The organism is Marivita sp. GX14005, from assembly GCF_023370775.1.
Classification (GTDB): domain Bacteria; phylum Pseudomonadota; class Alphaproteobacteria; order Rhodobacterales; family Rhodobacteraceae; genus Marivita.
This window is the reverse complement of sequence record NZ_JAMCCQ010000005.1, coordinates 224,156-279,386: the sequence shown is the minus strand read 5'-3', so window position 1 is coordinate 279,386 and position 55,231 is coordinate 224,156. Positions and strand designations below refer to the sequence as shown.

Sequence of the window (55,231 nt, the reverse complement as noted above, 5' to 3'; positions counted from 1 at the left end):
AATGTTCGGCCAGAAGTGGAATGTCCTCGCGTCGGTCTTCGAGACTGGGAACGGTGATCGGCACGACGTTGAGCCGGTGATAAAGCTCCTCGCGGAAGCTGCCATCCGCGATGGCCTCCTGCAGGTCGCGATTGGTCGAGGAGATCACCCGCAGATCGACGCGCACCTTGTCGGCGCCGCCCACGCGCTGGAATTGCTGATCGACCAGCACGCGCAGGATCTTGGATTGCGTGCCGAGCGGCATGTCCGCCACCTCGTCGAAATAGATCACGCCGCCATGCGCCTGCTCCAGCAGCCCCGGCTCGACACCGCGATCGGCGGTTTCGCGGCCGAAGAGCACCTCCTCCATCGTCTCCGGCGCGACGCCGGCGCAGTTGACGCAGATGAAGGGCGCGCTGGCGCGGTTCGAATTGGCGTGAATGTAACGCGCGGCCAGTTCCTTGCCGCAGCCTGCCGGGCCGGTCAGCAACACCCGGCCGTTCGATTTCGTCACCTTGTCGAGATTCGACAAAAGCCCGCGATAGGCGGCACATTCGCCGACCATCTGCGCCACGTCGGTCTCGCCGCGCTTGAGCCTCTGGTTCTCGCGGCGCAAGCGGCTGGTTTCCATCGCGCGGCGGATGACGACCAGCAACTGATCGATATTGAAGGGCTTTTCGATGAAATCATACGCGCCCTGCTTGATCGCGGCGACCGCGATCTCGATATTGCCATGCCCCGAGATGATGACGACCGGCACATCTGGATTGTCGCGTTTGACGGTCTTGAGAATGTCGATCCCGTCCATCTTGCTGTCCTTCAGCCAGATATCGAGGATCAAGAGCGCCGGTTCCTCGGCGTTGATCTCGGCCATCGCATCCGAGGAATTGCCGGCAAGCCGGGTGGTGTAGCCCTCGTCTTCGAGAATATCGCCGATCAGCTCGCGAATGTCCCGCTCATCGTCCACGATCAGAATGTCGCTCATTGCCTCAGTCCCCTTTTCAATCGTCATGTCTCGAAATCGTTCAACGCGGCCAGCCTGTCGGCCGCGATGGTCTCGGCTGTCTCGTGCGGCTCGGGCGCGGTCAGGATCGGCAGGCGCACCGTGGCCTGCGCGCCGCAGCGGCCGTCCTCGCCGAAGGGCTCCGCACGGTCCAGAACGAGCGTGCCGCCATGTTCCTCGATGATCTTCTTCACGATGGGAAGGCCCAGCCCGGTGCCTTTCTCGCGCGTCGTCACGTAAGGCTCGAAGAGGCGCGACGTGTCGTCCGGCAGGCCGATGCCATTGTCGGCGATGGTGATCTCGGCACTGTCCCCGTCGATCCGGCAGGTGATCCGAACTTCCGGGTCTATCGCGCTATCAGGGTATTTTTCGCGATAGCTTTCAATCGCTTCCCCGGCGTTCTTCACCAGATTGGTGAAGGCTTGGCCGATCATCGTCGCGTCAAGCTCGGCCGGGATTTCGCCTTCCGGCAGGTCGGTGACAAAGTGCACGCCCGGCTGGCCGGTTTCCTGAAGCAGCACCGCGCCGCGCAGGATATCTGCCAGATCCTCGGGCTTGCGGTCCGGCTCGGGCATCCGCGCGAACTTGGAGAACTCGTCGACGATGCGGCGCAAATCGTTCGTCTGCCGCACGATCACTTCCGTCATCTGTTCCAGCCGCTCCGCATCCTCCTCGGGAAGACCCTTGCGAAACTTGCGGCGGATGCGTTCGGCCGACAGCTGGATCGGGGTGAGCGGGTTCTTGATCTCATGCGCGATCCGCCGCGCCACGTCGCCCCATGCCGCCATGCGCTGCGCGCTGACCAGATCGGTCACGTCGTCGAAAGCGATCACATAGCCTTCGAGCCCGCCATCCTCGCGCCGGCGGGTGGACAGGCGCACCAGGAGGTTCTCGTGCCGCCCCTCGCGGGTCACGCGCACCTCTTCCTGCGCGGTTTCGATCCCCTGCTCGCGCAACCGGTCGAAAAGCGGGCCGAATTCCGGCACCGCAACGGTGATCTGAACGCGGCTCGGGTTGTCTTGCCAGCCGAGCAGCCGTTCGGCAGAGCGGTTGACGAAGGTGACGCGCCCGTCGGGGTCGAGCCCTACCACGCCCGAGGTCACGGAGGTCAGCACGGAATCGAAGAGCCGTTGGCGGCGTTCGATTTGCCGGGTGTTGTCGAGCAACGTGTCGCGCTGGCCCTTCAGCTGGCGCGTCATCTGGTTGAAATAGCGCCCCAGCATGGCGATCTCGTCGTCGCCATCCTCCTCGACGACCTTGACGTCGAGATCCCCCGCCCCGACCCGCTGCGCCGCGCCGGTGAGGCGACCGACCGGACGGCTGAGCCGTTCGGCGAACCACAGGCCGAGCCAGACCGCAGCGAGGATCAGAAGCACCGCGAAGCCCAGATAGAGCAACGCGAAATCGAAGAGCACGCGCCCGCGATCGTTTTCCTGTTGCTGGTAGAAGCGCGCGGTGGCCTGCGTGTCGTCGAGCAGATTGAGGATCTGCCCGTCCACCTCGCGCGTGACGTAAAGATACCTGTCGGCAAATGCCTCAAGCGGGACGAGCGCGCGCAGCTCGTTGCGATCCCAGTCCTGCATCAGCGCGATCCCGGCCTCATCCGCACCTGCGATCTGCGCTTCGCTCGGGCGTTCGTAATCGAAGAGATAGGACCGCTCGCCGCGCGCGCGGATTTCCCCGGCCCCGTCAATGACATAGGCTTCGCGCAGCCCGCGCTGGATCTGCGCCTGACCCTGGCTGAGCGCTTGCCGCAATTCGCCGTCATCCATGATGAAGGTCGCGCGGCGGTTGGCATCGAGAAAGGCCGCGAGCGCGCGGGCGTCCTGCGTTAGCCCCTCGCGATGCTCTTGCTCGTAAGCCTCCGCCGCAGAGAGCGACGCGCCCACCACGTTGCGCACACGTTCGGAAAACCACGTTTCCAGACCGATATTGATCGTCAGCACCGCGAACACCGCCACGGTGATCGTCGGCAAAAGCGCCATCAGGGCAAACGCCCCCGTCAGCCGCAGATGCAGCCGCGATCCGGCGGATTTGGCGCGCCGCGCGGCGATCATCTTGGCCACCCGGCTGAGCACGAGCGCGGCCAGCAGCAGCACATAGACAAGATCGGCCAGCAGCACGAGCCGCAGGTTGAGCTGTGCGCCGCGCCCGCTGTCGAGCGGTCCGAGAACGAGGATCGTGGCAATGGCGAGCAGCGGGCCAAGCACCACCAGCCCGAGCGTCATCGCGTTCTGGTAGCGTCTTTGCCTGCGGATCCGGCTGAGCCGGCTCCAGTTGAAGGATCGTGCCCAAGTGGCCACGGCCATCCCCCGCCCTTGATGTGTCGCGCAGCCCGACAACCGCTATATTATGTGTCCGCAGCCCGCTGCGTCGCAGCCGAAACACGTTTATGTGGCGTTTTTACATCAATTTGCGGCGCCGTGTCACCTGAATATCGAGGTCCGTGATCTTCTTTCTCAGCGTATTACGATTTATGCCAAGCAAATCAGCGCATTTGGCCTGATTTCCGCCGGTTGCATCGAGGCAGATCTCGATCAACGGCGTCTCGATCTCGCGCAGGATGCGCGCATAAACGCCGGCGGGAGGCAAATCGTCGCCGTGCAGATCGAAATAGCGGCGCAGGTGCCGCTCGACCGAGGCCGAGAGCCGGTCCCCCGCTGCGGGGCCGAGAACGGGGCCGGCCTGCGGCTGATCGGCCAGCGCGTTCTCCGCCTCCGCGCGGGTGATCTCGCCGCCGCTTCCGGTCAGGCCAAGCCGGCGCAGCACGTTTTCGAGCTGTCGGACATTGCCGGGCCAGGGATAGGCGCGGAAAAGATCGGCGCAGTCCGGCGAGAGCCGGCGCGGCGGATCGGTCTCGGGCGCGGCTTTTCGCAGGAAATGGACGGCAAGCTCGGCGATATCGTCCACCCGTTCGCGCAGCGGCGGAACGGTCAGGCTCGCGCCGCTGATACGGTAATAGAGATCGTCGCGCAGGGCCGCTTGTGCCTGCGCGCCCTCCGGCCCGGTTCGGCATGTGGCGGCAAAGCGGATGCCGTGTTCGGGCGCGCGGTCCATCAGATGCACAAGCCCGGCCTGCGCCCCATCGGGCAGATCGGCCACGCCGTCGATCACCACCGTGCCGCCGTTCGCCGCCGCCAGCAGGCGTGCGCCGCGATCCGGATCGTCCAGATCGGTCGTCGGGGCCAGCACGAAGGGCCGCGATCTGCGATCCGAATAATCGTGCAAGACGCGCGCGATAAGCGATTTTCCGGTGCCGGATTCGCCGCGGATGAGCACCGGCAAATCGCTGTGCATCAGCCGCGCGACAAGCCGGTAAAGCGCCTGCATCGCCGGGGTCTGCCCGATAAGCGGCAGGCTCTCGCGCTCGGCGCGCGGCTCTGGCGCGGCGCGCGGTGCCGTGCCGCGCGCCGCCAGTGCCTTGCCAGTGCGGGCCATCAGGTCGGGCAGATCGAAGGGTTTGGGCAGGTAGTCGAAGGCCTTGGCCTCGGCAGCCTTGATCGCCGTCATGATGGTGTTCTGCGCCGACACCACGATTACCGGCAGATCGGGCCTGTCCTGCGCGATCTTCGGCAGCATTTCCAGACCGTTGCCATCCGGCATGACCACATCCGAGATGACGACATCGCCGCGCCCTTCCGCGATCCAGCGCATGAGCGTCGTCAGCGACGAGGTCGCATGAACCTTGCAGCCAGCCCGCGTCAGCGCCTGCGTCAGCACCGTGCGGATGGTGCGGTCGTCATCGGCGACAAGAACGGTGCCGTCCATCAGCTGTCTCCCTTCGCGCGTCTGGCCTGTGGCAACGAGATGCGGAACGCCGTCCGTCCGGGGCGGCTGTCCACCGCGATCCAGCCATCGTGATCGGCGATGATCTTACTGACCAGCGCCAGCCCCAGCCCGGTGCCGTTCTCGCGCCCCGAAACAAAGGGGGCGAAGATATCGGCTGCGATCTCGGACGGCAGGCCGGGGCCATCGTCGATCACCTCGATTTGCAGCGGCAGCGATTGCCCCGACGCGCCTATCGGGCGCTTGTTGTAGCTTTGCTCGTAATAGGTGCGCAGCGTGATCGTCCCGCCCGCGCGTCCTGCGGCATCGGCGGCGTTGTGGATGAGGTTCTGCGCGACCTGAAGCATCTGATCGGGATCGGCCAGCGCGGGCGGCAGCGAGGGGTCATAGGCCTTTTCGATGCGCATATGCGCCCCCAGCCCCAGCGCGGCGGAGCGCGCCGCCCGGTCGAGCACGTCATGAAGGTTGGTCGGGACAAGCTGCGCCCCGGCCCGGTTGCCGAATTGCTCCACCCGGTCCAGCAGGGTGACGATGCGGCGCGTCTCGGCGACGATGAGATCGGTCAGTTCCCGGTCCTGCGCGCCCAGCGACATGCCCAGAAGCTGCGCCGCGCCGGTGATGCCGGCAAGCGGGTTCTTGATCTCATGGGCGAGCATTTCCGCCATGCCGATGGCCGATCTGGCCGAGGATGCGGACGGTTGCGCACGCAGCGCGAAATCCCGCGCGGCGATCAGAAGCAGCATCCGCCCCTGCCCGCCCTGCAGCGGCGCGATGTGGAGCGTGCATTGCACCGGCGCGCTCGATCCGGTGCCGATATCCACGTCATTGACGAAAAGCGGCGTGCCGAGCCGGCGCGCGCGCTCCAGCCCGCTTTCGAGCGGCGCATCGACGGCCAGCCTGTCCCAGACCGGCTCCCCGCGCAGCGCGCGCGCCGATTGGTTCATGAACCCCTCCGCCGCCGGGTTGAGATCGACGATCCGGTCGGCCGCGTCGATCACGATCACGGGCGCGGGCAGCGCGGACCAGATCGCCTCGTCGAACGCAGCCTCCGCGATCATGCGGAGCACCTCTGTGCGCCTTCCAGCGCCGGGCCGAGGCTGCGCAGGACGCGGGACGGCGCGTCGGCGGTCAGAATGGTTCGCCGCAGATCGGGCGCAGTGCCGGCCTCGTCCATATACCAGCCCAGATGCTTGCGCGCAACGCGCAGGCCCAGATCGGTGCCGTAGAAGGACAGCATGTCCTCGTAATGGCCGCAGACCATATCCACCAACGCAGAGCCTGCAGGGATGTCCGGTGCCGCTGCGCCATAGAGATCGGCCGCGACCTGCGCCAGCAGCCACGGACGCCCCTGCGCGCCGCGCCCGATCATCACGCCATCCGCCCCGCTTTGGCGCAGCGCCTGCCGCGCGGTTTCGGTGCTCGTAATGTCGCCATTGGCGATCACCGGGATGGAGACCGCCTGTTTGACCGCCCGGATTGCGGCCCAATCGGCGCGGCCCTTGTAGAACTGGCAGCGGGTGCGGCCATGAATGACGATCATCGCGACGCCAATGCCTTCCGCGCGCCTCGCCAGATCGGCGGCGTTCAGCGATGTTGCGTCCCAGCCGAGCCGCGTCTTGAGCGTGACCGGCACGGATACGGCCCCCGCGACCGCTTCGATGAGCCGGCAAGCGTGATCGAGATCCCGCAGCAGCGCGGAGCCGGAATAGCCGCCGACGACCTTTTTCGCCGGGCAGCCCATGTTGATGTCGATCACCCGCGCGCCCATCCCCTCGACCCGCCGTGCCGCCTCGGCCATCGCCTCCGGCGCGCGGCCGGCCAACTGCACCGAGGTGTTGGCCGCCGCCACGCCAAGCTCGGCCTTCTCGCGCGTGCCGGGGCGGGCGGTGAGGAATTCGCCGCTGGCGATCATCTCGGACACGACCCGTCCCGCGCCGAAACGCGAGACGAGGCTGCGGAACGGCAGATCGGTGATCCCGGCGAGCGGGGCAAGCAGAACGGGCGGCGAAATCAGATCATCGGCAACCGGCGGCACGGGGGCGCTCCTTGAAAACACCCGCGAGAGCTACGCCGGAGCGACCGTGCGATCAAGGGTTTTGCCTCTCTTGTCACCAATGGGCCGCGCATTGCCTGTTTTTTGTGCAACTCCCGGCGAGCGATTGCGCAAACGTGTCGGCGCGGGTAGACAGACCGCATCAGAGGAAAGAGGCGGTGCGGATGAAGATACGGCTAGGCAACGGGTATGATGTGCACCGCTTCGGCCCCGGCGATCACGTCATCCTTTGCGGTATAAAGATTCCCTATCATCAGGGGCTTGCGGGCCATTCCGACGCCGATGTCGGCATGCACGCGATAACCGACGCGCTGTATGGCGCGATGGCGGCGGGCGATATCGGGCGGCACTTCCCGCCCTCCGATCCGCAATGGAAAGGCGCCGCGAGCGAGGTGTTCCTGGCCCATGCCGCCGGTCTGGTGCGCGATGCGGGCTTCGCGATCTCGAATGTCGATTGCACGCTGATCTGCGAAGAGCCGAAGATCGGCCCGCATGCCGATGCGATGCGCGCGGCGCTGGCGGCAATCATGGGCATTCCGGTGGAGGATATTTCCGTAAAGGCAACAACCTCGGAAAAACTTGGATTTACGGGGCGCGGTGAAGGTATCGCCTCAATCGCGACCGCTGCGCTGGTGCAGGCATGATGCGGCTGGTGGCGAGCTTCTTCGGCGCGGGCTGGCTGAAGCCTGCGCCCGGCACTTGGGGCTCGCTCGCCGCGCTGCCGGTCGGCTATGCGCTGCTCAAGCTGGGCGGGCCGTGGCTGCTTGCCGTGGCGGCGGTGATCGTCTTTTTCGCCGGCTGGATGGCGACGCGTGCGGTCACCGACGGGATGGTTGATCACGATCCGTCCTGGATCGTCATCGACGAGGTTGTCGGCCAATGGATTGCCCTCTTTCCAGTGGGGTACGGCGCGATGATGATGGGCGTTCCGGTGGAACGGCTCTGGCCCGGATGGCTTGCCGCATTCGTGCTGTTCCGGTTGTTCGATATCTGGAAGCCGTGGCTCGTGGGCCGCGCCGATGCGCGGGGCGATGCGCTTGGCGTGATGATGGATGACGTCTTCGCCGGCTTTTTCGCCGCGATCGGCGTGATCGTTCTGGCTGCACTCTTTCACCGGGTTCTGATGTGAGCCTCGCGGACGAGATCCTGCGCCTTGCGCGCGCGGCCGGAGCGACGATCACCACCGCGGAAAGCTGCACTGGCGGGATGGTCGCCGCCGCGATCACCGACGTGGCCGGATCGTCCGATATCTTCGAACGCGGTTTCGTCACCTATTCCAACGCCGCCAAGTCGGACATGCTGGGCGTGCGCAGGGCCACGCTGGAGGCGCATGGCGCGGTGTCCGAAGAGGTGGCGCGGGAGATGGCGGAAGGCGCGCGCCGCGCGGCGGGCGCGACATTCGCGGTGTCGATCAGCGGCATTGCCGGGCCGGGCGGGTCGGAGCACAAGCCCGAGGGGCGCGTTTGCTTCGCGCTGGCCAGCGGCGCGGACATCCTTGCGCAAACGGTGGAGTTCGGCGCATTGGGCCGCGCCACCGTGCGTGAGAAATCCCGCGATCACGCGCTGACGCTGATCCGCGATGCGCTCGGGAAACGTCAGGTGCCGGATGCGGGTGCGGACTTGGGCGTGTAAAGCTCCGCCGCGCGGCGCTCGAACGCGCGCACGATGCGCTGCATCGCGTCGTAAAAGAACATTCCCGCCGCGCCTTGCAAAAGACGGTTCTTGAACTCGAAATCGACATAGAAGGTCACTTCGACCCCCTCCGGCACGTCGCGGAAGGCCCAGTTGGAATGCATGTGCTTGAACGGGCCATCGAGATATTCGGTATCGATTTTCATCTGCTCGGGCCATAGCACGACACGGCTGCCGAAGCGTTCGCGGAACACCTTGAAGCTGATCACCAGATCGGCCAGCATTTCCTCGTGATCGCCCCGATCCTCGCGCGAGCGGATGCGTGCGGCGGCCGTCCAGGGCAGGAACTCGGGGTAGTGCCGCACATCGGCCACGAGGTCATACATCTGCTGGGCCGTATAAGGCAGGGTGCGGGTCTCTGAATGTGTCGGCATCTGCTCTGCGTTGTTTTGAACTGGATTAGACCGTGACAGTGGCGTTGGATGTCGTATTGTGCGCGCGAAAAATCAAGGGAAACCTATGACAAAGCGTCCTTATGTCATCGACGAGATGATCTCGGCCAAGGCCATCGCCGCGCGGATCGAAGAGCTGTGCCACGAGATCCACGCCGAGTTTCGCGGCACCGACAAACTGGTCGTCGTCGGCCTGCTGCGCGGCAGTTTCGTCTTCATCGCCGATCTGGTGCGCGAGCTGGACCTGCCGGTCGAGGTCGATTTCCTCGAAGCGTCCTCTTATGGCGATGCGATGGAATCGAGCCGCGAGGTGCGCATCCTCAAGGATCTGCGCGGGCAGATCGAGGGGCGCGATGTGCTCGTGGTCGAGGATATCGTCGATACCGGGCATACGCTCAAGCATGTCGTCGGGTTGCTCAAGGCGCGCAAGCCGGGGCGGCTGCGCACGATCGCGCTGCTCGACAAGCCGTCGCGGCGCGAGACGGATGTGAAGGCCGACTGGATCGGGTTTTCGATCCCCGATGAGTTCGTCGTCGGCTATGGAATCGATTACGCACAGCGCAACCGTAACCTGCCGTTCATCGGCAAGGTTCGGTTCGAAGATGAAAGCTGAACCCGGATAACGGGAAATTTCCTTTCGTTTGCTTTCGAAAACGGTATCGTCAAAGGGCGAGCAACCGATCAAGGGAGTGAAGAGATGAAAACCGTTCTTACCGCGACGATCGCGGCAGCCACGCTGCTGACCGGCGCCGCCGTATTTGCCGAAACGGAACACGAGGCGCAGCTCAAGGCGCGTCAGGGTCAGTTCCGCATCATGGCGATCAATCTCGGGATTCTGGGCGGCATGGCCAAGGGCGAGATCGAATACAACGCCGATCTTGCGCAGGCCGCTGCCGACACGCTGGTCGCCGTCAGCACTATCAGCCAGGCGCCGATGTGGCCCGAAGGCTCTGACAACATGAGCATCGACGGAACCCGCGCGCAGCCGACGATCTGGGAAAAGAACGACGATTTCCTGGGCAAATGGGCCGATCTGCACCCCGCAGCGCTGGAATTGCAGCAGGCGGCGGGCAGCGGGCGCGAGGCGCTCGGGCCGATGATGGCGAAGGTGGGCGGCACCTGTAAGGCGTGCCACGACGAGCACCGGGCGCCGGAGGACCAGTAAACCGATGCGGCGCGGTCTGATCTATGGCACCGTGGCGGCGGCGTGTCTCGCTGTTGCCGCCGGGCTGTTCCTGACCCGCGCCGTTCCGGTCGAGGAGGCAGCGCTCGACGGGCTGACGGGCGATGCGGCACGAGGCGAGAGCGTTTTCACCGCCGCCGGTTGCGCTTCGTGCCATCACGCGCCCGATGCGGAGGGTGAAGCCAAGCTGGTCCTTGCCGGCGGGCAGCGGTTTCCGTCCGATTTCGGCACGTTCATCGCGCCCAATGTCTCGCCGCACAAGGAGGCGGGGATCGGCGGTTGGACGCTGTCGCAATTCGCCTCCGCCGTGCAGCGCGGCGTGTCGCCGGGCGGCGCGCATTATTACCCGGCTTTTCCCTATGCGTCCTACGTGCATATGGCCGATGAGGATGTCGCCGATCTTTGGGCCTATATGCAGACACTCCCGCCGGATGCGACGCCGAGCAAGGCGCATGAGGTCGGCTTTCCGTTCAATATCCGCCGGGCGGTCGGCCTGTGGAAGCGCCTCTACCTGACCGATGGATGGGTCATGACCGATGCCGAAACCCCGGAATTGCAACGCGGGCGCTACCTGGTGGAGGCTCTGGGCCATTGCGGCGAATGTCACACACCGCGCACCGCGCTTGGCGGGATGGACCGGGCCGCGTGGCTTTCGGGCGCGCCCAATCCGACTGGAAAGGGGCGCATCCCGTCGCTAAAGCCCGCCGATTTCAACTGGTCGGCTGCGGATATCGCCTATTACCTGGAAACCGGGTTCACCCCCGAGTTCGACAGCGTCGGCGGGCACATGGCTGCCGTGGTTGAAAATTTCGCGCAACTTCCCGCAAGCGACCGCTCGGCGGTCGCCGCTTATATCAAGGCGCTGGATTAGCCTGCCATCGTCACGCTTCGGCCAGCCTCGCCTCGCGATTGGCGCGCAGACGCGCGAAATCGTCGCCCGCGTGGTAGGACGAACGCGTGAGCGGCGTGGCCGACACCATGAGGAATCCCTTGCCATAGGCAGCTTTCTCATAGCCCGCGAATTCCTCGGGCGTGACGAAGCGGTCGACGGCGTGATGCTTCGGCGTGGGTTGCAGATATTGCCCGATGGTCAGGAAATCCACATCCGCCGCGCGCATGTCGTCCATGACCTGTTGCACCGACTGACGGTCTTCTCCGAGGCCGACCATGATGCCGGATTTGGTGAAGATCGACGGGTCGATCTCTTTCACGCGCTGGAGCAGGCGCAGCGAATGGAAATATCGCGCGCCCGGGCGGACCGAGGGATAAAGGCCCGGCACGGTTTCGAGGTTGTGGTTGAACACATCCGGCTTCGCCGCAACCACCGTTTCCAGCGCCGAGGGCGCGCATTTTAAGAAATCCGGCGTCAGGATCTCGATCGTGGTCTTGGGCGACCGGTGCCGCACGGCGCGAATGGTCTGGGCGAAATGCTCCGCCCCGCCATCTTCGAGATCGTCGCGATCCACCGAGGTGATGACAACGTGATTGAGGCCCAGTTTCTGCACGGCATCGGCCACGCGCCCCGGCTCGAACGCATCTAGCGTGTCGGGCCGGCCGGTGGCGATGTTGCAGAAAGTGCAGCCGCGCGTGCAGATCTCGCCCATGATCATCATGGTGGCGTGACCCTGCGACCAACATTCGCCGGCATTGGGGCAGCCTGCCTCTTCGCAGACGGTGACGAGCCTGTTTTCGCGCATGATCCGGCGGGTTTCGTTGTACCCTTCGCCGCCGGGCGCCTTCACGCGAATCCAGCTTGGCTTTTTCGGCTGTGCATTGTCCGGGCGATGCGCTTTTTCCGGATGGCGCTGCTCGGGTATCTTCAGATCACGCAAAGGCTTGCTCCCCCCAACTTTCACGGATGGTTCGCCTTAGCATATAGCGCCGCGCGGGATAGGGCCAGAATTGCATAGCTGCCTTGCGGTCGCACCCCGGCCCTGCCCCGTCCGGTGTCAACCGATCAGCGCGCTCTCCTTGCTGCGCGTGCCGGAATAGAAATGGCTGAGGCGTTGCAACGCGATGCGCAGCACGACCTTGCCCGACCGCGCCGACCAGCCCATGCGCTTCTCGGCTGCCTCAAGCCCTTCGCGCAGACAGCAGCAGCGCAGCACCACATCGCTGAGCCCCGGCCCGAGATCGCGCACCGCATCGAGCACGCGCAGGATCGCCGCGCGGCGCAGCCGGTCGTCGGTCAGCTTGGCGGTCGCATAGTGGCGATGCAGCGCGTCGGGCGTGATCCATCCCAGCAGATCGTCGGGGCGGAAACCGGCAATCGCGTAATCCTCGTAAAGCCGCTCTCCGGCCTTGACGTAATCAGCGGTCAGGAAGGGTTGCCCGTCCGGTCCGCGACGGCGCGCGAGGATGGCGAGCGGGCTTTCGAAGCCCGGCCCGCTGGACACTGTTCGGCCGCGGCGGCGCCGGTCCGGGGCGCCGGCCTCGAACCGCGCTTCGGGATCGAGCGCGTGATCCGCGCGGCGGTCGCGGGCGGCGATGAGGGTCGGCAGCGTGCTGCGCCCCTCCTGCGTGACGCGGTAGCGTTTGACGGTGGTGCCGCCCTCCTGCGCGATCCATTTGCGCATCACCAGCGATCCGGCCAGATCGAGCCCCACCGTGCGCAGCACCCGCGCGTTGCCCTCGCCCGCCGACTGGACGATGGCCGGCTGCGGCAGATCGCTGTTGTAAAGCATCATCGCCCCCGGCGCGCAGAGATCGCGCAGCGCATCCGTCGCTGCATCGATCAGGCTCTCATCGCCGCCATCGCGCGCCTTCATCCCCATGAGCGCGCCATCCACCAGCGGATCGTCGCGCAGCGATTCGAGCTTGCGCACCTGCCGCAGGACGGTGGACGCGTGGCATCCCGCCTCGCGCGCAATCTCGCGGATCGGCCGTCCATCGGCGGTATGCGCAAGATAGCGCCGCGCGGCATCCGGCATAAGCGTTTCGGTCGCGGCGTTCAGACATGCGGTATCGTTCATCGGTTCCCCCTCATTCGATTTGACAGAAGCCATCCACAGCCCTGTCCCCAGACCCAACACAACCTAACGTTGTATTTGTTTCTGATTTGTTAACTTTGGTTACTGCAGGGAATTTGTGTTTCTAAAACGTAAACGGGTCGCAAAGGCATCGTTCGCAGCCAACGGCTCTGCGCAACACCCGCTCAGGTTGTGTAATAGAGGAATCGTTCACATGGCGAAGCGCCAACGATCCACAAGGAAACACACATGCAAGACCTTCTGACCACGATCTCGAAACTGCGCCGTCCGCGCCTTCTCATCCGTGCCGCGCGGATCGCCGCGCAGGATTATCGCCGCGATGCACGGCTGCCGCGACTGCTGGGCTATGGCATGGTGCCGCGCTCGGGCCCGGCGCTGATCAAGCTGATGGAGATGGAAGCCGAGATGAACGCAAGGCGCACCGGGGGCGACGCGTCCTACAGCGTGGCCGAGCATGTCGAGATTCTAAGCGCGGTGATGGGCGAGACGCAGCTGCTGCGCGCGCAGGCCGATGCGATGATCGAACGGGCGCGGTTTACGTGAACGCGTCCGGCATGGACGCCTTGCGACGCGCGACATAGTCGCTCAGCGCCTCGTGAATGGCCGGATCGAGAGCGGGTTGGCGGTAGGTTTCGAGCTGCTTGCGCACCCGCTCCGCCGCAAGCGCGATTGTGTCCCGCGCGCCCTCTTCCCACCACGTCTCGTAGGGTTTGAAATCGAACACCTCCGATTTCCAGAAGGCGGATTTGAAATGCGCCTGCGTATGGGCGCAGCCAAGGTAGTGCCCGCCCGGCCCCACTTCGGCGATCGCGCCCATCGCCTGCGCCTCGTCGTCCATCGCGATGCCTTCGGCCATTTTGTGCAGCGCGCCGAGCTGGTCGGCATCCATCACGAATTTCTCGAACGACGCGACAAGCCCGCCTTCGAGCCAGCCGCAGGCATGCAGCATGAAGTTCACGCCCGACAGCAGCCCCATGTTGAGCGTGTTCGCCGTCTCATAGGCGGCCTGCGCGTCAGGCAGTTTCGATCCGGTGAAACTGCCCGCCGAACGGAACGGCAGTCCAAGCCGGCGCGCAAGCTGGCCCGCGCCATAGGTGATCTGGCTCGCCTCCGGCGTGCCGAAGGTGGGCGCGCCGGAATTCATGTCGATCGAGGTGACGAAAGCGCCGAAGATCACCGGCGCACCGGGACGGATCAGCTGGCTATAGGCGATGCCCGCCATCACCTCGGCCAGAACCTGCGTCAGCGTTCCGGCGACCGACACAGGCGCCATCGCACCGCCGACGATGAAGGGGCTGATGATGCAGGCCTGGTTGTTCTTCGCATAGACCTCCAGCGCGCCCATCATCACGTCGTCGAAGGTCATCGGGGAGTTGATGTTGACGAGCGAGGTCATCACCGTGTTGTTCGGCACGAACTCCTTTCCGAAGAGGATCTCGCACATCTCCACACTGTCCTGCGCGCGGCTGGGTTCAGTGACCGACCCCATGAACGGCTTGTCGCTCAGCGTCATATGCGCCATCAGCATGTCGAGATGGCGCTTGTTGACGGGAATATCCGTCGGCTCGCACACGGTGCCGCCGGAATGGTGCAGCCATTTGGACATATAGCCCAGCTTCACGAAATTCTCGAAATCGGCCATCGTCGCGTAGCGCCGCCCGGCGGTCGCATCATGCACGAAAGGCGGCCCGTAGACCGGCGCGAGAACGAGGCTCTTGCCACCGATTTCGACCGAACGGTCGGGGTTGCGGGCGTGCTGCGTGTAACTCGACGGCGCCGTCGCGCAAAGCTTGCGCGCAAGGCCGCGCGGGATGCGCACCCGCTCGCCGGTCACATCCGCGCCCGCCTCGCGCCACAAATCGAGCGCGCCGGGATTGTTCACCACGTTCACGCCGATCTCTTCCAGTACGGTTTCGGCATTGGCCTCGATGATTTCGAGCGCCTCTTCGGTCAGGATCTCGAAATTCGGGATCTTGCGCTCGATGAACCGGGCGGTCTCGAAGCTGACGGCCGAACGCGCGGCGCGCCGCGATGCGCCCCCGCCGCCCCGTCTGCGGATCGCTCCCTCTGCCATGGCCTGCTCCTTCATTCGCGCAATGCGTCCTTGACGATTGGCATAGCTTGCGCGCGCCTTGCCTCTCTTGCGGTTTGCGCCACTTGCGGGGCAAAAACGACATAGCATGCGTATCGCGCGGCCCGGACGCTTTGACCGCTCGGCTGCGGATGTGCAACATGGCCAAAGTAGAAAAAACCGGCCTTTTCATGACCTCACACCTTTCCGAACCGCCCCCCGCCGCCGAGACCGAGCGCAATGCGCTCACCACCGCCGAGATCGGCGCGGTCGCGCATCTTTATCGCGGCGAGGTCTATCGCAGCACCATCTGGCGCACGCGGCTCGATACGACGACGAATTGGTCGGTGGTCACGCTGGGCGTTGCGCTGTCGATCTCGTTTTCCTCGCCCACCGCCTCGCCGCTGCCGCTGGTGCTGGTGGGCATCCTGATCCTGCTGTTCCTGATGCTGGAGGCGCGGCGCTATCGCTATTTCAACGTCTGGCGCGCGCGCTGCCGCTGGATGGAAAAGCACTTCTACGCGCCGATGCTGATCGAGGGCGACCTGCATCTGGAGGAGAACTGGCAGGACACGCTGGCCGAAGATTACATGCGCCCGAAATACCATGTCGGCTTTCTGGTCGCCGTAGGCCGGCGCATCCGAAGCAATTACCTCTGGATCCTGCTCATTCAGGCGGTGGCCTTCATCGGCAAGCTCGCCGTGCATCCCACGCCCATCGAGCATTGGTCGCAGGTGATCGACCGCGCCGATGTGGGGCCGATTCCGGGCGAGATTCTTTTCCTCGTCGGCACGATCTATGTCGGCATCTGGGCCGGGATCGCGATCTGGTCGAAGCGGCATGACGCCTACCGAAGCGCGAAAAGCGGCAAGAGCCGATCCGATTCCATGGGCTGACGGAACCGGCGGCGCGGCGGCGCGGTTATGCCTGCAAGGTTCAGGCAACACCGGATGTTCCCCATGCGTTACGGCACGAAAAAAACCCTGATGATGTTCCTTGTCCTGCTTGCGGGCGTGGCGGTGCTGCTCTTCGGCTTCGCGGGCGATGTCATCCCCTTCGGATGGTCCATCGTCGTGTGCTTTCTGGTCTGGATCGGCGGCGCCTATCTGGTGCACCGCGCCTATGATCGCATCTGATCGCGGCACGGCTCATATTGCCATTTGCGCGGGCTGTGCCTATCAGACGGCATGATCACAGACCAGCATGACCGCCTTCTCATCATTGATTTCGGCAGCCAGGTGACGCAGCTTATCGCGCGGCGCTTGCGGGAATTGAATGTCTATTGCGAAATCCATCCGTATCAGAACGTCACCGCCGCCTTTCTCGAGGAATTTGCGCCCAAGGCGGTGATCTTTTCCGGCGGCCCGGACAGCGTCATGCGCGAAGGCTCGCCCCGCCCGCCGCGGCAGGTCTACGATCTGGGCGTTCCGATCCTCGGGATCTGCTATGGCCAACAGGTGATGATGCAGGATCTGGGCGGCCGCGTGGAAGCGGGCGAGCACGCGACCGCCGAGTTCGGGCGCGCCTGGGTCAAACCGTCGGACAGGCGCGACGATATCCTCAAGGGTTGGTTCATGGACGGCTCGGGGCGCGAGCAGGTCTGGATGAGCCACGGCGATCATGTCGCTGATCTTGCACCGGAATTCGAGGTTCTTGGCACGTCCCCCGGCGCGCCTTTCGCGATCACGGCCGACCGCGCGCGCCATTTCTACGCGGTGCAGTTCCACCCCGAAGTGCATCACACGCCGAACGGGCGCACGCTTTACCAGAATTTCGTGCAACTGGCCGGGTTCTCCGGCGATTGGACGATGGACGCCTACAAGGATGAAGCGATCCGCAAGATCCGCGATCAGGTCGGCGACAAGAAGGTCATCTGCGGCCTCTCGGGCGGCGTTGACAGCTCGGTCGCGGCGGCGCTTCTGCACGAGGCGATCGGCGATCAGCTCACCTGCGTGTTCGTCGATCACGGACTGCTGCGGCTGAACGAGGCCGAAGAGGTCGTCACGATGTTCCGCGATCACATGAACCTTCAGGTGATCCACGCGCAGGAACAGGAGCTCTTTCTGGGTGAGCTTGACGGCGTAAGCGACCCGGAAACAAAGCGAAAAATCATCGGGCGGCTGTTCATCGACGTGTTCCAGAAATACGCGAGCGAGATCGAGGGTGCAGAGTTTCTTGCGCAGGGCACGCTTTACCCCGACGTGATCGAAAGCGTCAGCTTCAGCGGCGGCCCCTCCGTCACGATCAAATCGCACCACAATGTCGGCGGCTTGCCGGAGAAGATGGGGCTCAAGCTGGTCGAGCCGCTGCGCGAGCTCTTCAAGGACGAGGTGCGCGAGCTGGGCCGCGAGTTGGGCCTGCCGGACAGCTTCATCGGTCGCCACCCCTTCCCCGGTCCCGGCCTTGCCATCCGCTGCCCCGGAGAGATCACGCGCGAAAAGCTCGACATCCTGCGCAAGGCCGACGCCGTCTATATCGACCAGATCCGCAAGCATGGTCTTTACGACGAGATCTGGCAGGCCTTCGTCGCCATCCTGCCCGTCCGCACCGTCGGCGTGATGGGCGACGGGCGCACCTATGATTTCGCCTGCGCGTTGCGGGCCGTGACTTCGGTAGACGGCATGACCGCCGATTACTACCCGTTCAGCCATGATTTCCTTGGCGAGACAGCAACGCGCATCATCAACGAGGTGCGCGGGATCAACCGCGTGACCTATGACATCACGTCGAAACCGCCGGGCACCATCGAATGGGAATGATCCGCGCGGCCTGCCTTTTCCTGGCGCTTCCTGCTCTTGCGGGCGCGGAGCCGGGCTATTTCCGGGTGACCGGCGTGGCGCAGGACGACGTTCTGAACTTGCGCGCCGCGCCATCGGCGCAGGCCGAGGATCTGGGCGATCTCGACCCCGATACGCGGCATGTCGAAGTGATCGGCTTTGACGACAGCGGCGACTGGGCGCGCATCGCGCGGGGCGAGCGTGATCTCTGGGCGGCGGCGCGGTTCCTTGTTCCCGATCAACCCGATACGCTTGAAACCTCATCCCTGCCGGACGGTCTGTCCTGCAGCGGAACCGAGCCGTTCTGGTCCCTCACCCTGTCGAGTTCTGCCGCCCGGTTCGACGCACCGGGCAGCCCGCCGCTGGCGCTCGATATCTCTGACGTGACCATTGCCGAGGGCCGGATCGGCAGCCCTGCACGCGTCACGCTGACCGGCACAGACGCGCGGGCCGAGGCGCATGTGTTCGGCGCGCTTTGCTCCGATGGGATGAGCGATCGCAGCTATGGTTGGACCGCGCTTGTGGGGCTGCAACATGGCGCAGAGCGACGCCTGCTGTCGGGCTGCTGCACCTTCCTGCCGGATTGATCTTGCGAGCCTGTCGCACCCGGCCTAGGGCTGGGCGCATGTTGCTGTCTCCCACCCTGCGCGCCTGCCTCTGGATGATCGGATCGATCCTGTCCTTCACCGCCATGGCGATTGCCGGGCGCGCGGTGAGCCTCGATCTCGATACGTTCGAGATCATGCTCTATCGCAGCGTGATCGGCGCCGGGATCGTGATCGTCGTGGCGGGCTACGCCGGCACGCTGACGCAAATCCGCACACGCAAGCCGGGCGCGCATCTTGCCCGCAACATCTGCCACTTCACCGGACAGAACCTTTGGTTCTATGCGATCGCGACCATCCCGCTCGCGCAGGTCTTCGCGCTGGAGTTCACCTCGCCGCTCTGGGTGATGGTGCTGGCGCCGCTGGTGCTGAACGAAAGGCTGACCCGCTCGCAGCTCATCGCCGGCGCGGCGGGGTTCATCGGTATCCTGATCGTCACCCGCCCCGGTGCGCAAAGCGTCGATGCCGGGCTCATCGCCGCCGCGCTTGCCGCTATCGGCTTTGCCGGATCGGCGGTGCTGACGCGCCGGCTGACGCGGACGGAGACGATCACCTGCATCCTGTTCTACCTGACCACCATGCAGGCCGCGCTCGGGCTGATCTGCGCCGGTGCGGATGGCGCCATCGCGTTGCCGACGCTGGCCAACCTGCCCTTTGTCGCGGTGATCGCGGTGGCGGGGCTGGTCGCGCATTTCTGCCTGACCACGGCGCTGTCGCTCGCCCCGGCCAGCATCGTGATGCCGATAGATTTCACCCGCCTGCCGGTGATCGTCATCGTTGGTGTACTGCTTTATGCCGAACCGCTCGACCCATACGTGCTGCTCGGCGCGGCGGTGATTTTCGCGGCGAATTACTACAACATCCGTGCCAGCGCGCGGGCGTAACAAGAATGTGACGCTGCGCAAGTTCCGCGCCATGTGACGTATGGTCAAAATTGACCCGGCGACAAGCGGCTCTCTACCGTCGCGGGTAGGATGAGACACCCATGACAAGGGATGAGGGACCATGACACGACTGATGACGAGCGCCTTCGCGCTGGCTGTGGCAGCGGGCGCTGCGCAGGCCGGCGGGATCGAGCGCATGAGCAATGATTACGGGCTGCTGTTCGAAAGCGGCAACAAGGTTCGGTTGAGCTTCTCGGCCGTGTCCCCCGACGTTTCGGGCGAATACACGCCCGAGCTGACCGCCGCCGGCGGCGGGCAGGACAAAACCGGAGATATGGCCGAAAGCTACCAGAATTTCGGCTTTGCGTATAAGAACGACATCAACGAGAAACTGGCCTTCGGTCTATACGTCAACACGCCCTATGGTGCGGATTCGGACTATTCGAAGGGCGTCTATACCGGCTTGGCCGCCGAATGGGACAGCCAGCAGATCGCCGCCCTCGCGCGCTACCGGATCAATGATCGCGTGTCGGTCTATGGCGGCGCGCGCTATCTGCGCAGCAAGGCAGAAATCACCATTCCCGACCTTCTGGTGCGGAGCCGCGTCGGCGGCAACGCGCAGGCCATCGGCGCGCGGGCGCAGGAGCTTGGCGCGCAGGCCGCCGCCGCACAGGCCGCCGGGAACCTTGCCGAAGCGCAAGCGCTCGGCGCGCAGGCGCAGCAGCTCGGTGCGAAGGCGCAGCGGCTCGGCGGGGCAGCGCAGGATTTCGGCACCAGCATGGAATTCAACGCCTCCGCCGATTACGAGGGCGATTGGGGCGCCGTTCTGGGCGTCGCCTACGAGATCCCCGATATCGCGCTGCGCGTCGCGCTGACCTACGAATCCGAGATCACGCATACCTTCGATGCGTCCGAGACGATCCCCGGCCTTGGCATCGATACCGAGGATGGCGAGAACGACGTGACCATCCCGCAGACCGTCGCGCTCGATTTCCAGACCGGCGTTGCCCCCGGCACGCTCGTCTTCGGCCAGATCAAGTGGTCCGAGTGGGAGAAATGGTCGGTCGCGACACCGCAATACGAGGACGTCACCGGCGGCGAGATCACCAGTTTCCCGAGCGATGTCTGGACCTACAAGCTGGGCGTTGGACGGCAGTTCACCGATGCGGTCTCCGGTTTTGCGCAGATCACCTATGAGCCCGATCTCGACGATATCCAGTCGCGCCTCGCGCCGCGTGACGGGATCGTCAGCCTTGGCATCGGCGGGCAATACAAGATGGACAACATGACCCTGCGCGGCGGGATCGAATATGCCTGGGTCGGCGACGCCGAAGACGCCTCTGGCGTGAAGTTCGAGGACAACAACGCCATCGGCATCGGCCTGACGCTGACGACCGAATTCTGATTTCTCCGGGTGCCCACCGCCCGGAGCCTCCAGAGCCCCGTCGCACACTGTCGGCGGGGCTTTTTCGTGCCTACTGCGTCTAGGCGCAGGTTCCGGGTCGCGCCGCGTCCCCGCATCGCGTTATGGCTGTGGCATGACACAGCAAACCTCCTTGTCCTCCCGCGCATGGACCGAGCTTCTCCTGCTTGGGCTGATCTGGGGCGGCTAATTCCTCGCCATCCGCACCGCGCTCGATGAAATCGGGCCGCTGACGTCGGTTCTGCATCGCACGTTCTGGGCGATGCTGGTTCTTTGGTCTGTGGTTGCGCTGCGCCGCATTCCCATCCCCCGCGATCCGAAGCTCTGGGGCGCGTTCCTGGTGATGGGGTTGCTCAACAACGTGATCCCGTTCAGCCTGATGGCCTGGGGGCAGCTTCATATCCCGTCCGGGCTGACGTCCATCTTCAACGCATCGACGGCGATTTTCGGCATTGTCGTCGCTGCCATCGTCTTTGCCGATGAACGGCTCACGCCGCGCAAGCTGCTGGGGGTCGGGATCGGGTTCGCCGGTGTGCTGACGGCGATCGGGCCGGAGGCGCTGGCGCAGTTCGACACGACATCGCTGGCGCAACTTGCGGTGGTGGCCGGAACGCTGTCCTACGCCTGCGCCGGCGCTTGGGGGCGCAAGATGCTGGGCGGCGTGCCGCCCGTGCTGGCCGCAGCCAGCATGCTGGCTGGATCGTCGCTCGTCATGGCACCGCTTGCGATCCTCGTGGAAGGGGTGCCGGATCTCACGCTGGCCCCGACGACATGGGCCGCCATCGCCTACTACGCCGTCATCGCCACCGCGCTGGCCTTTCTGCTTTATTACCGCGTTCTGGCAATGGCCGGCAGCGGCAACCTGCTTCTCGTCACGCTCATTATCCCGCCGGTGGCCATCACGCTCGGTGCATTGGTGCGCGGTGAAAGCCTTTACCCGGCAGAATATCTGGGCTTCGCGCTGCTGGCGCTGGGGTTGAGCATCATCGACGGGCGTTTGTGGAGCCGCCGGGCGACAACGGTTTGACGGCCCGCCGCCCAATCGCTACTTCCAAGCGAAGAAGGCGGGCATCGGGGCGGCAGGATGATCTACAGATCGGGTGAGGATTGGCGGCGCGCGCCGCATAAGCGTGTTGTTCTCTTTGCCATGTCGGGGCTCGGCAAGACACATCTGTCGAACCTGCTGCGCGAGACAGGCGCGTGGTTTCACTACTCCATCGATTACCGCATCGGCACCCGCTACATGGGCGAATACATCGCCGACAACGCCAAGCGCGAAGCGATGAAAGTGCCGTTCCTGCGCGATCTGCTGATGACGGATTCGATCTATATCGGCTCCAATATCAGCTTTCACAACCTCGCGCCCGTGTCGGCCTATCTCGGCAAGCCGGGCGATCCGGCGCGCGGCGGGCTGCCCATCGATATCTATCGCAAGCGGCAGGACCAGTTCCGCCGGGCGGAAATGGCCGCGCTGCTCGATACCGGGTATTTCATCGACCGGGCGATGGATCTCTATGGCTACCCGCATTTTGTCTGCGACACCGGCGGATCGATCTGCGAATGGGTCGATCCCGAAGATCCGGCCGACCCCATCCTGACGGATTTGTCGCGCCATGCGCTTCTGGTCTGGATCAAGGGCGATGATGCGCATACGCAGGAATTGGTCCGCCGGTTCGACAAGGCGCCGAAACCCATGGCCTACCAGCCGCAATTCCTCGACCGCGTCTGGGCTGAATACCTCAGTCATAACAACGTGAAGGGCAGCGACGTTGACCCTGACGGCTTCATCCGCTGGACCTACGCTCAGGCGCTCGATCACCGCCGCCCGCTCTACGAGGCGATGGCGCGCAACTGGGGCGTGACCATCGACGCCCACGATCTGACAGACGCGCCTACGCCCGAGCGGTTCGACGATCTGATCGCCGACGCCATCGACAGAAAGACCCGCTGACCTCATGCCGATCAAACTGCCTGACAATCTGCCCGCCTATGATGTGCTCGCGCGCGAGGGCGTCATGGTCATGTCCGACGAATTGGCCAGCAAGCAGGATATCCGCCCGCTCAGGATCGCGCTGCTGAACCTGATGCCGAAGAAGATCCAGACGGAGAACCAGTTCGCACGGCTGATCGGGGCAACGCCCTTGCAGATCGAACTGAACCTGATCCGCATGTCCGAACACCGCACGCGCAACACCGCGGCCGAGCATATGCGCAGCTTCTACCGCCCGTTCAGCGAGGTGATGGAGACCGGAGAGAAATTCGACGGGCTCATCATCACCGGCGCGCCGATCGAACATTTGCCCTATGAGGAAGTGACTTACTGGGATGAGCTCACGCAGGTGTTCGACTGGACGCAAACCCATGTTCATTCCACTTTCGGCGTGTGCTGGGGCGGCATGGCGATGATCAACCATTTTCACGGCATCCCCAAGATCGATCTGCCCGCCAAGGCGTTCGGCTGCGTGCGCCATCGCAACCTCGCGCCCGCCTCGCCCTATCTGCGCGGCTTTTCCGACGACATGGTGATCCCGGTCAGCCGCTGGACCGAGATTCGCCGCGAGGACGTGCAGGCCGCTGGCCTGCCCATCCTGATCGACAGTGCCGAGACCGGCCCCTGCCTCGTCGAGGATGCGGCCCACCGGGCGCTCTATATCTTCAACCATCTCGAATATGACAGCGGCACGCTGAAGGAAGAATACGACCGCGACGTGGCCAGCGGCACGCCTATCAACATTCCGGCGAATTACTATCCGGACAACGATCCGTCGAAGCCGCCGCAGAACCGCTGGCGCAGCCATGCGCATCTTCTTTATGGCAATTGGATTTCAGAGATCTATCTGACGACTCCCTTCGATATCGACCAGATCGGCGCGTCCCGCACCGATCTGCGCAACAGATAAGGAGCGCGCCGTGGCGTTGAGAGCTTTGGGCATCGCGATAGGCTGCGCGGCCGTTCTGGTCGCCGCGACCGCCTGCACCTCTGATTACCGCGAAGACCGGGCGGAGGCGCGGTTTCCGCCGGAGGGCCAGTTCATAGAGGTGAACGGAACGCGGGTGCATTACGTCACGCGTGGCAGCGGCCCCGATCTGGTGCTGATCCACGGCGCGAGCGGCAATCTGCGCGATTTCACCTTCTCGCTGGTGGGCAAGCTCGAAGATCGCTACCGCGTCACCGCTTTCGACCGGCCCGGCCTCGGCTATACCGAGCGGATGGACCCGGACGGCACGTCGATCACAGATCAAGCCAACCTGCTGGCCAGCGCATCCGAGCAGCTTGGCCTGCGCGAGCCCATCGTTCTGGGTCATTCCTTCGGCGGCGCGGTCGCGCTCGCTTGGGCGGTGGAGCGGCCCGGCAGCCTATCGGCGCTGGTGCTGCTCTCGGCGCCTTCGCAGCCCTGGGAGAGCGATCTCAGTCTCTTCTATCAGATCACATCGAGCGATCTCGGCGGCGCGACCGTGGTTCCGGCGATCACCGCCTTCGCGCCGAAATCGGCGGTGCAGAACGTGGTCGAGGGGATCTTTGCGCCGCAAGAGCCGCCCGAAGGCTATATGGAGCATATCGGGGCGCCGCTGTCGCTGCGCAGCACATCGCTGCGCGCCAATGCAAAGCAAAGGGCCAACCTTCTGCCCCAGATCGAGTCATTGCATACGCGCTACGACGCCATCGATGTGCCGATCGAACTTGTGCATGGCGATGCCGATACCACTGTCGGACTGTCGATCCATTCGGTTCCGCTGGCCCGGCAGCTTGAAAACGCCAATCTGACGGTTCTCGAAGGGGTCGGGCATATGCCCCACCACGCGGACGAGCCGGCGGTGATCGATGCCATAGACCGCGCCGCGCGCCGTGCGGGTTTGCGTTAGGCGCCCCCGCACCCCATAGTCGAACGACCGAACTCTTGTAACGAGCCAGCATATGGAGCTTCCCTTCGACGGCGCGATCAGCGCCTTTTTCGAGCATGACGCCCCGGACCGGGTGAAGGCCGCGATCGCGCGCGCGGACAAGGACGATATCATCACGCCCGACTATCCCTATTCGGAACGCATGGCGCGCAAAGCCTACAAGCGCGATCTGGAGGCGTTGCAGATCGAACTGGTCAAGATGAAGGCCTGGGCGCGCGATACCGGAACCCGCATCGCCATTGTCTTCGAAGGGCGCGATGCCGCCGGAAAAGGCGGCACGATCAAGCGCTTCCGCGAGAATCTCAATCCGCGCGGCACGCATGTCGTGGCGCTGTCCAAGCCCTCCGAAACCGAGGCGACGCAATGGTATTTTCAGCGTTACATCGATCATATGCCCGCCGCCGGCGATCTGACCTTCTTCGACCGAAGCTGGTATAACCGCGCGGTCGTCGAAAAGGTGTTCGGCTTTTGCACCGAAGAGGAACGGCAGCTTTTCTTCCGGCAGGTGCCCGAGGTCGAGAAGATGCTGGTCGAGGACGGGCTGCGGTTGTTCAAGATCTGGCTCAATGTCGGCCAGGCCGAACAGCTGCGCCGCTTTCTCAAGCGCGAACGCGACCCGCTCAAGCAATGGAAGCTGAGCCGGATCGATGTCGAAGGGCTGCAGCGCTGGGACGCTTACACGGCCGCGATCCGCGAGACTTTCGAAAAGACCCATACCGATCACGCCCCCTGGACGGTGATCCGCTCGGACGACAAGCGCCGCGCGCGGATCATGGCGATCCGCAGCGTGCTGAGCCGGCTCGACTATGCGCGCAAGGACGAAGAGGCGCTCGGCACCATCGATCCGGCGATCTGCGGCGGGCCGGAGGTCTGGGATGGCTAAACGCGGCTATCATCACGGCAACCTGCGCCAGGCACTGATCGAGGCCGCTCTCGATCTCATCACCGAAAAGGGGCCGACCGGCTTTACCCTGTCGGAAGCCGCCAAGCGCGCCGGTGTCACCCCGGCTGCCGTCTATCGCCATTTCGAAGGCCGCGAGGATTTGATCGCCGAAGCCGCGCGGCAGGGCTACGAGATCTTCGCCGATGTCATGCAATACGCCTATGACAGTGGCCAGCCCTCCGCCCTTTCCGCCTTCGAGGCGACGGGCCGTGCCTATCTCGCCTTCGCGCGCAAATATCCCGGCCATTACATCGCGATGTTCGAAAGCGGCATCTCCGTCAACCGCACGCCCGAGCTTGCCGCCGTCTCGGCCCGCGCGCGCCGCGTGCTGGAACAGGCGGCTGCCGACCTGTCGCAGCATATCCCGCCGGAAAAACGCCCGCCTGCCTCGATGTTCTCGGCCCATATCTGGGCGCTGAGCCACGGCGTGGTGGAGCTTTTCGCGCGCAATTCTCCCGGCACGGTGGCACCCTTCCCGCCCGAGGATCTGCTGGAATCGGGCATCGGCGTCTACCTGCGCGGGTTGGGGCTGATCGGCCCCGATCAATAGGTGACAAATCCACCCCGAATGCCTACATGCCTGCCCATGACAAAAGAACTTCACATCGTCGGCGGCGGCATGGCCGGCTCCGAAGCCGCCTGGCAGGCCGCAGAGGCGGGCGCGTCCGTGGTCATCCACGAAATGCGCCCCAAGGTCGAAACCTTCGCTCACAAGACCGGCGATCTGGGCGAGATGGTCTGCTCGAACTCCTTTCGCTCGGACGATCACGAACAGAACGCCGTGGGCCTTCTGCATTGGGAAATGCAGCAAGCCGGCGGTCTGGTGATCGACACCGCGTATAAGCACCGCCTGCCCGCCGGCGGCGCCCTGGCCGTGGACCGCGACGCCTTCAGCGCCGAGATCACCCGCCGCCTGCACGCCCATCCGAACGTGCGCGTCAGCCACGAGGAAATCACCGCCCTGCCCGAGGATGGCCAGTGGATCATCGCCACCGGCCCGCTCACCAGCGCCGCGCTGGGTAGCGCGATCCAGCAGGAAACCGGCACCGACCGGCTCGCCTTCTTCGACGCCATCGCGCCCATCGTCTATGCCGACAGCATCGACATGGAGCAGGCCTGGCTGCAATCGCGCTATGACAAGGGCGAGACCGAAGAAGAGCGCCGCGCCTATATCAACTGCCCGATGGACAAGGATCAATACGAGGCGTTCATCGACGCGCTGCTCGCCGCCGATAAGACCGAGTTTCACGAGGGCGAAACCGCCGGTTACTTCGACGGCTGCCTGCCCATCGAGGTGATGGCAGACCGCGGCCGCGAAACGCTGCGGCACGGGCCGATGAAGCCGGTGGGCCTGACCAATCCGCACGCGCCCGACGTCAAACCCCATGCGGTCGTGCAGCTGCGCCGCGACAATGCTCTGGGCACGCTCTATAATATCGTCGGCTTTCAGACCAAGATGAAATACGGCGCGCAAGCCTCTGTTTTCCGGATGATTCCCGGTCTGGAAAATGCCAGCTTCGCCCGGCTCGGCGGCATCCACCGCAACACGTTCCTCAACAGCCCGACGCTGCTCGACGCGCAAATGCGCCTGCGCTCGCGCCCGCATATCCGGTTCGCGGGGCAAGTCACGGGCGTCGAAGGCTATGTCGAATCCGCCGCCATGGGCCTCCTCGCAGGCCGCATGGCCGCCGCCGACATGCTTGGCCAGCCCCTGCCCGAGGTGCCGCAGGACAGTGCCCATGGCGCGCTCATTCACCACATCACCGGCGGCGCCGATGCCAGGACCTTCCAGCCGATGAACGTGAATTTCGGCCTTTTCCGCCCGGTGGACGGCCTCAAGGGCGGACGCCGGGGCCGCCGCGACCGATACAAGGCCTATACCGACCGCGCAAAAGCCGCATGGTCGGGCTGGCTGACCGCACAGATGGAGCCTGCATGAACTACGTTCTCGCCCTTTTCCTGCCGCCGCTCTCGATCCTTCTGACGGGGCGCATCTTCACCGCGATCATCGTGCTCATCATCTGGATCCCGGCGATCGTCTTCTCGGGCGGGCTGACCCATCCGATGTTCATCCTGCTGGCCTGGATCCTGATCTACCAAAGCCGCGAGGATCGAAGGATGCGCAAATACGGCCGCGATGAGTGAGGGCCGCGCCGCTTTCGTCACCCGTTTCGCGCCCAGCCCGACCGGACAGCTCCATCTCGGTCATGCCTATTCGGCCATGCTCGCGCATGATATGGCGCGCAGGGCCGGGGGTCGCTTCCTGCTCCGGATCGAGGATACCGACAGCGCGCGCTGCCGGCCCGTATACGAGGCGCAAATCTACGAAGACCTCGCCTGGCTCGGCTTGGCTTGGGAAACCCCCGTCCTTCGGCAATCACAGAACAGCGCGCAATATGACGCCGCGCTGGCCCGGCTGGGAGAGATGGGTGTGCTCTACCCCTGCCGCTGCACGCGCGGCGACATCCGCCGTGCCGCCACCGCGCCGCAGGAAGGCGCGCCGCTGCACGGGCCGGACGGGCTGATCTACCCCGGCACCTGTCGCCACCGCGCCTGGTCCGAGCGCCGCCCCGAAGACGCGATCCGCCTCGACATGCGCCGCGCCCTCGACCTGCGACCGCAACTGCCGCAATACGAGGAGACCGGCATCACCGCGCCCTGCACCCTGACACGCGACATGCTGCTGAACGGGATCGGCGATATCGTCCTGGCCCGGCGCGACACCGGCGCCGCGGCCTATCATCTCAGCGTCGTGGTGGACGATGCCGCGCAAGGCGTCACCCATGTCATCCGCGGCGCCGATCTGGCCAGCGCAACACCGATCCACGTCCTGCTGCAATCCCTGCTTGGTCTGCCGACGCCCATCTATCACCACCACGAACTGATCCGCGACGAGACGGGCAAACGCCTCGCCAAACGCGACGATGCACGTGCCATCGCCCTTTACCGCGCCGAGGGTGCAACCCCGAACGATATACGCGCAATGGTCGGCCTCCCGGCGTCCTGACCTTCTCTGTTTTCCAAATATCTCGGGGGAGTCGCGCTTTGCGCGACGGGGGCAGAGCCCCCTGCTACGCCTCCACCGGCGCCATGATCTCGACCTCCGCACCATCCCGCACTTCCGTGTAAAAACAGGACCGCCGGTTGGTATGACAGGCCGGGCCGGTCTGGCGCACCTGCAGCAGCAGGCAATCGCGGTCGCAATCCAGACGCAGCGAAACAAGCTCCTGCACATGGCCCGAACTCTCCCCCTTGACCCAGAACGCCTCCCGCGAGCGCGACCGATAGGTCACGCGGCCCGTCTCCAGCGTGCGGGCAACGGCGTCCGAATTCATCCAGGCCATCATCAGCACCTCGCCGGTTTCCGCGTCCTGCGCGATGGTCGGGATCAACCCGCGCGCGTCATAGCGCAATGTCGCCGGATCGAAACTCATTGCAAAACCCCCTTTTGCATCCCATGCCCGCGCTCTATCTATGAGGCAACACGCAGAAGGGAAAGCCATGTCCGGCGAAACCGATCTCATCAAGCTCTATTCCGGCCGCATCCTCGAACTGGCCGCCGATATCCCGTATTTGCAACGGCTGCCCGCGCCCGACGCAACGGTCAAGAAACGCGCACCGCTTTGCGGCTCCACGGTCACGGTCGATCTCGCGCTCACGGATGGCAAGGTCAGCGGTTTTGGACAGGATGTGAAGGCTTGCGCGCTCGGGCAGGCGGCGGCGTCGGTGGTGGGCGATGCGATCATCGGCTGCACACCGGAGCAGATCGAGACGGCGCGGCGCCAGCTGCGCGCCATGCTAGAAGAGGATGGCCCGGCACCGAGCGCGCCTTTCGGTGATCTGGACGTGCTGCGCCCCGCCGGCGCGTTCAAGAACCGCCATGCCTCCATCCTGCTCACGCTCGATGCCGCGAGCGAAGCGGCGGCGCAGCTTGCCGATCCGCAAACCGCATAAGCCCTAAAAGCGAAAAAAACCGCCGCGCTTCGAAATGAAGGCGGCGGCAAGGTGCGTTCGTTGAACACCGCTCAGGCCGTGGAAGGCGGGATACCTTCCGGGACAGGTGCATCTCTCGGGACAGGACGCATCGGGGTGAGGCTTGGCGGCGCAACACGCAGGCAGAAAAGGCAACGCGTCAGACAAGAACCGGAAGATGCAGCGCCCCGACCAGCATGACCACAAGCGACAGCGCGCCGAGCGCATCCTGCACGAGTCCCGCGCGGGTGCCGGTCATGTCGTGGAAAGTCTTGATCCGCTTCATCATCGTCTTGCCCTCCGTGTTGCCACTTTGTTCTCACATCGTTAACGCGATGTAAAGAACTTTATGAGAACAAACGCGAACAAATCTCGTCAGCCTACGGTTATGAGCTGTATCGCCTGTTCCTGTCGCATGAGATACAGCAGCACGCGCGCCGCTTCTCCGCGCGCGGTTTTCAGCGCGGAATCATCGCTCAGAAGCTTGCGCGCATCGTCCTGCGCGATCTTCATCAGCCCCGCCTGCCGTTCCAGATCGGCGATGCGGAACCGGGGCAAACCCGATTGCGCCGTGCCAAGAACATCGCCCGCGCCGCGCATTTCCAGATCGACTTCCGAGATGCGGAACCCGTCCTCCGTCTCGCGCAGCGTGGTCAGCCGTTTCAGCCCCGACTCGTTCAGCGGCGCCTGATAGATCAGCAGGCAGGTCGAGGCCTCGGCCCCGCGCCCCACGCGCCCGCGCAGCTGATGAAGCTGCGCGAGGCCGAAAATCTCCGCCCGTTCGATCACCATGATGGATGCGTTGGGCACATTCACCCCCACTTCGATCACCGTTGTCGCCACCAGAACACCCGTTCGGCCCGCAACGAACCGCGCCATCGCCGCGTCCTTTTCAGCCGGCGGCATCTGGCCATGCACCAGACCGACGACGCCTTCGCCCAATGCTGCGCGCAGGCGTTTGAAGCGCTCTTCGGCGGCGGTCAGGTCCGACAGCTCGCTTTCCTCGACCAGCGGGCAGACCCAATAGGCCTGCTTGCCCTCGGCCACCGCGCGGCGCAGATGGTCGATCACCTCATCCATGCGGTCGGCCGAAACGAGCGCCGTCTTGACCGGCGTACGGCCGGGCGGCTTTTCATCCAGCACCGAGACATCCATATCGCCATATTGTGCCAGAGCGAGGCTGCGCGGGATCGGCGTCGCGGTCATCACCAGTACATCCACCGCCTGCCCCTTGCGGCCAAGCTCCAGCCTCTGGCGCACGCCGAAGCGGTGCTGCTCATCGACAATCGCAAGCCGCAGATCGTGAAAGGCTACGTCCTTCTGAAACACCGCATGGGTGCCGACGAGGATGCGAATATCGCCCCGCGCCAGCGCCGCCAGCTTGGCGCGCCGCTCCGCCCCCTTGTCGCGCCCGGTCAGCAGCTCGAGCACCACGCCCGCCTCTTCGGCCAGAGGGCGCAACCCCTCCAGATGCTGCCGCGCGAGGATTTCCGTCGGAGCCATCATCACGCCCTGCCCGCCGGCCTCAACCGCCGTCAGCAGCGCCATGAACGCCACCAGCGTCTTGCCCGCGCCGACATCGCCCTGAAGCAACCGGTTCATGCGTTTCGGGCTGGCCATGTCGTCCGTAATCTCCCGGATCGCACGCTCCTGCGCACCGGTCGGACGGTAGGGCAACCCCGCCAGAACCTTGCGCCGCAAGCGCCCGTCGCCCACCGTTTCCACCCCCGGCTTTTCCCGCTTGCGCGCGCGGGCCAGCGCGAGGGTCAGCTGATGGGCGAAAAGCTCGTCGTAAGCCAGCCGCCGCCGCGCCGGCGCATCGGGGGACAGCGCGCCCATGCCTTGCGGCGCATGGGCCTCTGCCATCGCATCGCACCAGGTGGGCCAGCCCTCGCGGGCGACCAGGCCGGAGTCGGCCCATTCGGCCAGTTCGGGCGCGCGCGACAGCGCGTCGGCAGCCGCCTTGCACATGGTTTTCTGCGTCACGCCGGCGGTCAACGGATAGACCGGCTCGAACTCCGGCAACTCGCCCGCCTCTTCGGGCAGGAGGACGTGATCGGGATGAACCATCTGCGCCATACCGTCGAAGGATTCCACCCGTCCCGACACGATGCGCCGCGCGCCGAAGGGCAAAAGCCGCGAGACATAATCGCCGCGGGCGTGGAAAAAGACGATCTGAAAGCTCAGCGCCGCGTCGCGCACTGTCACGCGGTAGGCCCCGCCCTTGGTCCTGGCCGGGCGATGCTGGCCAATCTGCACTTCGACCGTGAGCACGGCGGGCAGATCCGCGCCCTGAACGGTGGGGCGCAGCCGCCGGTCGATCACCGAAGCCGGCAGCGTGTAAAGCAGATCGCGCGGTGCCTCGATGCCCAGATTGCCGAGGGCAGCGGCCGTTTTAGGCCCGACGCCTTGCAGGCTTTCCACCGCGGCGAACAGCGGAAAGAGGATTTCGGGCCGTCCGGCGCTCATGCGCCCTCGATCAGATCGAACCAGCCATCTTCATCGAGAATTTCGACCCCCAGATCGCGCGCCTTGGATTCCTTAGATCCCGCGCCGGGACCGGCGACCAGCAGATCCGTTCTGGCCGAAACGGAACCGGAGACTTTCGCACCCAGCCGCTCGGCCCACGCCTTCGCCTCTGCCCGCGTCATCCGTTCAAGCGTGCCGGTGAACACGATGGTCTTTCCGGCCACCGGGCTGCCTTCGGTGCGAGGGCGTTCAGCTTCCTGAATGTCGAGATGCCGCACGAGCCGGTCGATCGACGCGCGCTCGGCCTCCTGCGCGAAACTGGAGACGAGCGAGGTGGCGACGACCGTGCCGATCCCGTCGATTCCGATCAGCCCGTCCCACGCCTCTCCGCCTTGATCGCGCGCCGCGTCCACCGCCGCGACGAATGCGTCCCAGGAGCCATAGGCCCGCGCGAGAAGCCGGGCGACGCCTTCGCCGACATGGCGGATGCCGAGCGAGAAAATCACCCGTTCCAGCGCGATGACGCGCCGTTCGTCGATGGCATCGAAGAGCTTCTGCGCCGATTTCTCGCCCCAGCCTTCACGGTTCTTGAGCTGTTGCATCCCGGCGCCATACCGCTGCGCCAGCGTGAAGATATCGGCGGGCTCCTTGATCCAGCCATCGGAATAGAATTGCTCGACCTGCTTGGCACCCAGCCCCTCGATGTCGAACGCCGCGCGGGAGACGAAATGCTTGAGCTTTTCGACCGCCTGTGCGGGACAGACGAGCCCGCCACTGCAGCGACGCACCGCATCGCCCGCCTCGCGGATCGCGTCAGATCCGCATTCGGGGCAGGTTTTCGGGAAATCAAAGGGCTCTGCCCCCTCCAGCCGCTTGTCCAGATCGACATCGGCGACTTTCGGGATCACGTCGCCCGCGCGGTAGACCTGCACCCAATCGCCGACGCGGATATCCTTGCCGCCCCGGATCGGCGCGCCCGTCGCATCGCGCCCGGCGATGTAATCCTCGTTATGCAGCGTCGCGTTGGAGACGACGACGCCGCCCACCGTCACCGGCGAAAGCCGCGCGACGGGGCTCAGCGCGCCGGTGCGGCCGACCTGGATATCGATCGCTTCGAGCCGTGTCCACGCGAGTTCGGCGGGGAATTTGTGCGCCGTCGCCCAGCGGGGCGTTGTCGAGCGGAACCCGAGCCGGCGCTGATACTCCAGATCGTCGACCTTGTAGACGACCCCGTCGATATCATAGCCGAGCGTCGCCCGCTGTTCCTCGATCCGGCGATAGTGCGCCAACATCTCATCGGGCCCGTTGCAGAGCGCGGTGAGCGGATTGGTCTGGAACCCGAGCGCCTCGAGCCGCTTTATGGCGCCGCTTTGCGTTTCCGCCAGAGGCTCGCTCAGAGCGCCCCAGGAGTAGGCGAAAAAGCGCAGTGGACGCGCGCGCGTGATCTCGGGATCGAGCTGGCGGAGCGAGCCTGCGGCGGCGTTGCGCGGATTGGCGAAGCTCTTGCCGCCCCGCGCGGTCTGACGCGCGTTCAGATCGGCGAAATCGGCGTGGCTCATATAGACCTCGCCGCGAACCTCGATCACCTCGGGCGCGCCGTTCAGCCGCTGCGGAACGTCATCGATCATGCGCGCATTGGCGGTCACATTCTCGCCCACCGCGCCATCGCCGCGCGTCGCCGCCTGCACCAGTGCGCCCTTCTCATAGCGCAGCGAAAGCGACAGACCGTCGATCTTCGGCTCAGCGGTATAGGCGAGCGGATCATCCGCGCCAAGGCCGAGATAGCGCCGCACGCTCTGATCGAAACTGACGAGTTCCTCCTCCTCGAACACGTTGGAGAGCGATAGCATGCGGATCTCGTGCCGCACCTTGGCAAAACCCTCTGCCGGTGCGGCGCCGACCGTATCGCTGGGGCTGTCCGCGCGCTTGAGAGCGGGAAACCGCGCCTCGATCTCGGCATTGCGGCGCTTGAGCCGGTCGTATTCGGCATCGCTGATCTTTGGGGCGTCGTCCCGGTGATAGGCGATGTTGGCCGCATCCAGCAGATCGGCGAGCCGCGCCAGTTCCTCGCGCGCCTGCGCTTCGGTCAGATCCCCGACCGGATCGGTTTCATGCGCCATGGTGCCCCTTTCGCCAAACCGCTGCAAAGGAGTGATAGGCGCGGCGTTCGGCCGCGTCCAGATTTCAGCGGCGGAAATCGCGCGTCAGCGATCATGCAGGACCGGCGCGGCGCTGGTGCCGCCCGGCCCCGCACGCGCATTCAGGCGCTGGCGGCCATGCGCGCGGATCCGATTTCGGGATCGCGCAGGACATAGCCGCGCCCCCAGACGGTTTCGATCGGGCTCGCTTCCCCCGTCGCCTCCGTCAGTTTCTTGCGCAACTTGCAGATGAACACGTCGATGATCTTCAGCTCCGGCTCGTCCATGCCGCCGTAAAGATGGTTAAGGAACATCTCCTTGGTCAGCGTGGTGCCCTTGCGCAGGCTCAGAAGTTCGAGCATCTGGTATTCCTTGCCCGTAAGATGCACGGCGTTTCCGTTCACCTTCACCGTCTTGGCATCGACATTCACCTCGACCTTGCCGGTGCGAATCACCGATTGTGAATGGCCCTTGGACCGGCGGATGATCGCGTGGATTCGCGCGACCAGTTCGTCGCGGTGGAACGGCTTGGTGAGGTAATCGTCGGCGCCAAAGCCGAATCCCTTGATTTTGTCCTCGCTCGCATCATTGCCCGACAGGATCAGGATCGGCGTTTCGATCCGCGCGAGGCGCAACTGCCGCAGCACTTCAAAGCCGTTCATGTCCGGCAGGTTCAGATCGAGAAGGATGAGGTCGTAATCGTAAAGCTTGGCCAGATCGATGCCTTCCTCTCCCAGATCGGTCGAATAGACATTTACATTGGCATTGCTCAGCATCAATTCGATGCTCTTGGAAGTTGTGGGGTCGTCTTCGACCATAAGCACGCGCATCAGGTTTCTCCGCAAATCAGCGTCCGGCCCGGCCGAACGTGAAGAAAAAAGGTTAATGTCACGTTAGCAAGGCCGCAGTATTTTGCACAACCCTTGGTTGCATCGTCACCGATAGCGTTGCACAGATGTCGCTTTGAGCCCCTCGCGGCCATGACGCCGCGCGGCCGTAATCCAGCTTTCGAGCTCCTCCTCGCTCAGATCGTATCGCTCCATCGCCTCCGCTTTCGAGATCAGGTCGTTGACCACCGCATCGACGACAACCGCCTTGCGCGAGGCGACCCACCGATAAGTGTTGCGCGGCGGCAGATCGGCGCGGCTCAGGATACGGCCATCGCCGAGGGTGACGGTGCGCGGGCCATTCGCTTTTTTCAGATACATGGGGCTTGCTTTCACCAGGTCCGTTTCTTCGATAAACGGACCATTGCCGCCAAGCTTTAACCGCGCGTGAAGCTTGGGGTTGAGAGTATCTTGCATTTGCCTATATTTCGCACGATCCACCGACATCCGGAGTTGCCCGCATGGCCCTCGACGCGCCGAAACTGAATTCATTGGGCTTTGCCAACCCGCCCGCCGACACACGCGTGGTTGTCGCGATGTCGGGCGGCGTGGACAGCTCCGTCGTGGCCGCGCAGCTTGCAGAGGAAGGCTATGACGTGGTCGGCGTCACGCTGCAGCTCTACGATCACGGGGCGGCGCTGGCCAAGAAAGGCGCCTGCTGCGCGGGGCTCGATATCCATGATGCGCGCCGCGTGGCCGAGGATATGGGCTTTCCGCATTACGTCCTGGATTATGAGAACATTTTTAAGGATGCGGTGATCGACGAGTTCGCCGACAGCTACCTGGGCGGCGCGACGCCCGTGCCCTGCATCCGCTGCAACGAGCGGGTGAAGTTCAAGGATCTGCTCGAAACCGCCCGCGATCTGGAGGCCGATTGCATGGCGACCGGCCATTACATCCAGCGCAAGATGGGCGCGCATGGCCCCGAATTGCATAGCGCCGAGGATGCGAATCGCGATCAGAGCTATTTCCTGTTCTCGACTACGCCCGAACAACTGGACTATCTTCGTTTCCCGTTGGGGCACCTGCCTTCCAAGGCCGCGACCCGCGAACTGGCGGCGCGCTACGGGCTACAGGTGGCGGACAAGCCCGACAGCCAGGACATCTGTTTCGTGCCGAACGGCAATTATGCCGCCGTGATCGAAAAGCTGCGACCGGGCGCGGCGGAGCCCGGAGAGATCGTGCATGCCGATGGCCGCGTTCTGGGCCGGCACAACGGCGTGATCCATTACACGATCGGCCAGCGCCGGGGGCTGGGAATCGGCGGGCTCAGCGATCCGCTCTATGTCGTCAAGCTGGACGTCGATGCAAAGCGCGTGATCGTCGGACCGAAGGTGATGCTCTCGACACGGGTGATTCCGGTGCGCGAAATCAACTGGCTGGGCGATGCGCCCTTCACGTCGCGTTCGGAATGGCATGTTTCGGTCAAGGTCCGCTCAACACGGCCGCCGCGCGAGGCGATCATTCGCCCGGTTTCGGACACCGAGGCAGAGGTCGAATTGCTCACCCCCGAAGAGGGTGTCTCTCCCGGCCAGGCGTGCGTTTTCTACCAGACCGAAGGCAGCCGCATCCTCGGCGGCGGCTGGATCTGGCGCGGGGCGTAGATCGGCCCGAGACAACACGGCGATCCGAAGCCGGGACCGTTTGCGTCAACGCAAACGGAACGGAGCATCGATGCTCCGTCCAGCGCTAGAGATTGCACTTGTCGCGCATGAAGGCGAGCGCCACCGACAGCCCGTCGGGCGCGATCCCGTGGCCTGTGCCCTTCATGATATGCGCGAACACGTCCTGCCAGCCGGCCTCCTGCAAGGCCTCCGCAGCCTCGGGCAGCGATTGCGGCGGCACGACATCATCCTGATCGCCATGCACCAGCAGGACGGGCATCCGGCTCACCACCTCGTCGGCCAGAAGCTCCGGCGCGAGGAGCCGGCCCGAGAAGGCCACGACGCCCGCCACCGGATCCTCGCGGCGCGGCGCGACATGCAGCGCCATCATCGTGCCCTGCGAAAAGCCGAACAGCACCACCTGTTCGGGCAGCAGATCCTCATCCACCATCAGTGCATCGAGAAACGCGTTCAGATCGTCCACCGCGCGGGCCATGCCCGCCATCGCTTCCTCTTCGGAGGAATTGTCGATCCACGGGATCGGGAACCACTGAAAGCCGAAAGGCGCGCCGGCGCAGGCTTCGGGCGCATCGGGGGCGACGAAAAGCGTGTCGGGTAGATGTTCGGCCAGCGGATCGGCCAGCCCCAGCAGATCGGCGCCGTTGGCCCCGTAGCCATGCAGGAACACCACCGCCGACCGGGTTTCCCCCGACAAGGCGTCCTTGCGCTGCGCGTTCAATACCCGTGTCATGCGATCCCTTCCCGGCTCTTTGCGACGCGGTAGTATTCCCACAATGCGCGCGCCGCAACCGCTCTCCAAGGGCTCCAGGCCTCGGCCATGCCGCGCAGCGCCTTTTCCTTCGGACGGTCCGGCAGATCGAAGAGGAGCCGCGCGCTTTCCTGCAGCGCCAGATCGCCGGGCGCGAAGACATCGGCGCGCCCGAGCGAGAACATCGCGTAGATCTCCGCCGTCCAGACGCCGATCCCCGTTACCGCTGTCAGCGTCGCGACGACCTCGTCATCGGGTGCGGCGCGCAAGGCTCCAAAATCAATGCCGGCCTCCGAAAGCGCACACGCATAGCGCGCCTTCTGCCGGCTGAGCCCCAGTTCGCGCAAGCCCTCCGCCCCGCGGTGCAGGATCGCCTCCGGCGTGACGGCCTCCGCCGCTTCGAGACGGCCCCAGATCGCCCGCGCCGACGCCACGCTCACCTGCTGGCTGACGATGGCGCTCAAGAGCTGCGCGAACCCGTCCGGGCGGCGGCGCAGCGGCAATGGGCCGGTCTGCTCCAGCGCCGCCGTGAAGCGCGGTTCGACACGCGCGAGCCACGCGGCGCCTTCGGCGACATGCGCGTCCGTCTCGATCACCCGTCCAATTCTATCCTGCATCCCGTCACCTCGTTCACCATCGCCCCGTTCGGCCCCATTTGCGCGCGTTTCGGGGCGGCACCGGAACGCTTGCAAGCATTCGAATTCGGGCATAGGTCTTGCCGCATGAGCACCATTGACCATGCCCATCCCGAAGAGGCCAGTCAAAACCGCCGCGCGCGGCGCAACGTGGTCGTGCTCGTCTGCGCGCAGGCGATACTGGGCGCGCAGATGCCCATGCTCTTCACCGTGGGCGGGCTGGCCGGGCAATCGCTCGCATCGAATATCTGTTTCGCGACGCTTCCGATCTCGCTCATCGTGCTCGGCTCGATGGTCACCGCGACGCCGATTTCCGCCTTCATGCAGCGGTTCGGGCGGCGCGCGGGCTTTACCGTGGGTGCAATGGGCGGCGCGCTGGGCGGGGCCATCGGCGCTTACGGGCTATACGTCGCCTCGTTCCCGATTTTCCTGCTCGGCAGTTTCCTGACCGGGATCTATATGTCCGCGCAGGGGTTCTACCGGTTCGCCGCGGCCGATACCGCGTCGGAGGTGTTCCGCCCCAAGGCGATCTCCTACGTGATGGCCGGCGGTCTGGCAGCGGCGATCATCGGGCCGCAACTCGTCAAGGCCACCAACGATGCCTATGTCGTGCCCTTCCTCGGCACCTATCTGGCGGTGATCGTGCTCAATATCGTGGGCTCGGCGATGTTCCTGTTCCTCGATATTCCCAAACCGCCGGTTCCGAGCGAGGACGCGCCGAAGGGCCGCTCGCGGATCGAGCTTCTGAAAACCCCGCGCATCGCCGTTGCGATCATCTGCGGCATGGTCACCTACGCGCTGATGAACCTCGTGATGACGTCGACGCCACTGGCCGTGGTCGGCTGCGGCTACACCGCCGGGAATGCGGCCGATATCGTCTCGGCGCATGTGCTGGCGATGTTCGCGCCGTCTTTCTTTACCGGTCACCTGATCGTGCGCTTCGGAGTGGAGAAGATCCTCGCCACCGGCTTGCTGATCCTTGCCGGCGCGGGCGCGGTCGCGCTTCAGGGCGTCGCGATCGAGAATTTCTACATCGCGCTGATCCTGCTGGGGCTGGGGTGGAATTTCGGCTTCATCGGCGCGACCACCATGCTGACCGCCGCGCATGAGCCGCATGAGCGCGGGCGCGTGCAGGGCATGAACGATGTGCTGGTCTTTGGCGGTGTAACGGTCGCCTCGCTCGCCTCCGGCGGTTTGCTCAACTGCTCCGGCGGCACGGCGGTCGAGGGGTGGAGCGCGGTCAACATGGCAATGGCGCCGTTCCTGATGCTCGCCGGCGGCTCGCTTTTGTGGCTCACCTTGCGGCCGCGCGACGACGCGATCTGATCGATGCGATTTTCCGGGCTCCGGTAACGCAACCTTCACTTTTGCGCGGCATATGTTCCGGTATTGTTCCTCGTGACGGTGCTGCCATATGCCTCGATTTCTGTTCCTGATCCTCGCGCTTCCAGCGCTCGCCGCCTGCCAGCATTACGACAAGGCGGCGCATTTCGCCGCCGGCGCGGCAGTGTCGCATGCGGTGACGACCCAGACCGACAACAAGGCGCTGGGCTGCGCCGCCGCCGTGGGGGTCGGGATTCTCAAGGAATTGATCGACGATGTGGCTGATCCGATGGATGCGGTGGCGACCGGGCTCGGCTGCAGTGTCGCTCTCGCGTTCTGAACGCTTACCAGCGGCCTGTTGCCGCCTGCCAGATAAGGCGCGCCTTCTTGCGCGCGTCCGATTGGCCCAGCGTGCCGTTGGCAACCTTCTCCGGCGCTGCCGCGACCTGTTGCAGGATCGGTCCGGCCTGCCACGCGGCCAGCGCGACCGCGCGCGCGCCGCGCGGGATATCGCCGCGCGCCCTGCGGGCAGCGTCCAGCCGATCCAGCCCGCCTTGCGCCAGGGCGCGCAAGGCATCCAGGCGCCCGTCAATCAGCGGGATGCGCCCCTGCCGCTCAAGCTCGGGCACCGCGCGCAGGAATTGCGCAAGCCCCGACGCGTAGCCGAGATCGCGCAGCGCTTCTGGCATCGCGCCCTCAAGCGCTTGCGCCGCCGCCAAAAGCAGCGCGGCGGAAGTGTCCTCGATATACGCAGTGAACCCCGCCTCGTCCTCGAACGGCGCGCGATAGGCATCCCAGCGCCGCGCCTCGACGGCGCGCTGCAACTGGTGCGCGGCCTCTGCGTCCAGCACATGCGCGAGCGAGGTCACCACCTCGTGCCGCCGCACCACCCCGCCGGACGCGATTTCCTCCAGCGCATCTGTCCACCATTGCAGTCGCATCTCGGCGATCATCGGCTCTTTCGTCACCCAGGGCGCGCGCGAGATCTCGATATTGAACGCGTAGATCGGAAACAGCACTGCACGCGCCCCAACGGGCGCCGCCATGGTCGCCGCGAAACGATCGGGATCGCCGCGCTCGACCAGCTGCGCACAGGCGGTCAGATCGTCGTCGAAGATCATGCCGGCCCGTCGCGCAAAAGCTTCCAGCGTACCGCGTCGAGCAGCGCCTCGAAACTTGCGTCGATGATATTCGCACTGACCCCGACGGTGGACCAGCGCCGCCCCTGCCCGTCCTCACTGTCGATGATGACGCGGGTGACGGCTTCGGTGCCGCCCTGCGTGATCCGCACCTTGAAATCCACCAGCCGCATATCGTCGATGGCGCTCTGATAGCGCCCCAGATCCTTGGCCAGCGCCTTGGCGAGCGCGTTCACCGGGCCGCGGTCATTGCCGTCCGCGTCCATCGATTCGCTGACGGACAGTTTCTTGACCCCATCGACCTTCACCACCACGACCGCCTCGGAATGGGAAATCATGCGGTTATACTTGTTCTTGCGCCGCTCCACCGTCACCCGGTAGCGCTTGACCTCGAAAAACTCCGGCAATTGACCCAGCTCGTCGCGCGCCAGAAGCTCGAAACTGGCCTGCGCGGTGTCATAGGAATAGCCTTCCGCCTCGCGCGTCTTGATCCGGTCGAGGATGCGCGCAAGCGCCGGGTCGCGGTCCGGCACTTCGATCCCCGCCTCGGCCAGCCGCCGGCGCAGGTTTGACTGCCCCGCCTGGTTCGACATCGGGATGATCCGCCGGTTGCCGACGATGGCCGGATCGACATGCTCATAGGTCGCCGGGTTCTTCAGGATCGCGCTGGCGTGCAAACCGGCCTTGTGCGCAAAGGCCGAAGAGCCGACATAGGCCGACTGCTTGAACGGCACGCGGTTGAGCACCTCGTCCAGCATCCGGCTGATCTTCGTCATGCCTTCAAGCGCGTCCACCGCGATGCCGGTCTCGTAGCGGCTGGCATAGGGCTCTTTCAGTAGCAGCGTCGGGATGAGCGCCGTCAGGTTCGCGTTGCCGCAGCGCTCGCCCAGCCCGTTCAGCGTGCCTTGTATCTGCCGCGCCCCGGCATCGACGGCGGCCAGCGTGGCGGCGACGGCCATTTCGGTGTCGTTATGGGTGTGGATACCCAGGTTTTTGCCCGGAATTCCGGCATCGATCACCGCGCGCGTGATCTGCGCCACCTCGCCGGGCAGCGTGCCGCCATTGGTATCGCACAGCACGACCCAGCGCGCGCCAGCGTCATGCGCGGCCTTGATGCAGGCGAGCGCGTAATCGGGATTGGCCTTGTAGCCGTCAAAGAAATGCTCTGCATCGAAGAGCGCCTCGCGCCCCTCGGCCACGATATGCTCCACCGAGGCGCGGATATTCTCGACATTCTCGTCAAGCCCGATGCCAAGCGCTTCGGTGACGTGAAAGTCATGCGTCTTGCCGACAAGGCAGACCGAGCGCGTTCCCGCGTTCATCACCGCGGCCAGCACCTCGTCATTACCGGCCGAGCGCCCGGCGCGTTTGGTCATGCCGAAGGCGGTGATCGTCGCGCGGGTCTCGCCGATCTCGTCGAAAAACGCGCTGTCGGTCGGGTTCGCACCGGGCCAGCCGCCTTCGATATAGTCGATCCCCAGCGCGTCGAGCGCGGCAGCGATGCGCAGCTTCTCGGGGGTGGAGAACTGCACGCCCTGCGTCTGCTGCCCGTCGCGCAAGGTTGTGTCGTAAAGGGTCAGGCGCTCGCGGGTCATCGGTCATCCTTGAATGCGAAGGGTCGCCGTGCAACGTGGTTCGAGCGGAGCGCCATCATATTTTCTCCAGCTTGCTCGCGTCGAAATCCGATCCGGGAACCAGATCGACCCCTGCCTTGGACATCCGCACTTCGACGCCCGCCTTGGTCAATGCGGATTTCATCGCATCGAGAGAGGAAAAATCCTTGGTCCGCATCGCAGTGTCACGCAAATCTGCAAGCTGTTTGGCATAGGTCGAGAGATCCACCGAAACGCTGTCCCACCCCCCGATTTCTTCCGTCAGAAGCCCCAACATGCGCCCCCCGGCAACAAGGCCGGGCAGGTCGCCCCCGCCGGCCAGCTTGTGCAGAGCTGAGATAGCGCCTGCGGTGTTCAGATCATCCGATACCGCGTCAAGAACCTCGGCAGGCATTGGTCCGGGCGCAACCCCGTCGGTCAGCGCCCGCCACTTGCGCAACGTCGCCTCCGCTTCCTCGCGCTTCTTTTCCGTCCAATCCATCGGCTTGCGGTAATGCGTGGACAGGAACACAAACCGGATCACCTCGCCCGGCACGCCCTGATCGAGCAGGTCGCGGATGGTGAAGAAATTGCCCAGCGATTTGGACATCTTGCGCCCTTCGACCTGCAGCATCTCGTTATGCAGCCAGTAGCGGGCAAAGCCGTGGCCGGCGCACTTGCTCTGCGCGATCTCGTTCTCGTGGTGCGGGAACATCAGGTCGTTGCCGCCGCCGTGGATGTCGAATTCCTCGCCTAGCAGGTCAAAGGCCATGGCCGAACATTCGATATGCCAGCCGGGGCGGCCCCGGCCCCAGGGGCTGTCCCATCCCGGCAGATCGTCCGGGGAGGGCTTCCACATGACGAAATCCATCGGATCGCGCTTGTAGGGCGCGACCTCGACCCGCGCGCCGGCGATCATGTCATCGACAGAGCGGCCCGAGAGCTTGCCGTAGCCCTCCTTCCACGAGTCCACCGCGAAAAGCACATGGCCCTCGGCCTCATAGGCGTGGCCGCGCGCGATCAGATCCTCGATCATGGCGATCATCTGGTCGATATATTGCGTCGCGCGGGGCATGTGGGTCGGCTCCAGCGCGCCGATGGCGGCCATGTCCTCCAGATACCAGCGCGTCGTTTCCTCGGTGATCTCGCCGATGGAGCGGCCGCTCTCGGACGCGCGGGCGTTTATCTTGTCGTCCACATCGGTGAAATTGCGCACATAGGTGACGTGATCGGCCCCATAGACATGGCGCAGCAGCCGGAAGAGCACGTCGAAGACGACCACGGGCCGCGCGTTGCCCAAATGCGCCCGGTCATAAACCGTCGGTCCGCAAACATACATGCGCACATTGCCGGAATCGAGCGGCACGAACTCTTCCTTGCGGCGCGTCGCGGTGTTGGTCAGGCGGATCGTCATTGGTGCGTCCTCGCGGGAAAACTCGCGGCGGGCGTATCAACTTCGTCTCGGCAATGGAATAGAAAGACCGGCCCGCCTGTAAGATTAGCGGATAATGCAGCAGATATGAGTGGCATTGGCGGTCATGGCGCAGAGTATACGGCTTAAGCCCGGTTTGCGCAATGGTGGCTCAACACCCGTCAGGAGTGGCCGATCACCTGTGCATCGTTGCAGGCGTGGCGCGCGCATTCCAGTTCGAGCGTGGAATGGTGAATCCCGGCACGCGCCAGGGCAGACTTCAGCTGCGCCTTGATGCTGTCGGCGTCCGGCCAGCGGCCCTCGTCCAGCACGACATGCGCCTCCAGCGCGGTTTCGTTTTCCTGCATCTGCCACAAATGTGCGTGGTGGATGGCGCGAACGCCGTCAATGCCGCGCAGATCGCGAAGTAGCGCGGTGACATCGCTATCCTCGGGCGCGCCCAGCATCAGGATGCGGATCACGCCGCCGATCTCGGCAAATGACATCCACAGGATGTAGCCGGCGATGGCGAAGGTCACGAGCGGATCGACGATCCGCCAGTCGAAGAGCAGGATCAGCGTGCCCGCGAGGATCACGGCGACCGATCCCAGCGCGTCGGCGAGGTTGTGCAGGAAGGCCGCGCGGATGTTCACGCTGTCCTTCGACATGGCGTAGGTCAGCGCTGCAGTCACCAGATCGACCACGAGCGCGATGCCGGCGATGATGACGACCAGCCAGCCATCGACGCCTTCGGGCGAAATCAGGCGCATCGCCGCCTCGTAGCATAGATAGAGCCCAAGCAGGATCAGCGTGGTGTAGTTGATGAGCGCAGCCACGACCTCGGCGCGGCCATAGCCGAAGGTCATCGCTTCGGTCGCGCCCTTCCGCGCGATCTTGCGCGCGGCGAAGGCGATGACGAGAGAGGCCGCGTCCGACAGGTTGTGCAGCGCATCGGCGATCAGCGCGAGCGAGCCGGAAAGTACGCCGCCGACGATCTGGGCGACGGTCAGCCCGAGGTTGACCGCGACGGCCCAGATCAGCCGGGTGTCGCCGGTATTTTCGTCTATATGGTGGTGATCATGCGGCACGGTGCGGCCCGCCTTTCGTCGATCCCGGATGCGGGAAAAACGCAGCGGCGGGCCGGGGTGTTCCCGGCCCGGCTGGCAATGGCTTATCCGACCAATTCGAGGCCGGAGAAGAAGAAGGCGATTTCTTCCTTGGCGGTTTCCGGCGCGTCGGAGCCGTGAACCGAGTTCTCGCCGACGGATTCGGCGAATTCCGCGCGGATCGTGCCGGGAGCGGCGTCGGCCGGGTTGGTCGCGCCCATGACTTCGCGGTTCTTCGCGATCGCGCCTTCGCCTTCGAGCACCTGCACGACGACCGGCTCGGAGGCCATGAATTCGCACAGCTCGTCATAGAAGGGGCGCTCGGCATGGACGGCATAGAACTGGCCGGCCTGGTCCTTGGTCAGCTTGATGCGCTTTTGCGCGATGATGCGCAGGCCGGCATCTTCGAACTTGGCGTTGATCTTGCCGGTGAGGTTGCGGCGGGTGGCGTCGGGTTTGATGATCGAAAGGGTGCGTTCAAGGGCCATTGGCGTGCTCCGTTGGTTATGTGATGGCGCGCCGGTTAGCATGGGCGTTTCGCATATGGAAGGCGTCTGATTGGGGGCATCGTCCATTGTTCTTGAACCAATGGCGAAAATTGAACGATCCCCAAACCCCCAGGATATTTTCGACAAGAAGAAAGGGAAGCGCTGGTTTGTCCGCGCGGGCGTTGGTAAGGGCGGGGCCATGTTGAAGATCGAGGACATCACCTATTCGGTCGAGGGCCGGCCGCTCTTCGAGGGCGCGACAGCGGTCATTCCCGATGGGCACAAGGTCGGGCTGGTGGGGCCGAACGGGGCGGGCAAGACGACGCTTTTCCGGCTGATCCGCGGCGAGCTGGCGCTGGAGGGCGGCGCGATTTCGGTGCCCAGGGGCGCGCGGATCGGCGGGGTGAGCCAGGAAGTGCCGGGATCGGAGGTCTCGCTGCTCGATACGGTTCTCGCGGCCGATACCGAGCGCGCAGCGTTGATGGCGGAGGCCGAGACGGCGACGGATGGGGCGCGGATCGCCGAGGTGCAGACGCGGCTCGCGGATATCGATGCTTGGTCGGCGGAGGCGCGGGCGGCATCGATCCTCAAGGGGCTGGGATTCGGCGATGCCGAGCAGGCGATGCCCTGCAGCGCCTTTTCGGGCGGCTGGCGGATGCGGGTGGCCTTGGCGGGGGTGCTTTTCGCGCAGCCCGATCTGCTGCTTTTGGATGAGCCGACCAACTATCTCGATCTCGAAGGGGCACTCTGGCTGGAGAGCTACTTGGCGCGCTATCCCCATACGGTGATTGTCATCAGCCATGACCGGGGGCTTTTGAACCGCGCGGTCGGGGCGATCCTGCATCTGGAGGATCGCAGGCTGACCTTCTACCAGGGGCCTTACGACCAGTTCGCCCGACAGCGCGCCGAGCGGCGCGCGCAGGCGGCGGCGGTAGCCAAGAAGCAGCAGGCGCGCGTGGCGCATCTGCAATCCTATGTAGACCGGTTCCGGTATAAGGCCGACAAGGCCAAGCAGGCGCAATCGCGGCTCAAGGCGATCGCGCGGATGGACATGGTCACCGCGCCCGAGGAGGCGGCGAAGCGGGTATTCACCTTTCCGCAGCCGGATGAGCTGTCGCCGCCGATCATCCGGGTCGAGAACGGCGTGACCGGCTATGGCGAGACGGAGGTGCTGCGCAAGCTCGACCTGCGGATCGATCAGGACGACCGGATCGCGCTTCTGGGGCGGAACGGTCAGGGCAAGTCGACGCTCGCCAAGCTGCTGTCGGACCGGCTACCGCTGATGGCGGGGCGGATCACGCGGTCATCCAAGCTGCGCATCGGGTTCTTTGCGCAGCACCAGGTGGACGAGCTGCATGTGGATGAAACGCCGCTCGATCATCTGCGGCGGGCGCGCCCGGATGAACTGCCGGGACGGCACCGGGCGCGGCTGGCGGGCTTCGGGCTGATGGCGGCGCAGGCCGAAACCGAGGTCGGGCGGCTGTCGGGCGGTCAGAAGGCGCGGCTGTCGCTGCTGCTGGCGACGCTGGATGCGCCGCATCTGCTCATTCTCGACGAGCCGACGAACCATCTCGATATCGAAAGCCGCGAGGCGCTGGTGGAGGCGCTGACCGCCTATTCCGGCGCGGTGATCCTCGTGAGCCACGACATGCACCTTCTGTCGATGGTCGCGGACCGGCTGTGGCTGGTCCAGGACGGGCGCGTTGCCCCCTATGAGGACGATCTCGACGCCTATCGCGCGATGCTGCTTGCCCCGGACAAAACGGCGAAATCCGAAAAGCCGAAAGCGACACGCCCTGCCCGCCCCGACCGCGACGCGATGCTGGCGCTGCGCGCGGATCTGCGCAAATGCGAGGCACGGGTGGAAAAGATCGAGGCGATGCGCGAACAGCTTGCCGCCAAGCTTGCCGATCCGGCGCTCTATGAGGATGCACGCAAGGGCGAGCTGGAGACCTGGAACCGCAAATATGCCGAGGTGATGGAGGGGCTTCATCGCGCGGAGGCGCTTTGGGAAGCGGCGCTCGAACGTCTGGAGGCGGCCGAAGCGCCGCAGGTCTGACGCGCCGCCCCCTTGCCAAGCGCCGCGCGCCGCCATAGGGGCGTGCGGATGGACGGTGCCTTTCTCATATCCGCTTTCGTGACGCTTTTCGTGGTGATCGATCCGATCGGGCTCACGCCCGTCTTTATCGCGCTCACGCCGGGCATGTCGGTGCAGGAGCGCAGGGTCATCGGGATTCGCGCCTCGGTGATCGCGGCCGTATTGCTCTTTCTCTTTGCGTTCTTCGGCGAGCAGGTTCTGGGCTTCATCGGCATCTCGATGCCCGCCTTTCGGATCGCGGGGGGTATCTTGCTGTTCCTGACCGCGCTCGACATGCTGTTCGAGCGGCGCACCAAGCGGCGCGACGACAAGGCGGATGTGGAGGATGTGCCCGATCCGTCGGTCTTTCCCATCGCGATTCCGCTAATTGCCGGCCCCGGCGCGATCGCCTCGATCATCCTGCTCGTGGGCGAAGCGGAGGGCACGATCGGCATGATTTCGGTGCTTGCCGTGATGGTGGCCGTGCTGGCGATGGTCTTCGCCTTCTTTCTGAGTGCCAATCTGATCGAACATGCTTTGGGCAAGACGGGGATCGTCGTCGTCACACGGCTTCTGGGGATGCTGCTGGCCGCTCTATCGGTGCAATTCGTGCTCGATGGCATTCGCGGTTTCGGCCTTGCCTGGCCTGGATGACCCTGTAAAAGCCGCGCCCGCGCGCCTAAATAACATCCAGTTGCAGCAAGACGGGATCCCCCCATGACCGCGATGGATTACGGCAATCTGGCCTATCTGGTGCTGCTCGGTGCGGCGGTGGTCTTCTGGTTCTTCATGCAGAACCGTCAGGGGCTGAATAGGACGTTGCAATATGCCGCGGCCTGGGGGCTGATCTTTCTCGGCGTGATCGCGGCGGTCGGGCTGTGGGGCGATATCCGCCAGACCGTGCAGCCGCAGCAGATGGTTCTGAGCGAGGCTGGCCGGATCGAGGTGCCGCAGGCGCCGGACGGTCACTATTACCTCACGCTCGATCTCAACGGCGCGCCGGTGCCCTTCGTCGTCGATACCGGCGCGTCCGGCATGGTGCTGACGCGGCGCGATGCCGAACGCGCGGGGCTGAGCGATGCCGATCTGATCTATTTCTCCGAAGCCATGACCGCGAACGGGCTGGTGCGCACCGCGCCGGTTCGGCTGGACAGCGTGTCGCTCGGCCCGTTCGAGGATCGCGGCGTGCGCGCTTTCGTCAATGAGGGCGAGATGACGAGATCGCTGCTCGGGATGGATTACCTGAGCCGTTTCGCCCGGCTCGAGATCGCCGGCGGTCGGTTGATCCTCGAACGCTAGGCATGGCGGTCATTCCCTGTTTTCGGGGGCTTGGCGACCTCCAACCCTTGGGCTAGGTTTCAGACAAACCCGCTTTGGAGACCTCCATGCGCCATTCGCTGCCGCTCGCTCCGCAGTTCTATGTCACGGCTCCCCAACCCTGCCCCTATCTGGAGGGGCGGATGGAGCGAAAGCTGTTCACCGCGCTGCAGGGGCAACATGCCGAAGCGCTCAATGACAGCCTGTCCAAACAGGGGTTCCGGCGCTCGCAGAACGTGCTCTATCGGCCGTCCTGTTCGGATTGCGCGGCCTGCCTTTCGGCGCGGATTTCGGTCGATAAGTTCCGCCCATCGCGCAGTCAGCGGCGCACGATCCGGCGCAATTCCCATCTTGAGCGGCGCGCCTCCAGCGCCTGGGCGACGGAAGACCAGTATGAGCTTTTCCGCCGCTACCTGGATTCGCGCCATGCCGATGGCGGGATGGCCGATATGGACGTGTTCGATTTCGCCGCGATGGTCGAGGAAACGCCGATCCGCAGCCGGGTCATCGAATATACCGATGGCGATAGCGGCGATCTGGATGCCGTCTGCCTGACCGATGTGCTCGGCGACGGGTTGAGCATGGTCTATTCGTTCTACACGCCCGACGCGCCCGCGCGCAGCCTCGGCACCTACATGATCCTCGATCATATCGAGATCGCGCGCGAGGCCGGGCTGCCTTACGTGTATCTCGGCTATTGGGTGCCGGGCAGCCCGAAGATGGGATACAAGGCCGCCTTTTCCGGTTTGGAGCTGTTCCGGCGCGGTGCCTGGGAGCCGTTCAAATCGCCGGACGCCTATTCGGCGGAGGCGCACCCGCTATCGACCGATCCGATCGCGGAGCAGGTGTCGAACATCTCGCTGCCGGATCTGAGGGGGTAGGAGCGCGCAGTCACCGTCGGGACCGGCCAGAGGAGCTCCGCATCACAAGATCACCGGGCCACGCCCGGCGCTGACGCAAGAACGAAAGTCAGGCCTCACTTCGTATCCCACTTCTCCGTGAAGGGTGCGCTGACGATCATCACGATGAGCACCAGCGCCGTGACGACGAGCGCGATGCCGATCTCGCCCGCGCCGCAGATGAGGCCAATGGCGCCGGCGCTCCAGATGCTGGCGGCGGTTCCGGCTCCCTTGACGAAATCGCCCTCGCGGAACATGGCACCCGCGCCAAGAAAACCGATCCCGGTGATCACGCCCTCCATCACTCGGGTGGGATCGATCCGCGTGTCGGAATCCCCGATCTCCACACTCAATTCCGTCGTCGTGATGAGGATGCCGCACGCGGCAACCGAGATGACGACATAGGGGCGAAAATCGATGGGCTTGTCGCGCAGGTATCGTTCCAGACCGATGGAAAGCGGCAGGATCACCGCGCAGGCGAACTGCACCGCCGCCTGAAAGAACGATACCGTGCTGAAAATGAAAAGCTCTGTCATGGCCGTCCCTGTCGCGTTGTTTTGACAGTCAACGCGGCTGAGGGAGAAAGAGTTGCGCGCCGCGCCTAGTGCAGCAGGTCCGGCACGATGGTGACGATGCCGGGAAAGAACCACAAGATTGCAAGGCCCAGCACCTGGATGCCGACAAAGGGAATGATGCCGCGATAGATATGACCGGTCGTGACCTCGGGCGGCGCCACCCCGCGCAGGTAGAACAGCGCGAAGCCGAAAGGCGGCGTCAGGAACGAGGTCTGCAGGTTCACCGCAATCATGATCGTCACCCATTTCGGATCGAAACTGCCGCCATAGATCACCGGGCCGACGATGGGCACGACGATATAGATGATCTCGAGGAAATCGAGCACGAAGCCGAGCACGAAGAGCACCAGCATCACGATCAGGAACACCTTGAGTTCATTATCGAAGCTGGTCAGGAAATCCTGGATGTAATGCTCCCCGCCGAAGGAGATCACGACGAGGTTCAGCAGTTGCGAGGCGATCAGGATGGTGAAGACCATGCTGGTGACTTTCGCCGTTTCGCGCACCACGGGGCCGAGCACACCGGCGCGGTAGAGCACCCAACAGCTATAGATAAGGCCGAAAAGGGCGTAGAGATAGGCGGCGTATGAGACCAGAAAGGCGATCCAGCTTTCGAGCGGCACGGTTTCCAGCGTCACGCGCAGGTCGAAATTGATGCCGAGAACCAGCATGATGACGACCGCGAGTGTCGAAGTGATGATGATCCTTGGCGAGCGGCCTTCCTCGCGCAACTTGCGATAGGCAGCGAGCATGATCGCCCCGGCGGCCCCAAGCGCGGCGGCGGGCGTGGGGTTTGTGATGCCGCCGAGGATCGAGCCGAGAACCGCGACGATCAGGATCAGCGGCGGAAAGACCACCGCGATCAACTCGTTGCGCGCCATGCGGCGGGTGGCGTGTGCCGCGCCGTAAAGCGCAAGCGCCAGCGGCGCGGCGATGATGAGGGCCGTCGCGCCGGCGGAGGTGGTGGGCGCAATGAGCAGCACGTCGACCAGCGCCAGCAGCAAGAGGCCGGCCGCCCCCGCGATCAGGTGCCGGGGATCGGCGGTCGGCTCGACGCCGCGCGCGACGGACAGCGCCAGCGCGATGAGGGCGATCAGCACGCCGATGCCGGTGCCGATGGGCGCGGCGCTGGCCAGCTTGGCGGCGCGCGCCTCCTCCAGTTGCTCCTCGGTCAGCCGTTCGCTTTGCGCCTGCCCGCCCGCGGCCGCGATGGCTTCGGTCTCGGCGACGGCGCGGTCCCATGCGCTTTGTCCGTGCAACTCGATCATAGCGTCGCGGCACTCCGGCCCGACATTGGTGCGAAGGCTGGCACCCTCGCCCGCTTCGGAAAAGCTGCCCACCGCGAGCGATTGCGAGCCGATGATATTGGTCTGCCCCAGCGCCAGCCCGCCGGCGATCACGGCGGCGGGGATGAAGAGGAACCATGTCAGCGCCTCGCCGCGCGTCACCGGCTCCGCGTTCGTCTCGCCAAGCTCCACGGGCGGCGCTTTCGACGGGTTGAACATCGCGTAGCCGAAGGCATAACCGGCATAAAGCAACGCCAGAAGGATGCCGGGCAGGAGCGCGGCCTGAAAGAGCGTGCCGACGGAAACCACCGCAGGCTCGCCGAGATAGGTCAGAGCGTCGGTGCAGCCCGCCGCCTGCGCGCGCGCCTCCTGAGCGGTGGAGTAAAGATCGCCCGCCAGCGTGCCCAGCAACACGATGACGATGGAGGGCGGAATAATCTGTCCCAACGTCCCCGACGCGGCGATCACCCCCGTTGCGAGTTCCGGCGAATAGTTGTTGCGCAGCATGGTGGGCAGCGCGAGCAGCCCCATCGTCACCACAGTCGCGCCCACGATCCCGGTGGATGCAGCAAGGAAGGCACCCACGACGACGATGGACACCGCCAGTCCGCCCGGCAGCGGGCCGAAGACCCGCGCCATGGTCGTCAGCAGATCGTTCGCGATCTTCGAGCGCTCCAGCACGATGCCCATCAGCACGAACATCAGCACCGCCAGCAGAGTCTCGATGGATTGGCCGGCCAGCACCCGTTCGTTGATGCGGTTGACGATGAACGACAGGTTGCGATCCATCGCCACCTGCCAGCCCTGCTCGAACACCGGCTGCGCAAGGCGCGGCAGGTCGGGATAGCGAAAGACCGAAATTGCGCCGGGATCGGCGCCGCCCGCCACCAGCGCGGAATAGGCGTTCGATGAGGTGTCGATGGCCTGATGAACCAGCAGCCCTGCGCTATCCAGTGCGGCAATGATGAAGAACGAGATGATCGCCGCCCCGCCGATGGCGAAGGCCACCGGAAAGCCCGACAGGATCGCGCTGAACAGCGTGAGGAAAACGATGATCAGGCCAATCTCGACGCCATCTAGTCCGAAAAGCATGGGATATGTCCGCCGTTAGAATTCTGCGTGGTCGAAGGGGGTTTCCGACGGCTCCACCCTGTCGCGGTCGAGATAGCGGCCCGCGCTTGCCTCGCCCTCCTTCCATTCCAGGTAGGAGCGAAAGAAGAAAGCGACCGCCTGCAGGAAGATCATCGCACACAGGATGACGAGCAGGATCTTGAACAGGAAATAGCCGTTGAAGCCGCTCGGGCTGAACCCGATGGTCTCAACGTTCCAGCGCAGCGCGCGGGATTTCATCAAGAGCCGGTCAAGGCTTTCGGAGGCCGAGGGGTTCGGCACGATCAGGTGCCGCCACATGAAGAACCAGGCGTAAAGCCAGATCAGGATCGCCATCGGCATCATGAAGATCAGGCTGCCGATCATGTCCACCATGCGCTTCGCGCGATGCGAGAGTTTCGAATAAACCAGATCGACCCGCACATGCCCGCCTTGAATGAAAGTGTAGGCAAGGCAGAGAACGATCACCAAGGCGTTGTAGAGCTTGAGTTCCTCGGACCACCAAGAGATGTCGAACCGCAAGGGGATGCCGAAGCCGATGGTGATATCGGGCCGTGTGAAGATGCGTTGCAGGAAAACGATCATCACCTGCTGGATTACCATGATCAAACCCGCCCAAGCGAAGAACCGGCCGATCGTATTGGCGAAGCCTTCGAGCCCGCGCACGCAGCCCCACATGAAGCGATTGTTCCAGAACCCGATGCCGGCGATGACCAGAAATGCCGTCAGAACGACGAACAGGAATTCCACCGAAGCGCCGTAATAGACGAAGCGCATCACCGCTTCCTTGTCGGACCAGTCAAGCCAGCTCTGCAGGTGGGTGACGGCATAGCCGAGATTGTAGAAGGACAGCGCGATGTTGCGCGCGACCCAGAGGATCGCGTCCAGAACGCCGGTCAGCGCGGGTCCGGTTGCGGCCTCGTCCATGTCTCGTTCCGTGTTCAGGTTGCCTTCGCGCGCTGAATGGCATGTTGGGCGCCGCTTCGCCAGTCTTTTCGAGTGCAAAACGCCCCCGCGCGGCGGAGGCGTTCGCGTTGTGACATGGGATTTGCGTCAGAGATCCATCACGCGGTTGCGCTGCGCCTCATAAGCGCCGCCGGCGCTGGCGCTCCATTGGGCGGAGGAGGCCATAGATTTCATGTAGCTGTCATAGATCGACTTGTAGAGATCGTCTTCCATGTATTGCTCGACCACGTCTTTGGACGCCTCCCCGAACGCATCCCAGACAGGTGCGGGGAATTCCCTCAGCTGCGTGCCGCCCGATTGCAGCCGCTGCAACGCCGCCGCGTTGTTGGCAGTGAAAAGCGACATCCCCCAGAGGTTCGCGGAACGGGCAACGTTCTCGATGATCGCCTGATGCGCCGGCGACAGCGCGTCGAACATCTCGCGATTGACATTGAGATTGATATTCGGGCCGGGCTCCTGGAAACCGGCGGTATAGTAGAACTTGGCGACTTCCTGAAAGCCCGCCTTTTCATCCGCCCACGGGCCGATCCAATCGGTGCCGTCGATCGCGCCCGAACTGAGCGCCTGATAGACTTCGGAGCCGGGAAGGTTCTGAACCGACACGCCGAGCTTGCCAAGCACCTCGCCGCCCTGCCCCGGCATACGGAACTTGAGGCCCTGGAAATCCTCGGGCGCATTGATTTCCTTGTTGAACCAGCCGCCCGGTTGCGGGCCGGTATTGCCCGCCGGGAACGCCTTGAGACCGAAGATGCTGTATAGCTCCTCGCCCATCACGCGCCCGCCATCATGCTCCCACCAGTTGGTGTATTCCATGAAATTCATGCCGAACGGGATCTGGCAGAAAAAGGCCAGCCCCGGATGCTGGCCGAGGAAATAGTAATCGGCCGAATGATACATGTCCGCCTGCCCGGAGGACACCGCATCGAACACGTCGAACGCGCCGACCAATTCGCCCGCTGCCTTGAGATCGACCGTCAGGCTGCCATCGCTTACCTCGCCGATCCGGTCGGCGATGAACTGCGCGGTGTCGTGCACGCCGGCCAGTCCGCGGCCCCAGGAGGTGACCATTGTGAGGGTCTGCTTGCCCTGCGCATAGACCGGTGCCGCGAGCGAGGTCGCTGTCGCGGCCGCGCCGCCGGCTGCGGTGGTTTTCAGAAACGAACGACGATCCATCTTTTATCTCCCATCGGATGTGCATCACCCGGCAGAACGCCCGTCCGCCGGTCTTCAATGCGCGCCACTCTAGCGGGAACGCAGCGATTGGAAAGCCCGATTCACGGCATTGGCGCGGCACCCGTCCGATCCCCGCGCCAGGCTTTATAATTGCCCCGGCGTCGCCTCCCCACTCCGGGCGCGTGCTGCGGCAAATGGACCGGCCGCCCCGAATAAATTTCGAAAATTTCATATATTGCGCCTTCTGTCGCAACTTTCGAAAAGTTTACCGGTGATTTTCGGTCTTAAACCTCAAATTTCGATGTTGACGCTCCCCCGGCACCGCCATAAGGTCCGCCCACGCGAAAGGGAGCCAGCATGGCACAGGTTCTAATCATTGTAGGCAAAGCGCGCATGGGCCGGTGACGGACGCCAGATGAGCACCCCATGCGCCCCCGACTGACCAGCGGGGGTTTTTTTTCGCGTAACGAACAGAAGTGTCTGTAACGGAGCAAAGCGATGACACGTCAGATGACCGGAGCGAAAATGGTGGTTCAAGCCCTGAAGGATCAGGGTGTGGACACGGTATTCGGATATCCCGGTGGCGCTGTGCTACCGATTTACGACGAGAT

General features: G+C 64.6%; 55 protein-coding genes and 2 pseudogenes (2 of these 57 cut by a window edge). 31 read left to right on the top strand and 26 right to left on the bottom strand.

What is annotated here, in order from left to right:
• The 5 genes from ntrX to dusB all read right to left on the bottom strand — a co-directional run.
• Positions 1-964 carry the 5' portion of a nitrogen assimilation response regulator NtrX gene (gene ntrX / locus M3465_RS15270; RefSeq protein WP_249502634.1) on the bottom strand. It extends 452 nt beyond the left edge of the window, so only the first 964 of its 1,416 coding nucleotides appear in the window; the start codon lies at positions 962-964; the stop codon falls past the left edge of the window.
• A 23-nt stretch (positions 965-987) separates the two neighbouring features.
• Entirely contained in the window at positions 988-3,291 is a 2,304-nt protein-coding gene (locus M3465_RS15265; protein WP_249502633.1) for a sensor histidine kinase NtrY-like, read from the bottom strand.
• Between the two features lie 94 nt (positions 3,292-3,385).
• Positions 3,386-4,750 (bottom strand): response regulator, encoded by a 1,365-nt coding sequence (locus tag M3465_RS15260; RefSeq protein WP_249502632.1) that lies wholly within the window; start codon positions 4,748-4,750, stop codon positions 3,386-3,388.
• Complete coding sequence (locus M3465_RS15255) at positions 4,750-5,826, bottom strand: two-component system sensor histidine kinase NtrB (protein ID WP_249502739.1); 1,077 nt, start codon at positions 5,824-5,826, stop codon at positions 4,750-4,752. Before M3465_RS15255 ends, M3465_RS15260 begins: the two co-directional genes overlap by 1 nt.
• A complete protein-coding gene (gene dusB, locus M3465_RS15250; protein WP_249502631.1) occupies positions 5,823-6,803 on the bottom strand; it encodes a tRNA dihydrouridine synthase DusB in 981 nt (326 codons plus the stop codon). Before dusB ends, M3465_RS15255 begins: the two co-directional genes overlap by 4 nt.
• A 182-nt stretch (positions 6,804-6,985) precedes the next feature.
• Here dusB and ispF point away from each other — a divergent pair.
• The 3 genes and pseudogenes from ispF to M3465_RS15235 form a co-directional block, all read left to right on the top strand.
• Positions 6,986-7,465 (top strand): annotated as a pseudogene (gene ispF / locus M3465_RS15245) (2-C-methyl-D-erythritol 2,4-cyclodiphosphate synthase); the annotation flags it as partial.
• Positions 7,465-7,950 (top strand): phosphatidylglycerophosphatase A family protein, encoded by a 486-nt coding sequence (locus M3465_RS15240; RefSeq protein WP_249502738.1) that lies wholly within the window; start codon positions 7,465-7,467, stop codon positions 7,948-7,950. The pseudogene ispF and the gene M3465_RS15240, both read left to right, overlap by 1 nt.
• A complete protein-coding gene (locus tag M3465_RS15235) occupies positions 7,947-8,453 on the top strand; it encodes a CinA family protein (protein ID WP_249502629.1) in 507 nt (168 codons plus the stop codon). Before M3465_RS15240 ends, M3465_RS15235 begins: the two co-directional genes overlap by 4 nt.
• Here the strand turns inward: M3465_RS15235 and M3465_RS15230 are convergent.
• Positions 8,417-8,887 carry a type II toxin-antitoxin system RatA family toxin gene (locus M3465_RS15230; RefSeq protein ID WP_249502628.1) on the bottom strand — a complete coding sequence of 157 codons (471 nt, stop codon included), beginning with the start codon at positions 8,885-8,887 and terminating at the stop codon, positions 8,417-8,419. The two genes, M3465_RS15235 and M3465_RS15230, sit on opposite strands and share 37 nt — an antisense overlap.
• 85 nt (positions 8,888-8,972) lie before the next feature.
• On the opposite strand from M3465_RS15230, the gene hpt reads away from it, so the two are divergent.
• From hpt to M3465_RS15215, 3 genes are all read left to right on the top strand, one after another.
• Positions 8,973-9,518, top strand: coding sequence for a hypoxanthine phosphoribosyltransferase (hpt, locus tag M3465_RS15225; RefSeq protein ID WP_249502627.1), 546 nt, complete (start codon positions 8,973-8,975; stop codon positions 9,516-9,518).
• 84 nt (positions 9,519-9,602) lie between these two features.
• Positions 9,603-10,070 carry a c-type cytochrome gene (locus M3465_RS15220; RefSeq protein WP_249502626.1) on the top strand — a complete coding sequence of 156 codons (468 nt, stop codon included), beginning with the start codon at positions 9,603-9,605 and terminating at the stop codon, positions 10,068-10,070.
• 4 nt (positions 10,071-10,074) lie between these two features.
• A complete protein-coding gene (locus M3465_RS15215; protein WP_249502625.1) occupies positions 10,075-10,959 on the top strand; it encodes a cytochrome c in 885 nt (294 codons plus the stop codon).
• A gap of 10 nt (positions 10,960-10,969) precedes the next feature.
• On the opposite strand, the gene lipA is transcribed toward M3465_RS15215, so the two are convergent.
• A complete protein-coding gene (gene lipA / locus M3465_RS15210; protein WP_249502624.1) occupies positions 10,970-11,920 on the bottom strand; it encodes a lipoyl synthase in 951 nt (316 codons plus the stop codon).
• Between the two features lie 117 nt (positions 11,921-12,037).
• Positions 12,038-13,060, bottom strand: coding sequence for a DUF6456 domain-containing protein (locus M3465_RS15205; protein ID WP_249502623.1), 1,023 nt, complete (start codon positions 13,058-13,060; stop codon positions 12,038-12,040).
• Between the two features lie 246 nt (positions 13,061-13,306).
• Between M3465_RS15205 and M3465_RS15200 the strand changes: the two genes are divergently transcribed.
• On the top strand, positions 13,307-13,621 hold the full coding sequence (locus tag M3465_RS15200; protein ID WP_249502622.1) for a DUF6477 family protein: 315 nt from the start codon (positions 13,307-13,309) through the stop codon (positions 13,619-13,621).
• On the opposite strand, the gene M3465_RS15195 is transcribed toward M3465_RS15200, so the two are convergent.
• Positions 13,614-15,152 carry a trimethylamine methyltransferase family protein gene (locus tag M3465_RS15195; protein ID WP_249502621.1) on the bottom strand — a complete coding sequence of 513 codons (1,539 nt, stop codon included), beginning with the start codon at positions 15,150-15,152 and terminating at the stop codon, positions 13,614-13,616. The two genes, M3465_RS15200 and M3465_RS15195, sit on opposite strands and share 8 nt — an antisense overlap.
• 188 nt (positions 15,153-15,340) lie before the next feature.
• Between M3465_RS15195 and M3465_RS15190 the strand changes: the two genes are divergently transcribed.
• From M3465_RS15190 to gluQRS, 15 genes and pseudogenes are all read left to right on the top strand, one after another.
• Complete coding sequence (locus M3465_RS15190; RefSeq protein ID WP_249502737.1) at positions 15,341-16,045, top strand: DUF2270 domain-containing protein; 705 nt, start codon at positions 15,341-15,343, stop codon at positions 16,043-16,045.
• A 63-nt stretch (positions 16,046-16,108) separates the two neighbouring features.
• Positions 16,109-16,285, top strand: a complete 177-nt coding sequence (locus tag M3465_RS15185) for a hypothetical protein (RefSeq protein WP_249502620.1) — start codon at positions 16,109-16,111, stop codon at positions 16,283-16,285.
• A 51-nt stretch (positions 16,286-16,336) separates the two neighbouring features.
• Complete coding sequence (gene guaA, locus M3465_RS15180; protein WP_249502619.1) at positions 16,337-17,908, top strand: glutamine-hydrolyzing GMP synthase; 1,572 nt, start codon at positions 16,337-16,339, stop codon at positions 17,906-17,908.
• Positions 17,899-18,513: a COG3650 family protein gene (locus M3465_RS15175; RefSeq protein ID WP_249502618.1), complete on the top strand. Its 615-nt coding sequence runs from the start codon at positions 17,899-17,901 to the stop codon at positions 18,511-18,513. The genes guaA and M3465_RS15175 overlap by 10 nt, the downstream gene beginning before the upstream one ends.
• A 44-nt stretch (positions 18,514-18,557) precedes the next feature.
• The gene (locus tag M3465_RS15170; RefSeq protein ID WP_249502736.1) at positions 18,558-19,415 is read left to right on the top strand and encodes a DMT family transporter; all 858 of its coding nucleotides are present in this window, start codon (positions 18,558-18,560) and stop codon (positions 19,413-19,415) included.
• 121 nt (positions 19,416-19,536) lie between these two features.
• A complete protein-coding gene (locus M3465_RS15165) occupies positions 19,537-20,820 on the top strand; it encodes an OmpP1/FadL family transporter (protein WP_249502617.1) in 1,284 nt (427 codons plus the stop codon).
• A 133-nt stretch (positions 20,821-20,953) separates the two neighbouring features.
• Positions 20,954-21,865, top strand: a pseudogene (locus M3465_RS15160) (DMT family transporter).
• A gap of 57 nt (positions 21,866-21,922) precedes the next feature.
• On the top strand, positions 21,923-22,789 hold the full coding sequence (locus M3465_RS15155; RefSeq protein ID WP_249502616.1) for an ATPase: 867 nt from the start codon (positions 21,923-21,925) through the stop codon (positions 22,787-22,789).
• A gap of 4 nt (positions 22,790-22,793) precedes the next feature.
• On the top strand, positions 22,794-23,738 hold the full coding sequence (locus tag M3465_RS15150; protein ID WP_249502615.1) for a homoserine O-succinyltransferase: 945 nt from the start codon (positions 22,794-22,796) through the stop codon (positions 23,736-23,738).
• Positions 23,739-23,748: 10 nt separating this feature from the next.
• The gene (locus tag M3465_RS15145; protein ID WP_249502614.1) at positions 23,749-24,702 is read left to right on the top strand and encodes an alpha/beta fold hydrolase; all 954 of its coding nucleotides are present in this window, start codon (positions 23,749-23,751) and stop codon (positions 24,700-24,702) included.
• 52 nt (positions 24,703-24,754) lie between these two features.
• Positions 24,755-25,624 (top strand): polyphosphate kinase 2, encoded by an 870-nt coding sequence (ppk2, locus tag M3465_RS15140; RefSeq protein ID WP_249502613.1) that lies wholly within the window; start codon positions 24,755-24,757, stop codon positions 25,622-25,624.
• Positions 25,617-26,234: a TetR/AcrR family transcriptional regulator gene (locus M3465_RS15135; protein ID WP_249502612.1), complete on the top strand. Its 618-nt coding sequence runs from the start codon at positions 25,617-25,619 to the stop codon at positions 26,232-26,234. Before ppk2 ends, M3465_RS15135 begins: the two co-directional genes overlap by 8 nt.
• A 36-nt stretch (positions 26,235-26,270) precedes the next feature.
• Positions 26,271-27,623, top strand: a complete 1,353-nt coding sequence (gene trmFO, locus M3465_RS15130) for a methylenetetrahydrofolate--tRNA-(uracil(54)-C(5))-methyltransferase (FADH(2)-oxidizing) TrmFO (RefSeq protein ID WP_249502611.1) — start codon at positions 26,271-26,273, stop codon at positions 27,621-27,623.
• On the top strand, positions 27,620-27,829 hold the full coding sequence (locus M3465_RS15125; RefSeq protein ID WP_249502610.1) for a hypothetical protein: 210 nt from the start codon (positions 27,620-27,622) through the stop codon (positions 27,827-27,829). Before trmFO ends, M3465_RS15125 begins: the two co-directional genes overlap by 4 nt.
• Positions 27,822-28,691, top strand: a complete 870-nt coding sequence (gluQRS, locus tag M3465_RS15120) for a tRNA glutamyl-Q(34) synthetase GluQRS (RefSeq protein WP_249502609.1) — start codon at positions 27,822-27,824, stop codon at positions 28,689-28,691. The genes M3465_RS15125 and gluQRS overlap by 8 nt, the downstream gene beginning before the upstream one ends.
• A 64-nt stretch (positions 28,692-28,755) precedes the next feature.
• Here gluQRS and hisI read toward each other — a convergent pair whose 3' ends face one another.
• Positions 28,756-29,118, bottom strand: a complete 363-nt coding sequence (gene hisI / locus M3465_RS15115; RefSeq protein ID WP_249502608.1) for a phosphoribosyl-AMP cyclohydrolase — start codon at positions 29,116-29,118, stop codon at positions 28,756-28,758.
• 67 nt (positions 29,119-29,185) lie between these two features.
• Here hisI and M3465_RS15110 point away from each other — a divergent pair, with 67 nt between their 5' ends.
• The gene (locus M3465_RS15110; RefSeq protein ID WP_249502607.1) at positions 29,186-29,638 is read left to right on the top strand and encodes an iron-sulfur cluster assembly scaffold protein; all 453 of its coding nucleotides are present in this window, start codon (positions 29,186-29,188) and stop codon (positions 29,636-29,638) included.
• A 178-nt stretch (positions 29,639-29,816) separates the two neighbouring features.
• On the opposite strand, the gene M3465_RS17105 is transcribed toward M3465_RS15110, so the two are convergent.
• The 5 genes from M3465_RS17105 to sciP all read right to left on the bottom strand — a co-directional run bounded on the left by M3465_RS17105 (position 29,817) and on the right by sciP (position 35,471).
• Positions 29,817-29,945 (bottom strand): hypothetical protein, encoded by a 129-nt coding sequence (locus M3465_RS17105; protein ID WP_283255066.1) that lies wholly within the window; start codon positions 29,943-29,945, stop codon positions 29,817-29,819.
• 86 nt (positions 29,946-30,031) lie between these two features.
• A complete protein-coding gene (recG, locus tag M3465_RS15105; RefSeq protein ID WP_249502606.1) occupies positions 30,032-32,125 on the bottom strand; it encodes an ATP-dependent DNA helicase RecG in 2,094 nt (697 codons plus the stop codon).
• Complete coding sequence (ligA, locus tag M3465_RS15100) at positions 32,122-34,245, bottom strand: NAD-dependent DNA ligase LigA (protein WP_249502605.1); 2,124 nt, start codon at positions 34,243-34,245, stop codon at positions 32,122-32,124. The genes recG and ligA overlap by 4 nt, the downstream gene beginning before the upstream one ends.
• 140 nt (positions 34,246-34,385) lie before the next feature.
• Positions 34,386-35,093 (bottom strand): response regulator transcription factor CtrA, encoded by a 708-nt coding sequence (ctrA, locus tag M3465_RS15095; RefSeq protein ID WP_249502604.1) that lies wholly within the window; start codon positions 35,091-35,093, stop codon positions 34,386-34,388.
• 105 nt (positions 35,094-35,198) lie between these two features.
• Positions 35,199-35,471 carry a CtrA inhibitor SciP gene (gene sciP, locus M3465_RS15090; RefSeq protein ID WP_249502603.1) on the bottom strand — a complete coding sequence of 91 codons (273 nt, stop codon included), beginning with the start codon at positions 35,469-35,471 and terminating at the stop codon, positions 35,199-35,201.
• A gap of 140 nt (positions 35,472-35,611) precedes the next feature.
• Here sciP and mnmA point away from each other — a divergent pair, with 140 nt between their 5' ends.
• Complete coding sequence (gene mnmA, locus M3465_RS15085) at positions 35,612-36,754, top strand: tRNA 2-thiouridine(34) synthase MnmA (RefSeq protein WP_249502602.1); 1,143 nt, start codon at positions 35,612-35,614, stop codon at positions 36,752-36,754.
• 85 nt (positions 36,755-36,839) lie between these two features.
• On the opposite strand, the gene M3465_RS15080 is transcribed toward mnmA, so the two are convergent.
• Together M3465_RS15080 and M3465_RS15075 are read right to left on the bottom strand one after the other, a co-directional pair.
• The gene (locus tag M3465_RS15080; protein WP_249502601.1) at positions 36,840-37,505 is read right to left on the bottom strand and encodes an alpha/beta hydrolase; all 666 of its coding nucleotides are present in this window, start codon (positions 37,503-37,505) and stop codon (positions 36,840-36,842) included.
• Positions 37,502-38,140 carry a DNA-3-methyladenine glycosylase family protein gene (locus M3465_RS15075; RefSeq protein WP_249502600.1) on the bottom strand — a complete coding sequence of 213 codons (639 nt, stop codon included), beginning with the start codon at positions 38,138-38,140 and terminating at the stop codon, positions 37,502-37,504. Before M3465_RS15075 ends, M3465_RS15080 begins: the two co-directional genes overlap by 4 nt.
• Positions 38,141-38,245: 105 nt before the next feature.
• On the opposite strand from M3465_RS15075, the gene M3465_RS15070 reads away from it, so the two are divergent.
• Together M3465_RS15070 and M3465_RS15065 are read left to right on the top strand one after the other, a co-directional pair.
• Positions 38,246-39,484: an MFS transporter gene (locus M3465_RS15070; protein WP_249502599.1), complete on the top strand. Its 1,239-nt coding sequence runs from the start codon at positions 38,246-38,248 to the stop codon at positions 39,482-39,484.
• An 88-nt stretch (positions 39,485-39,572) separates the two neighbouring features.
• Positions 39,573-39,821: a hypothetical protein gene (locus M3465_RS15065; RefSeq protein ID WP_249502598.1), complete on the top strand. Its 249-nt coding sequence runs from the start codon at positions 39,573-39,575 to the stop codon at positions 39,819-39,821.
• Positions 39,822-39,825: 4 nt separating this feature from the next.
• Here the strand turns inward: M3465_RS15065 and M3465_RS15060 are convergent, their stop codons facing one another.
• The 5 genes from M3465_RS15060 to ndk form a co-directional block, all read right to left on the bottom strand.
• Positions 39,826-40,602 (bottom strand): squalene/phytoene synthase family protein, encoded by a 777-nt coding sequence (locus M3465_RS15060; RefSeq protein ID WP_249502597.1) that lies wholly within the window; start codon positions 40,600-40,602, stop codon positions 39,826-39,828.
• Positions 40,599-42,215 carry a citramalate synthase gene (cimA, locus tag M3465_RS15055; RefSeq protein WP_249502596.1) on the bottom strand — a complete coding sequence of 539 codons (1,617 nt, stop codon included), beginning with the start codon at positions 42,213-42,215 and terminating at the stop codon, positions 40,599-40,601. The genes M3465_RS15060 and cimA overlap by 4 nt, the downstream gene beginning before the upstream one ends.
• Positions 42,216-42,270: 55 nt before the next feature.
• Positions 42,271-43,626 carry a cysteine--tRNA ligase gene (gene cysS, locus M3465_RS15050; RefSeq protein ID WP_249502595.1) on the bottom strand — a complete coding sequence of 452 codons (1,356 nt, stop codon included), beginning with the start codon at positions 43,624-43,626 and terminating at the stop codon, positions 42,271-42,273.
• Positions 43,627-43,805: 179 nt separating this feature from the next.
• The gene (locus tag M3465_RS15045; protein WP_249502594.1) at positions 43,806-44,711 is read right to left on the bottom strand and encodes a cation diffusion facilitator family transporter; all 906 of its coding nucleotides are present in this window, start codon (positions 44,709-44,711) and stop codon (positions 43,806-43,808) included.
• An 83-nt stretch (positions 44,712-44,794) separates the two neighbouring features.
• Entirely contained in the window at positions 44,795-45,217 is a 423-nt protein-coding gene (gene ndk, locus M3465_RS15040; RefSeq protein ID WP_249502593.1) for a nucleoside-diphosphate kinase, read from the bottom strand.
• Positions 45,218-45,416: 199 nt separating this feature from the next.
• Here ndk and M3465_RS15035 point away from each other — a divergent pair, with 199 nt between their 5' ends.
• The 4 genes from M3465_RS15035 to M3465_RS15020 all read left to right on the top strand — a co-directional run bounded on the left by M3465_RS15035 (position 45,417) and on the right by M3465_RS15020 (position 49,492).
• Positions 45,417-47,276, top strand: coding sequence for an ABC-F family ATP-binding cassette domain-containing protein (locus M3465_RS15035; protein ID WP_249502592.1), 1,860 nt, complete (start codon positions 45,417-45,419; stop codon positions 47,274-47,276).
• 48 nt (positions 47,277-47,324) lie between these two features.
• The gene (locus M3465_RS15030) at positions 47,325-47,948 is read left to right on the top strand and encodes a MarC family protein (protein WP_249502591.1); all 624 of its coding nucleotides are present in this window, start codon (positions 47,325-47,327) and stop codon (positions 47,946-47,948) included.
• 63 nt (positions 47,949-48,011) lie between these two features.
• A complete protein-coding gene (locus M3465_RS15025) occupies positions 48,012-48,593 on the top strand; it encodes a retropepsin-like aspartic protease family protein (protein ID WP_249502590.1) in 582 nt (193 codons plus the stop codon).
• 86 nt (positions 48,594-48,679) lie between these two features.
• The gene (locus M3465_RS15020) at positions 48,680-49,492 is read left to right on the top strand and encodes an arginyltransferase (protein ID WP_249502589.1); all 813 of its coding nucleotides are present in this window, start codon (positions 48,680-48,682) and stop codon (positions 49,490-49,492) included.
• 95 nt (positions 49,493-49,587) lie between these two features.
• On the opposite strand, the gene M3465_RS15015 is transcribed toward M3465_RS15020, so the two are convergent.
• The 4 genes from M3465_RS15015 to M3465_RS15000 all read right to left on the bottom strand — a co-directional run bounded on the left by M3465_RS15015 (position 49,588) and on the right by M3465_RS15000 (position 54,620).
• The gene (locus tag M3465_RS15015) at positions 49,588-50,046 is read right to left on the bottom strand and encodes an MgtC/SapB family protein (protein ID WP_249502588.1); all 459 of its coding nucleotides are present in this window, start codon (positions 50,044-50,046) and stop codon (positions 49,588-49,590) included.
• A gap of 65 nt (positions 50,047-50,111) precedes the next feature.
• Positions 50,112-52,463: a TRAP transporter large permease gene (locus M3465_RS15010; protein WP_249502587.1), complete on the bottom strand. Its 2,352-nt coding sequence runs from the start codon at positions 52,461-52,463 to the stop codon at positions 50,112-50,114.
• 15 nt (positions 52,464-52,478) lie between these two features.
• Entirely contained in the window at positions 52,479-53,408 is a 930-nt protein-coding gene (locus M3465_RS15005) for a TRAP transporter small permease subunit (RefSeq protein WP_249502586.1), read from the bottom strand.
• 126 nt (positions 53,409-53,534) lie between these two features.
• On the bottom strand, positions 53,535-54,620 hold the full coding sequence (locus M3465_RS15000; RefSeq protein WP_249502585.1) for a TRAP transporter substrate-binding protein: 1,086 nt from the start codon (positions 54,618-54,620) through the stop codon (positions 53,535-53,537).
• 498 nt (positions 54,621-55,118) lie between these two features.
• On the opposite strand from M3465_RS15000, the gene M3465_RS14995 reads away from it, so the two are divergent.
• Positions 55,119-55,231 carry the 5' portion of an acetolactate synthase 3 large subunit gene (locus tag M3465_RS14995; RefSeq protein ID WP_249502584.1) on the top strand. The gene runs 1,642 nt beyond the window's last position, so 113 of the gene's 1,755 nt are visible here — the first part of the coding sequence; it begins with the start codon at positions 55,119-55,121; its stop codon lies off the right edge, out of view.

Excerpts from the sequence above, each read along its gene's own strand:
- M3465_RS15080 (WP_249502601.1), bottom strand. The coding sequence starts at position 37,505 with ATGACACGGGTATTGAACGCGCAGCGCAAGGACGCCTTGTCGGGGGAA.
- ndk (WP_249502593.1), bottom strand. The coding sequence starts at position 45,217 with ATGGCCCTTGAACGCACCCTTTCGATCATCAAACCCGACGCCACCCGC.
- M3465_RS15215 (WP_249502625.1), top strand. The coding sequence starts at position 10,075 with ATGCGGCGCGGTCTGATCTATGGCACCGTGGCGGCGGCGTGTCTCGCT.
- ligA (WP_249502605.1), bottom strand. The coding sequence starts at position 34,245 with ATGGCGCATGAAACCGATCCGGTCGGGGATCTGACCGAAGCGCAGGCG.
- M3465_RS15005 (WP_249502586.1), bottom strand. The coding sequence starts at position 53,408 with ATGGACGAGGCCGCAACCGGACCCGCGCTGACCGGCGTTCTGGACGCG.
- M3465_RS15185 (WP_249502620.1), top strand. The coding sequence starts at position 16,109 with ATGCGTTACGGCACGAAAAAAACCCTGATGATGTTCCTTGTCCTGCTT.
- ctrA (WP_249502604.1), bottom strand. The coding sequence starts at position 35,093 with ATGCGCGTGCTTATGGTCGAAGACGACCCCACAACTTCCAAGAGCATC.
- M3465_RS15150 (WP_249502615.1), top strand. The coding sequence starts at position 22,794 with ATGCCGATCAAACTGCCTGACAATCTGCCCGCCTATGATGTGCTCGCG.
- M3465_RS15240 (WP_249502738.1), top strand. The coding sequence starts at position 7,465 with ATGCGGCTGGTGGCGAGCTTCTTCGGCGCGGGCTGGCTGAAGCCTGCG.
- M3465_RS15065 (WP_249502598.1), top strand. The coding sequence starts at position 39,573 with ATGCCTCGATTTCTGTTCCTGATCCTCGCGCTTCCAGCGCTCGCCGCC.
- M3465_RS17105 (WP_283255066.1), bottom strand. The coding sequence starts at position 29,945 with ATGATGAAGCGGATCAAGACTTTCCACGACATGACCGGCACCCGCGCG.
- M3465_RS15025 (WP_249502590.1), top strand. The coding sequence starts at position 48,012 with ATGACCGCGATGGATTACGGCAATCTGGCCTATCTGGTGCTGCTCGGT.
- guaA (WP_249502619.1), top strand. The coding sequence starts at position 16,337 with ATGATCACAGACCAGCATGACCGCCTTCTCATCATTGATTTCGGCAGC.
- M3465_RS15015 (WP_249502588.1), bottom strand. The coding sequence starts at position 50,046 with ATGACAGAGCTTTTCATTTTCAGCACGGTATCGTTCTTTCAGGCGGCG.
- M3465_RS15195 (WP_249502621.1), bottom strand. The coding sequence starts at position 15,152 with ATGGCAGAGGGAGCGATCCGCAGACGGGGCGGCGGGGGCGCATCGCGG.
- M3465_RS15035 (WP_249502592.1), top strand. The coding sequence starts at position 45,417 with ATGTTGAAGATCGAGGACATCACCTATTCGGTCGAGGGCCGGCCGCTC.
- M3465_RS15200 (WP_249502622.1), top strand. The coding sequence starts at position 13,307 with ATGCAAGACCTTCTGACCACGATCTCGAAACTGCGCCGTCCGCGCCTT.
- recG (WP_249502606.1), bottom strand. The coding sequence starts at position 32,125 with ATGAGCGCCGGACGGCCCGAAATCCTCTTTCCGCTGTTCGCCGCGGTG.
- trmFO (WP_249502611.1), top strand. The coding sequence starts at position 26,271 with ATGACAAAAGAACTTCACATCGTCGGCGGCGGCATGGCCGGCTCCGAA.
- M3465_RS15030 (WP_249502591.1), top strand. The coding sequence starts at position 47,325 with ATGGACGGTGCCTTTCTCATATCCGCTTTCGTGACGCTTTTCGTGGTG.
- mnmA (WP_249502602.1), top strand. The coding sequence starts at position 35,612 with ATGGCCCTCGACGCGCCGAAACTGAATTCATTGGGCTTTGCCAACCCG.
- M3465_RS15265 (WP_249502633.1), bottom strand. The coding sequence starts at position 3,291 with ATGGCCGTGGCCACTTGGGCACGATCCTTCAACTGGAGCCGGCTCAGC.
- cimA (WP_249502596.1), bottom strand. The coding sequence starts at position 42,215 with ATGACCCGCGAGCGCCTGACCCTTTACGACACAACCTTGCGCGACGGG.
- M3465_RS15220 (WP_249502626.1), top strand. The coding sequence starts at position 9,603 with ATGAAAACCGTTCTTACCGCGACGATCGCGGCAGCCACGCTGCTGACC.
- M3465_RS15190 (WP_249502737.1), top strand. The coding sequence starts at position 15,341 with ATGACCTCACACCTTTCCGAACCGCCCCCCGCCGCCGAGACCGAGCGC.
- M3465_RS15125 (WP_249502610.1), top strand. The coding sequence starts at position 27,620 with ATGAACTACGTTCTCGCCCTTTTCCTGCCGCCGCTCTCGATCCTTCTG.
- M3465_RS15060 (WP_249502597.1), bottom strand. The coding sequence starts at position 40,602 with ATGATCTTCGACGACGATCTGACCGCCTGTGCGCAGCTGGTCGAGCGC.
- M3465_RS15260 (WP_249502632.1), bottom strand. The coding sequence starts at position 4,750 with ATGGACGGCACCGTTCTTGTCGCCGATGACGACCGCACCATCCGCACG.
- M3465_RS15135 (WP_249502612.1), top strand. The coding sequence starts at position 25,617 with ATGGCTAAACGCGGCTATCATCACGGCAACCTGCGCCAGGCACTGATC.
- M3465_RS15070 (WP_249502599.1), top strand. The coding sequence starts at position 38,246 with ATGAGCACCATTGACCATGCCCATCCCGAAGAGGCCAGTCAAAACCGC.
- M3465_RS15205 (WP_249502623.1), bottom strand. The coding sequence starts at position 13,060 with ATGAACGATACCGCATGTCTGAACGCCGCGACCGAAACGCTTATGCCG.
- M3465_RS15075 (WP_249502600.1), bottom strand. The coding sequence starts at position 38,140 with ATGCAGGATAGAATTGGACGGGTGATCGAGACGGACGCGCATGTCGCC.
- M3465_RS15165 (WP_249502617.1), top strand. The coding sequence starts at position 19,537 with ATGACACGACTGATGACGAGCGCCTTCGCGCTGGCTGTGGCAGCGGGC.
- hisI (WP_249502608.1), bottom strand. The coding sequence starts at position 29,118 with ATGAGTTTCGATCCGGCGACATTGCGCTATGACGCGCGCGGGTTGATC.
- M3465_RS15000 (WP_249502585.1), bottom strand. The coding sequence starts at position 54,620 with ATGGATCGTCGTTCGTTTCTGAAAACCACCGCAGCCGGCGGCGCGGCC.
- sciP (WP_249502603.1), bottom strand. The coding sequence starts at position 35,471 with ATGTATCTGAAAAAAGCGAATGGCCCGCGCACCGTCACCCTCGGCGAT.
- cysS (WP_249502595.1), bottom strand. The coding sequence starts at position 43,626 with ATGACGATCCGCCTGACCAACACCGCGACGCGCCGCAAGGAAGAGTTC.
- M3465_RS15175 (WP_249502618.1), top strand. The coding sequence starts at position 17,899 with ATGGGAATGATCCGCGCGGCCTGCCTTTTCCTGGCGCTTCCTGCTCTT.
- M3465_RS15255 (WP_249502739.1), bottom strand. The coding sequence starts at position 5,826 with ATGATCGCGGAGGCTGCGTTCGACGAGGCGATCTGGTCCGCGCTGCCC.
- gluQRS (WP_249502609.1), top strand. The coding sequence starts at position 27,822 with ATGAGTGAGGGCCGCGCCGCTTTCGTCACCCGTTTCGCGCCCAGCCCG.
- M3465_RS15155 (WP_249502616.1), top strand. The coding sequence starts at position 21,923 with ATGATCTACAGATCGGGTGAGGATTGGCGGCGCGCGCCGCATAAGCGT.
- M3465_RS15230 (WP_249502628.1), bottom strand. The coding sequence starts at position 8,887 with ATGCCGACACATTCAGAGACCCGCACCCTGCCTTATACGGCCCAGCAG.
- hpt (WP_249502627.1), top strand. The coding sequence starts at position 8,973 with ATGACAAAGCGTCCTTATGTCATCGACGAGATGATCTCGGCCAAGGCC.
- M3465_RS15010 (WP_249502587.1), bottom strand. The coding sequence starts at position 52,463 with ATGCTTTTCGGACTAGATGGCGTCGAGATTGGCCTGATCATCGTTTTC.
- M3465_RS15110 (WP_249502607.1), top strand. The coding sequence starts at position 29,186 with ATGTCCGGCGAAACCGATCTCATCAAGCTCTATTCCGGCCGCATCCTC.
- ppk2 (WP_249502613.1), top strand. The coding sequence starts at position 24,755 with ATGGAGCTTCCCTTCGACGGCGCGATCAGCGCCTTTTTCGAGCATGAC.
- M3465_RS15020 (WP_249502589.1), top strand. The coding sequence starts at position 48,680 with ATGCGCCATTCGCTGCCGCTCGCTCCGCAGTTCTATGTCACGGCTCCC.